Annotated in this window: 45 protein-coding genes and 3 pseudogenes; 20 read left to right on the top strand and 28 right to left on the bottom strand. The window is 63.7% G+C overall.

Annotation, left to right across the window (positions count from 1 at the left end):
• Positions 1-342: 342 nt before the first annotated feature.
• The gene (locus tag AB0L58_RS41255) at positions 343-924 is read left to right on the top strand and encodes a hypothetical protein (protein ID WP_364396573.1); all 582 of its coding nucleotides are present in this window, start codon (positions 343-345) and stop codon (positions 922-924) included.
• A 16-nt stretch (positions 925-940) separates the two neighbouring features.
• Here the strand turns inward: AB0L58_RS41255 and AB0L58_RS41260 are convergent, their stop codons facing one another.
• A complete protein-coding gene (locus AB0L58_RS41260; protein ID WP_364396576.1) occupies positions 941-1,993 on the bottom strand; it encodes a saccharopine dehydrogenase NADP-binding domain-containing protein in 1,053 nt (350 codons plus the stop codon).
• Positions 1,994-2,137: 144 nt separating this feature from the next.
• Between AB0L58_RS41260 and AB0L58_RS41265 the strand changes: the two genes are divergently transcribed.
• Positions 2,138-3,130 (top strand): AraC family transcriptional regulator, encoded by a 993-nt coding sequence (locus AB0L58_RS41265; RefSeq protein WP_364396578.1) that lies wholly within the window; start codon positions 2,138-2,140, stop codon positions 3,128-3,130.
• Positions 3,131-3,381: 251 nt separating this feature from the next.
• Here AB0L58_RS41265 and AB0L58_RS41270 read toward each other — a convergent pair whose 3' ends face one another.
• Positions 3,382-3,786: a nuclear transport factor 2 family protein gene (locus AB0L58_RS41270; RefSeq protein WP_364396582.1), complete on the bottom strand. Its 405-nt coding sequence runs from the start codon at positions 3,784-3,786 to the stop codon at positions 3,382-3,384.
• 126 nt (positions 3,787-3,912) lie between these two features.
• Here AB0L58_RS41270 and AB0L58_RS41275 point away from each other — a divergent pair.
• Positions 3,913-4,053: pseudogene (locus AB0L58_RS41275) on the top strand (PEP-CTERM sorting domain-containing protein); the annotation flags it as partial.
• Positions 4,054-4,680: 627 nt separating this feature from the next.
• On the opposite strand, the gene AB0L58_RS41280 reads toward AB0L58_RS41275, so the two are convergent.
• On the bottom strand, positions 4,681-5,529 hold the full coding sequence (locus AB0L58_RS41280) for an alpha/beta hydrolase (protein WP_364396587.1): 849 nt from the start codon (positions 5,527-5,529) through the stop codon (positions 4,681-4,683).
• Positions 5,530-5,698: 169 nt separating this feature from the next.
• On the opposite strand from AB0L58_RS41280, the gene AB0L58_RS41285 reads away from it, so the two are divergent.
• From AB0L58_RS41285 to AB0L58_RS41295, 3 genes are all read left to right on the top strand, one after another.
• Entirely contained in the window at positions 5,699-6,016 is a 318-nt protein-coding gene (locus tag AB0L58_RS41285; protein WP_364396701.1) for a helix-turn-helix domain-containing protein, read from the top strand.
• A gap of 357 nt (positions 6,017-6,373) precedes the next feature.
• Positions 6,374-7,132, top strand: coding sequence for a tetratricopeptide repeat protein (locus tag AB0L58_RS41290; protein WP_364396590.1), 759 nt, complete (start codon positions 6,374-6,376; stop codon positions 7,130-7,132).
• A gap of 61 nt (positions 7,133-7,193) precedes the next feature.
• Positions 7,194-7,469 (top strand): hypothetical protein, encoded by a 276-nt coding sequence (locus AB0L58_RS41295; RefSeq protein ID WP_364396593.1) that lies wholly within the window; start codon positions 7,194-7,196, stop codon positions 7,467-7,469.
• 40 nt (positions 7,470-7,509) lie between these two features.
• Here the strand turns inward: AB0L58_RS41295 and AB0L58_RS41300 are convergent, their stop codons facing one another.
• The gene (locus tag AB0L58_RS41300) at positions 7,510-8,367 is read right to left on the bottom strand and encodes a tetratricopeptide repeat-containing protein (protein WP_364396598.1); all 858 of its coding nucleotides are present in this window, start codon (positions 8,365-8,367) and stop codon (positions 7,510-7,512) included.
• Between AB0L58_RS41300 and AB0L58_RS41305 the strand changes: the two are divergent.
• From AB0L58_RS41305 to AB0L58_RS41325, 5 genes and pseudogenes are all read left to right on the top strand, one after another.
• Positions 8,362-8,421, top strand: a pseudogene (locus AB0L58_RS41305) (hypothetical protein); the annotation flags it as partial. The gene AB0L58_RS41300 and the pseudogene AB0L58_RS41305 overlap by 6 nt on opposite strands.
• Before the next feature lie 81 nt (positions 8,422-8,502).
• Positions 8,503-9,999 (top strand): hypothetical protein, encoded by a 1,497-nt coding sequence (locus tag AB0L58_RS41310; RefSeq protein ID WP_364396707.1) that lies wholly within the window; start codon positions 8,503-8,505, stop codon positions 9,997-9,999.
• Positions 9,996-10,808, top strand: coding sequence for a hypothetical protein (locus tag AB0L58_RS41315; RefSeq protein WP_364396601.1), 813 nt, complete (start codon positions 9,996-9,998; stop codon positions 10,806-10,808). The genes AB0L58_RS41310 and AB0L58_RS41315 overlap by 4 nt, the downstream gene beginning before the upstream one ends.
• Positions 10,724-12,124 (top strand): UvrD-helicase domain-containing protein, encoded by a 1,401-nt coding sequence (locus AB0L58_RS41320; protein WP_364396704.1) that lies wholly within the window; start codon positions 10,724-10,726, stop codon positions 12,122-12,124. Before AB0L58_RS41315 ends, AB0L58_RS41320 begins: the two co-directional genes overlap by 85 nt.
• Complete coding sequence (locus AB0L58_RS41325; RefSeq protein ID WP_364396605.1) at positions 12,121-13,011, top strand: serine/threonine-protein kinase; 891 nt, start codon at positions 12,121-12,123, stop codon at positions 13,009-13,011. Before AB0L58_RS41320 ends, AB0L58_RS41325 begins: the two co-directional genes overlap by 4 nt.
• 516 nt (positions 13,012-13,527) lie before the next feature.
• On the opposite strand, the gene AB0L58_RS41330 is transcribed toward AB0L58_RS41325, so the two are convergent.
• From AB0L58_RS41330 to AB0L58_RS41380, 11 genes and pseudogenes are all read right to left on the bottom strand, one after another.
• Positions 13,528-16,206, bottom strand: a complete 2,679-nt coding sequence (locus AB0L58_RS41330) for a DEAD/DEAH box helicase (RefSeq protein ID WP_364396608.1) — start codon at positions 16,204-16,206, stop codon at positions 13,528-13,530.
• 901 nt (positions 16,207-17,107) lie between these two features.
• The gene (locus AB0L58_RS41335; protein WP_364396610.1) at positions 17,108-18,316 is read right to left on the bottom strand and encodes a hypothetical protein; all 1,209 of its coding nucleotides are present in this window, start codon (positions 18,314-18,316) and stop codon (positions 17,108-17,110) included.
• A 329-nt stretch (positions 18,317-18,645) separates the two neighbouring features.
• Positions 18,646-18,810: pseudogene (locus tag AB0L58_RS41340) on the bottom strand (IS4 family transposase); the annotation flags it as partial.
• Positions 18,811-19,008: 198 nt separating this feature from the next.
• Positions 19,009-19,470: a hypothetical protein gene (locus tag AB0L58_RS41345; protein ID WP_364396613.1), complete on the bottom strand. Its 462-nt coding sequence runs from the start codon at positions 19,468-19,470 to the stop codon at positions 19,009-19,011.
• 8 nt (positions 19,471-19,478) lie between these two features.
• Positions 19,479-20,651: a hypothetical protein gene (locus AB0L58_RS41350; RefSeq protein WP_364396616.1), complete on the bottom strand. Its 1,173-nt coding sequence runs from the start codon at positions 20,649-20,651 to the stop codon at positions 19,479-19,481.
• A 113-nt stretch (positions 20,652-20,764) separates the two neighbouring features.
• A complete protein-coding gene (locus AB0L58_RS41355) occupies positions 20,765-21,070 on the bottom strand; it encodes a WXG100 family type VII secretion target (RefSeq protein ID WP_364396618.1) in 306 nt (101 codons plus the stop codon).
• On the bottom strand, positions 21,067-21,432 hold the full coding sequence (locus tag AB0L58_RS41360) for a WXG100 family type VII secretion target (protein WP_364396621.1): 366 nt from the start codon (positions 21,430-21,432) through the stop codon (positions 21,067-21,069). The genes AB0L58_RS41355 and AB0L58_RS41360 overlap by 4 nt, the downstream gene beginning before the upstream one ends.
• Positions 21,433-21,497: 65 nt before the next feature.
• Positions 21,498-21,719 (bottom strand): DUF2510 domain-containing protein, encoded by a 222-nt coding sequence (locus AB0L58_RS41365; RefSeq protein WP_364396624.1) that lies wholly within the window; start codon positions 21,717-21,719, stop codon positions 21,498-21,500.
• Between the two features lie 278 nt (positions 21,720-21,997).
• Entirely contained in the window at positions 21,998-22,348 is a 351-nt protein-coding gene (locus AB0L58_RS41370) for a hypothetical protein (protein ID WP_364396627.1), read from the bottom strand.
• 624 nt (positions 22,349-22,972) lie between these two features.
• Positions 22,973-23,875, bottom strand: a complete 903-nt coding sequence (locus tag AB0L58_RS41375) for an aminoglycoside phosphotransferase family protein (protein ID WP_364396630.1) — start codon at positions 23,873-23,875, stop codon at positions 22,973-22,975.
• Between the two features lie 238 nt (positions 23,876-24,113).
• Positions 24,114-24,596, bottom strand: coding sequence for an Lrp/AsnC family transcriptional regulator (locus AB0L58_RS41380; RefSeq protein ID WP_364396633.1), 483 nt, complete (start codon positions 24,594-24,596; stop codon positions 24,114-24,116).
• A gap of 111 nt (positions 24,597-24,707) precedes the next feature.
• On the opposite strand from AB0L58_RS41380, the gene AB0L58_RS41385 reads away from it, so the two are divergent.
• Both AB0L58_RS41385 and AB0L58_RS41390 read left to right on the top strand, forming a co-directional pair.
• Complete coding sequence (locus tag AB0L58_RS41385; protein WP_364396635.1) at positions 24,708-25,190, top strand: DUF2000 domain-containing protein; 483 nt, start codon at positions 24,708-24,710, stop codon at positions 25,188-25,190.
• 194 nt (positions 25,191-25,384) lie between these two features.
• Entirely contained in the window at positions 25,385-25,702 is a 318-nt protein-coding gene (locus AB0L58_RS41390) for a hypothetical protein (RefSeq protein ID WP_364396638.1), read from the top strand.
• Between the two features lie 168 nt (positions 25,703-25,870).
• Here the strand turns inward: AB0L58_RS41390 and AB0L58_RS41395 are convergent, their stop codons facing one another.
• The 3 genes from AB0L58_RS41395 to AB0L58_RS41405 form a co-directional block, all read right to left on the bottom strand.
• Positions 25,871-26,536, bottom strand: a complete 666-nt coding sequence (locus AB0L58_RS41395) for an SDR family NAD(P)-dependent oxidoreductase (protein ID WP_364396641.1) — start codon at positions 26,534-26,536, stop codon at positions 25,871-25,873.
• A gap of 71 nt (positions 26,537-26,607) precedes the next feature.
• Positions 26,608-27,132, bottom strand: coding sequence for a MarR family transcriptional regulator (locus AB0L58_RS41400; protein WP_364396644.1), 525 nt, complete (start codon positions 27,130-27,132; stop codon positions 26,608-26,610).
• 230 nt (positions 27,133-27,362) lie between these two features.
• Positions 27,363-27,860, bottom strand: coding sequence for a pyridoxamine 5'-phosphate oxidase family protein (locus AB0L58_RS41405; protein ID WP_364396647.1), 498 nt, complete (start codon positions 27,858-27,860; stop codon positions 27,363-27,365).
• 301 nt (positions 27,861-28,161) lie between these two features.
• On the opposite strand from AB0L58_RS41405, the gene AB0L58_RS41410 reads away from it, so the two are divergent.
• The 3 genes from AB0L58_RS41410 (at position 28,162) to AB0L58_RS41420 (ending at position 32,267) form a co-directional block, all read left to right on the top strand.
• Positions 28,162-28,788 carry a dihydrofolate reductase family protein gene (locus AB0L58_RS41410; protein WP_364396650.1) on the top strand — a complete coding sequence of 209 codons (627 nt, stop codon included), beginning with the start codon at positions 28,162-28,164 and terminating at the stop codon, positions 28,786-28,788.
• A gap of 525 nt (positions 28,789-29,313) precedes the next feature.
• Positions 29,314-30,072: a class I SAM-dependent methyltransferase gene (locus AB0L58_RS41415; RefSeq protein ID WP_364396653.1), complete on the top strand. Its 759-nt coding sequence runs from the start codon at positions 29,314-29,316 to the stop codon at positions 30,070-30,072.
• A gap of 413 nt (positions 30,073-30,485) precedes the next feature.
• A complete protein-coding gene (locus AB0L58_RS41420) occupies positions 30,486-32,267 on the top strand; it encodes an ABC transporter ATP-binding protein (RefSeq protein WP_364396656.1) in 1,782 nt (593 codons plus the stop codon).
• A 508-nt stretch (positions 32,268-32,775) separates the two neighbouring features.
• Here the strand turns inward: AB0L58_RS41420 and AB0L58_RS41425 are convergent.
• From AB0L58_RS41425 to AB0L58_RS41435, 3 genes are all read right to left on the bottom strand, one after another.
• Positions 32,776-33,123 (bottom strand): glycine zipper domain-containing protein, encoded by a 348-nt coding sequence (locus AB0L58_RS41425; protein ID WP_364396659.1) that lies wholly within the window; start codon positions 33,121-33,123, stop codon positions 32,776-32,778.
• Positions 33,124-33,681: 558 nt separating this feature from the next.
• Positions 33,682-34,242: a dihydrofolate reductase family protein gene (locus AB0L58_RS41430; protein WP_364396662.1), complete on the bottom strand. Its 561-nt coding sequence runs from the start codon at positions 34,240-34,242 to the stop codon at positions 33,682-33,684.
• Between the two features lie 64 nt (positions 34,243-34,306).
• A complete protein-coding gene (locus AB0L58_RS41435) occupies positions 34,307-34,810 on the bottom strand; it encodes a hypothetical protein (protein ID WP_364396665.1) in 504 nt (167 codons plus the stop codon).
• Between the two features lie 381 nt (positions 34,811-35,191).
• Between AB0L58_RS41435 and AB0L58_RS41440 the strand changes: the two genes are divergently transcribed.
• Complete coding sequence (locus AB0L58_RS41440; RefSeq protein ID WP_364396668.1) at positions 35,192-35,362, top strand: hypothetical protein; 171 nt, start codon at positions 35,192-35,194, stop codon at positions 35,360-35,362.
• 77 nt (positions 35,363-35,439) lie between these two features.
• Here AB0L58_RS41440 and AB0L58_RS41445 read toward each other — a convergent pair whose 3' ends face one another.
• Together AB0L58_RS41445 and AB0L58_RS41450 are read right to left on the bottom strand one after the other, a co-directional pair.
• Positions 35,440-36,255 carry a class I SAM-dependent methyltransferase gene (locus tag AB0L58_RS41445; protein ID WP_364396671.1) on the bottom strand — a complete coding sequence of 272 codons (816 nt, stop codon included), beginning with the start codon at positions 36,253-36,255 and terminating at the stop codon, positions 35,440-35,442.
• On the bottom strand, positions 36,252-36,515 hold the full coding sequence (locus AB0L58_RS41450) for a hypothetical protein (protein ID WP_364396674.1): 264 nt from the start codon (positions 36,513-36,515) through the stop codon (positions 36,252-36,254). Before AB0L58_RS41450 ends, AB0L58_RS41445 begins: the two co-directional genes overlap by 4 nt.
• A gap of 389 nt (positions 36,516-36,904) precedes the next feature.
• Between AB0L58_RS41450 and AB0L58_RS41455 the strand changes: the two genes are divergently transcribed.
• The 3 genes from AB0L58_RS41455 to AB0L58_RS41465 all read left to right on the top strand — a co-directional run bounded on the left by AB0L58_RS41455 (position 36,905) and on the right by AB0L58_RS41465 (position 40,317).
• Positions 36,905-38,836 carry a hypothetical protein gene (locus AB0L58_RS41455; RefSeq protein ID WP_364396677.1) on the top strand — a complete coding sequence of 644 codons (1,932 nt, stop codon included), beginning with the start codon at positions 36,905-36,907 and terminating at the stop codon, positions 38,834-38,836.
• Positions 38,837-38,928: 92 nt separating this feature from the next.
• Complete coding sequence (locus tag AB0L58_RS41460) at positions 38,929-39,210, top strand: hypothetical protein (RefSeq protein ID WP_364396680.1); 282 nt, start codon at positions 38,929-38,931, stop codon at positions 39,208-39,210.
• Positions 39,211-39,456: 246 nt separating this feature from the next.
• Positions 39,457-40,317, top strand: a complete 861-nt coding sequence (locus AB0L58_RS41465; protein ID WP_364396683.1) for a DUF4253 domain-containing protein — start codon at positions 39,457-39,459, stop codon at positions 40,315-40,317.
• Between the two features lie 304 nt (positions 40,318-40,621).
• Here the strand turns inward: AB0L58_RS41465 and AB0L58_RS41470 are convergent, their stop codons facing one another.
• From AB0L58_RS41470 to AB0L58_RS41490, 5 genes are all read right to left on the bottom strand, one after another.
• Positions 40,622-41,821 (bottom strand): FAD-dependent monooxygenase, encoded by a 1,200-nt coding sequence (locus AB0L58_RS41470; RefSeq protein ID WP_364396686.1) that lies wholly within the window; start codon positions 41,819-41,821, stop codon positions 40,622-40,624.
• A gap of 159 nt (positions 41,822-41,980) precedes the next feature.
• Complete coding sequence (locus tag AB0L58_RS41475; protein WP_364396689.1) at positions 41,981-42,370, bottom strand: hypothetical protein; 390 nt, start codon at positions 42,368-42,370, stop codon at positions 41,981-41,983.
• Positions 42,371-43,251: 881 nt separating this feature from the next.
• Positions 43,252-43,755 carry a hypothetical protein gene (locus tag AB0L58_RS41480; protein WP_364396692.1) on the bottom strand — a complete coding sequence of 168 codons (504 nt, stop codon included), beginning with the start codon at positions 43,753-43,755 and terminating at the stop codon, positions 43,252-43,254.
• Positions 43,752-44,477 (bottom strand): hypothetical protein, encoded by a 726-nt coding sequence (locus AB0L58_RS41485; RefSeq protein ID WP_364396695.1) that lies wholly within the window; start codon positions 44,475-44,477, stop codon positions 43,752-43,754. The genes AB0L58_RS41480 and AB0L58_RS41485 overlap by 4 nt, the downstream gene beginning before the upstream one ends.
• A gap of 37 nt (positions 44,478-44,514) precedes the next feature.
• Positions 44,515-45,642 (bottom strand): hypothetical protein, encoded by a 1,128-nt coding sequence (locus tag AB0L58_RS41490; protein WP_364396698.1) that lies wholly within the window; start codon positions 45,640-45,642, stop codon positions 44,515-44,517.
• Between the last annotated feature and the right edge of the window lie 824 nt (positions 45,643-46,466).

The raw sequence follows: 46,466 nt of genomic DNA on the forward strand, positions 1-46,466 counted from the left end.
ACTGATTACGGAAGCAACAATCGCCCGCTGTGCTGACACCGCACTGTTCCCGTGCTGACACGACCGCTGACACAGAGCTGACAGATCCCACATGTAGGAGCGGGTAGTGGTGCAGATGCCCGAGATCCTTAGCGCCGGATCTCGAGCCAACGTTCAGGTGAACTCGAACTACCCTGTTCCGCAACGTCTTTCGACGCTAGCGCCGGATCCGGGGCGGATGCACCACCACTCCCCTGTCACACCGGATTCCGCGACGCTGCTCCTCGCCCCCCCGAAGCCGTCGATATCGCCGAACTGATCGGAGCGCTGCACTGGCGCCGACAGGCCGCCGGGGACCCTGCCATGCAGCAGCGATTCGCCGCCGAGATCGGGCGACGTCTCGGACAGCCCGGCTATCGGCCCCAGGTAGTTCACGACCCCATCGCGCACTGGATCGATCAAGACTGCTGGCGGCCACCCAGCCTGCCCATCCACGACTACCGCGGTCAGCGCACCTTCGGCGGCCCCAGCTACCGAAAACCCCAGCAGCGCAACGAAGAGGCCCGCTTCACCAGCGCTGCCCGGTTCGCCCAGCACCGCTGCGGCGGCGACGCCATGCTCCATCACCGCAGCCTCGCACCCGTCATCCTGCGCGACTGGGCCCGATCCAACGCGCTGTTCGAAAGCGCGCTCTCGGCGACAGCAACAGTCAGCGAGCCCCGCGCTGAACGGGCCAGCGATGCGAGCTGGCGCGTCGCCCGATCCTTCGACTACATCCGAACTGGCCCCGCGCCAACCGATTACCTCGACACTGCCGTCGAACCTGCCCCTTGGCCGGAGCGGACCGAACCACGCGAGCAAGGCAAGCCGCGGCCGTGGTCGGTCAGCGAGCGGCCCTACTTCACACCCAGCCCACGCCGCCGCCGACAGTTCAAGTTCGGTTGAAGACATGACATCTGTGTCACTTCACTGTCAGGGTCGCCTCGATGGTCCAGCTGAGGTCGTGGCGAGAGAGGGTTTCGAGGAAGTCGGCGGGATCGAATGCTTGCGCGGGGGTGCGTACTCCGGCGGCAGTGTCGCATGCCGCCAATCGCCGGGCTGCTTCGACCACGGCGACGGCGGTGGTTCCGTAGGTGTCTCGGCCTCGGATGACTCCCCGTGTCTGCTGACCCTGGTGGTCCACGGCGTCGAGCAGGTAGGTGAATTGCTGCCCGGCGCGGTCGTGCTCGGTCGGGCCTGCGGGAAGCCCTGCGATCAATTCCGGCGTGATGGGTGTTTCGAGGCTGGCTTTCAAGGTTGCCTCCAGCAGGCTTTCGACATGCTCGACCTGCACGTGTCGGGGGATGGTGACTACCTCGCACGTCGGCAGCGCCGCCATCGCGACGGACTCGCCGTCGGGCAATGTGATTCTCTCGCGCCGGGCCGGGATCCCGCTGCGCCAGGCACCGTCGTCATAGGTCAGCCCGCCTGACCGCATCGCGTCCATCGTCGCCGCCGCCGAGCGCAGCGATCCGCGTGAGAGACCGGCGGCACCGGTGATGAAGTGGCTGACAGTGATCTCCGCCAGTGGCCCGGTCTGCTCGGTGATCAGGTGCGCGAGCAGGTCGCCCGGCAGGCAGCCGTCGTTGACTGCCGGTACTACCGTGACACCCGCACGCTCGGCGTCGCCGCCGAAGGAATCGAAAACGTCCTTCACATACTGTTGCTCGCCCGCGGTGTCGACGTAGTGGGCACGCGCGGCGATCGCAGCATCGACCATCGCCGCGCCGGAGGTGGTGAATGGTCCCGCGCAGTTGATGACGACATCGCTACCCGCTAAAGCAGCAACGAGAGCGGCGCGGTCGGCGAGACCGGCCACCCGGCGATCGGCGTCGGGAATTCCGACCTCGGCGGCTGCGGATTCCAGCCGCGCCCGATCTCGACCGACGAGTCGGACCTCTACGCCCTGGCGGGACAACTCGGCAAGGGTGAGCTTGCCCTGATAGCCGGTGGCGCCGTAGACGGTGATGAGCATGTCAACTCCTGTGGCTTACGATTTCGCTGCGTGATCAGCAGCAGTTCGAACCTAAAGCCAACACTCTGCGACGTTCAATGCGTCAGAATCCAACATCTATACGAATCTGTCTCGATGGAGTCTTGATTTGATAGTTTTGATGGTGTGGATCCCCTTTCTGACGTGGTGGCCGCGATGCGGATCGGTGAGCCTCATTCGGGCCGGGTCAGCCATCATGCGCCGTTCGGCTGGCAGTTTCCCGCCTTTGATGCCGCGGGATTCCATGTGGTCCTGGCAGGCACCTGCTGGTTTCTGCCCCCCGCCGCCGACCCGATCGCGCTGCGGCCGGGCGACATAGTGTTCCTCCCGGGAGGATGCACCCATGCCCTGGCCGACGATCCGGCCACGCCACTACGTCCTGCTGCTGCATCGCTGCGCCGGGTGAACCCGCGACCGTCCCGACCGGACACCGCATCCGCACCGCGACCGGAGACCGTGCTGCTGTGTGGTGCCTACCTTCTCGATCGAAGCCGGTCACATCCGATGCTCGCTGATCTGCCCGAGGTCATCCATCTGCCCGCCCCGGAAACTCGTCATACCCCGGTCGGGGCGATCGTCGATCTCCTCGACAGCGAACTTGCCGCCGACCGGCCCGGTCACGATGCCATGCTCCGTTCGTTGCTCGACGCGCTACTGCTGCACATCCTGCGCGGCTGGCTCGACCGCCAAACCGACACCGGGTGGTCGGCCGCGTTACACGACCCAGCCGTTGCCGCGGCGCTCTCGGCGATCCACGGCTCGCCCGGGCACGGCTGGACCGTCGCCGAACTCGCTGCGCACGCGGGGATTTCGAGAGCTGGCCTCGCCCGCCGATTCACCGACCTCATCGGCCGGCCACCCATCGCCTATCTCACTTGGTGGCGCATGACCCTCGCGGCTCGGCAACTGCGCGACACCGATACCCCGCTGCCGGTCATCGCCCGAGACTCGGGCTATGCATCCGAATTCGCGTTCGCCCACGCGTTCAAAAACGAATTCGGCCAGCCACCAGGTCAATTCCGAAGGAAGAACCCGCCAGTTCAACCACCGGATCGGAACGCGGGACGTTCGAGCTTCGCGGCTCGCGCGGTCACACGCGCCGTCGAATCCGAAAGATAGACCCGAACACTCGGCACCCAGGAAAGCCACACCAACTTTTCGCAGACCACGTCGGCAGCCGCCCGTTGGGAAAAGTTCACTCGGACCGGACATGGATATTTGGTTTGTTTAGGGATTGGTTGCGGTGTGCGGGGAGGGTTGTGGAGTTGGGATATAGGTTGTGGGTGCTGTGGGCGTAGGGCCTCTGTGGCGGGAGAGCCCGTGCCTGGCCTGAAGCGTGGTCTTTGGCGGCGCACCGTCGAGCCGGGCGGTCAGGCACCTTTTGCCCATGCCCAGGCTGTCAGCCGCCACTGTGTCCCCACCTTGCCGAGCGCAACGGTGAAGAGTGAGCCGGTTTGCGTTACCTGCTTGCCCTGCAGATTGACCGTCATGGTCGCGGGCACAACGACATACGCGTGGTCACCGGTGACATCGATGTGCCGTGGCTCGCCGAGGGCAATGTGGTAGCCCGACGCTCCTGTGTGCTCGCCCTCCCTACGCACGTCCCTCCACCAGTCTTCACTGGCTGTCGGTCCCTGCCACACATGCGGCGACATACCGTCGAGTATCTGCATCGGGTCAGCGCACAGCGCAGCCATCGCCTTCGAGTCACCGTTGTTGAAGGCATCGACGTATCGGAGCACCACCGCCATGGGCGGGTCGAGGGCGATGTCCATGTCGGGACGGTAACTCGAGTTCTTCGCGACGGGACGGATGACGCCGTCGTGTCGTCGTTCATCTGCGAGGGCCCGGCGTCGAAGTCCCCGAAATCCGCAAAGTAGGTCCGAACACGTCGGCAGCCTGAACCGTCCGCTTGGTTGATGCTGCTGGCTTCGATCTCGGTGGGATCGGTGTTGCGGCGCAACTGTTCTGGGCCAACTCTGGAAGGCAAGCGCCGCTCACATGCACCGGGCTACTTCGCCCGCTGTGTGCAGCGTTGGTGATGGACTGCCGACCCGCCGACCAACGGGAAGGAGCGCGTTCACCGCGACTCGCGCCGTATGCAATGTGCTCGGCTGGCGGTATGAGGTCGCCGAAGCGGCGGATCCGGTGGTGTCGGCGAACGTTCGCCGGTTGGGGTTATAGGCGCCCGCGTCAGGCCCGAGATCGCTGCCGTCTTGCTCGCGGGATTCGAGGTCGCCGGCGGGTGGTCTATGACGCCGTCGATGACGCAGGTTCGATAGAACCCGGTGACTACTGCGGTGCGGCGGGCGACGGAGGAGGGTTTGTACCGGCGGGTCTCCTGCATCCATCGCACGTACCGTTCGATCTCGGCCCGCACCGCCGCTAGCGGCAGGAGGTGATGTTCGCTGCACCAGCGGAAGTACAGGCGTAGGTCGGATCCGCAGTGCGTACGAGAGTTCCCGGTGAATCGAGCCAGATAGGCCCGCGCAGGCCAGGCCAGTACGAGATCGTCTCCGGCGAAGGTGACGTCGATATCCGATGAGGCACCCATGCCCCACGATGCCGACAGAACCAGGCAAATTGCACCCTGGTTGCGGCATTATCGTGCGTTGCTGTAGGGACGTAATATCGGGACTTCGCTTACGGCCGGATCAGGTTCTGGCCCTTCAGGAATCGAGAAAGTCGAGGAGCAGCGGCACCAGGGTCGCCGGGCGGTCGAGGGGGATGATGTGACCGCAGTCCTCGATCAGGTTCCCGGTCAGGGTGTCGGCGACCGGACGGAGTTGGTTTTCTAGTGTGGTTCCGACCGGGTGGGATCCGATGGCCATCGTCGGCACGGTGAGCCGGGCGGTGTCGACAGCCCGCCGGATCTGCTCAGCGCTGGTGGGCATCGCCCGATAGTAGGAGAAAGCGCACCGCAGGGAATCAGTGCCGGTGTAGGCGGCGACGAAGGCATCGCGGGTTGGTGCGGGGATGCCGCGACCCTGGGTACCGGTCGCCAGAAACCAGTCGAGGTAATCGGATTCGTTTCCGGCAAGGACCTTTTCGGCAAGACCCGGCGCCGCGTGAAACCCGAACCACCAGGGCGGCCCACCGGCCAGAAAGGTTTCGGCACCGGGCAGCGTGCCCAGCAGCGATTCCATGAGCACCAGCCGGTTGACTCGATCGGGCCGCCGCATCGCCAGCAGGAACGCCGGCGGAGCACCGGCGTCGATCGCGACGACGGACGCGCTGGTTTCGCCCAGGGCGTCGAGCAGTCCCTCGGCGTCGGTGGCAAGCGTGCCTGCGTCGTAGCCGTCCTGTGCTCGTGTGCTGGCGCCGAGGCCGCGCAGGTCCGGCGCGATCACCCGATGGCGTTGCGCGAGTGGGCCCATCACCTCGCGCCATAGCTGCCAGGTGTGTGGAAAGCCGTGCAGCAGCAGGACTGCTGGTCCGGTGCCGGCGATCGCCACGTTCGCTTTGATCCCGTTGGTTGCGACCATCCGCACTGTGAGATCTGGCAGTTCGTGAGACATTCGATCCTCCGCTAGCCGGTTACCGATAGTTACCAGCTGACCGTAGGTAACCCGAGGTAGCCTGCCAAGACGGCACTTTTGATACAGGTGGTGAGCTCCAGGTGACTACCCGAACCAGCACAGGCCAGCGCGGGATCTGTTCGCTCCGGGCTGCCCGACCCGTCGGCTTCTGGATCGGCTCGGCACCAAATGGGTGTCCATGGTGGTGAAACTGCTCGCCGAGGCCGCGCCCGGCGAGGTGCGCTTCGCCGAACTGCAGCGTCGGATGCCGGGCGTATCGCAGAAGATGCTGTCGGTGACTCTGCAAAGCCTGTCCCGCGACGGGCTGGTCACCCGCCGCGTCGAACCTACCGTTCCCCCGCGCGTTCACTATCGCCTTACCGATCTCGGACTCTCCCTGGAAAATCCGCTGGCCGCACTGCGTGCGTGGGCGGAGGAGCACATGGCCGAGATCGACGCCGCCGCAAACCCTGCGGACCACGCATGACCTCATGTCGATCCCGGCGATAGCCACGAAGATTCCCGCGGTGTGTGGCGGCGGCAAAGCGCGGCCGTCAGCGGATCGAAGACGAGAGGGCGCACCTCGTGGCCGTCGCTCGAGTCGCTTCGGCGAATGATCCGCTAATCGGCATGTTCCGGATGGCTGCGGTGTCGCTTCGTGACCTCGTACCGCTCTCCTCCAGTGAGTGAGGCTGCCGCCGTGTCAGTTCCGTGGGCCTGCCATACCGATCGCCGGAGAAGCATCGACCCGTTGTCTTCGTGGGTCTCGTGACTTCGAGTGAGATAGATTTTCTGACTGGAGCGGTGGGGTTCCCGCTTGCCAGTTGGACCAGGAGGGGACAGCGTGTTGGAACCGATCAAACGGGCAGCGGCCGCTCTGAGTCGGAGCTTGAAGGGCACCGCAAGCGGGACCGCGGCTACTTCTGGTGAGGCCGATCCCGTCTCGCTGATGGAAGAACTTCTGCCACTGCAGGAGCAATGCCTCGGCCACGACCACCCGGACACCAACGAGACGCGCGATCGTCTCGCCGACGCTTATCATCGGGCAGGGCGGGGGGATGACGAAGTTCCGCTTTTGAAGCAGCTTCTGGCGTACCGGGAGCGGGTCCTCGGTCACGATCACCACGACACCAACGTCGTACACAATCGACTCGGCGGCACCTATATGTCGCTGAGTCGATGGGACGAAGCCATTCCGCACTTCGAACAACTTCTTGCTTATCGCGAGAAAATGTTCGGACCCCAGGTGTATTCCGTCGTTGGCGCTCGCCGCGTGCTTGGCGTGGCGTGCTACCGGGCGTGCCGATATGCCGAGGCCGTCGCGTTGTTCGAACGGAACCTGGCGTACGTCGAGGGAAGCGGCGCCGACACGTACGAAGATCGCTGCAATCTCGCTGCCGCCTATGAGGCTGCGGGTCGCTGGGATCAGGCGATCCCGTTGTATGAAGAACTCCTGGCTTACCGGGAACAGCTTGTCGGGCACAATGATCCCTTCGCACAGCGCGCCCGCGACGACCTCGTTCGCGTGTACCGGTCGGCGGGCCGACCCGACGAGGCTGCCGCCTTGTCCGAAGCAGGACCGCCCTCGTCGACACAGGAGTGACGGCATCTCGAACTTGCACGGGCGGCACGTCGAAACTTTCCGCACTACGTGCACGTCCGGCGTGTTCGTCGTTGGCGCATGCGAAGACCCGGAATCGGCATTGTGGGCGCGTTCGACCACAGGTCGAGTTCCGTTGCTCACGGAATATCACGATCACCTGCCGCCGGTGCCCATGTTCGCTGAATCGGAAAGTCAGCTCGAGTTTGTTGTGAAGGAACCACATTCGGTGGACCGTTTGCTCGGAGTGCTGGGTCGGGTCCAGCCCAGCCTCACGCTCGACCTGCTGATGGACCTTGTGGCTAGCTTCGATCGCCAGCTCAAGAGTCTCGGCAACTGACTATATTTGACGCTGTTCGCGCCGATCGGGAATCTGGTGTTCAGACCGGCCGATTACCCGCAGCAGCCAGTCGCTCGCGCACTCCGCGAACAATCCGAGCATCGTGGTCGAACACCCGCTCCACAACAGGGAGCAACTGTTCGTAGAGGGTGATCGCCTCGCCCGTGCGTCCCACCGACTCATAGGCGTCGGCGAGGTGGTAGCGGATGCTCAAGGTACCGACGTGCTCGGTGCCCATCATGCGCTCCCAATCAGGGATCACCTGTTCGTAGAGGGTGATCGCCTCACCCGTGCGCCCCACCGACTCATAGGCATAGGCGAGGTTGTAGCGGGTGCTCAAGGTACTGGGGTGCTCAGCGCCGAGCACCCGCTTCCGATCGGGGAGCACCTGTTCGTAGAGGGTGATTGCCTCACCCGTGCGCCCTAGCGACAGATAGGCGCGAGCTAGGTTGTGGCAGGTGCTCAAGGTGTCGGGGTGCTCGGCGCCCAGCAGCCGCTTCCGATCCGGGAGCACCTGTTCGTAGAGGGCTATCGCCTCGTCCGCGCGCCCCACCGCCCGATAGGCGCCAGCCAGATTGTGGCGGGTAGTCAAGGTACCCGGGTGCTCGGCGCCCAGCACCCGCTCCCGATCGGGGAGCAACCGCTCGAGCAGGGCGATCGCCTCACCCGGCCGGCCCGCCGTCCGATAGGCGCCAGCCAGGTTGTAGCGGGTGCTCAAGGTGTCGGGGTGCTCGGCGCCCAGCACCCGCTCCCGATCGGGGAGCAACCGCTCGAGCAGGGCGATCGCCTCACCCGGCCGCCCCGCACTCCGATAGGCGTCGGCGAGGTTGCCGATCCGCAGCGATCGCGCCGCCTCGTCCTGCACGACACCCTGCCGGGCGGGACCGGCTACCTGCACCGTCTGGCCAGCGCCGACCGATTCCGGGAAGTGCTCGTTGCGGCTCGCGACCTGGTGTCCACCTGTCCATGCCAGGACGAGGACCCGCCGAAGCGTGCGTGCCACCGTTGCTTGCTCGCCCATGTCGAGGATGACATGTACGACAAGGTGAGTCGTCTCGAGGCCCTGGAGATGCTGGACGAGCTGCTTTCCGAGTGGGAAGTCGCCGAGGTCGCCGACACCGATCAGATCTCGTTGTGGGATCAGGTGGAAAGCGAACTCGAAGCCCGGTTCCTGGATGGACTCACCAAATGGGCGGGCCGGCCGGAGACGGGAACCCTGGCTCGCGGTGAGCTGGTGGGCGGAAAGCGGACCGCCGACCTGCGCATCGAGGGCCCTGATGGTGAGGTTCGGCATTGGAAGATGCTGTTGCAGAACACCATTCGAGGCACGCGTCCGGATGTGGTGTTCCGTTTGGTCGGTGACGACACCCAGGAGATCTCGGTCTATCTGGACGGCTACGAATTCCACGCATCCCCGGCCCACAACCGGCTCGCCGACGATGCCCGCAAGCGAGCTCGCCTGCGCGCGCACCGCGGCCTGGTCTTCCAGATCACCTGGAACGACATCGACAAGTGGGAGCTGCGCGGCTTCGGCCCGAACACCTCGCGAGACCCGCTGTTCGCTCCATATCTAGGCAACGCGCAGAACGCCGCGCGCGGCATCTACCGGCAGCGCACGGGTCGTAACGCCGATGAACTGGTGACGACCATGTGGACCAACCCGATCGACACCCTGCTGTCCTACCTCACCGATCCGGATCGGCGAGTCTGGCTGGCACGCGCCGAGGCCGTGGTGGCCGGTGCAACGAAGACCGCGAAGGAAGTTCCCAGCTCGTCGGACACCGCGGGGGTCGCGAAGCGCGTGACGGCCGCCCTGCACGGAGAACCGCTGCCCGCCGCTGAGGTCGGTAAGATCGCGGCTATTGCGGCGGGGCCGTTGACGATCGTCCTCGATCAGCGCTCGGAACCGGCGTGGAGCGCGTTCACGGTGATCGACGACCGCGCCGAGACGATCGAAGCCGAAGCCCACAAGGAACGCTGGGCGAACTGGCTGTACTGGGGAAATCTGTTGCAGTTCCTCGACTTCGGCGGCGGCGACAGCGCTCAACTCGCCCTGTCCACCCTGGACGAGTTCGATGCCGGTCAGCTCGCTGCGGCCGGCGGCAGCGGCTTCCTCACCATGCTGAGCCTGCTGCCGCTCGACGAGGACCTGACCGACGACACCTTGCCTCCGCCGCCGCGCCGGGAGCCCAAACCGGAACCTCGGACCGTGGCCGACGACCGGGCCACGGTGGCGGACTGGCAGCAGCCGCTCGATCTGCTCGACCCGGACGAACCCGGTCTCGCCGGACTCGCGCATGAGCTGGCCGCGCTCGGCGTGCCCGCCCCGGAAGTCGGCTACGAACTCGGCGATAACGCCTGGCAAGCGGAATTGGCCTGGCCGGCAGCGAAAGTCGCGGTAGTGCTGGTCGCGAACGATGACGAGGCGCGCAAGCGCGACGCCGCCTACACAGAAGCGGGCTGGGAGTCGCGACCCGTGCCGGCCTGGACGGCGGCCGAACTCGCCGAACGAATCGGAGGTGCACGATGAGCGGCGCGACACTGCGGATGCTCGACAAGGCCTACAACGAGGTACTGAAGCTTCCGCGCGCGGTCAAGGGTGCGATCTACGACTTCCAGCACAAATTCCGGGAGAACCCGGAATCGCCGGGTCTGCAACTCAAACAGCTCAAAGGCAACTCACCGCTATTTTCGGCACGCGTCAACCTGGACTACCGAGCGCTGTTGCTGCACGCCGGCAATCAGGACTATGTGATCGTCGCGATCAAGCCGCGGCAGGAGGTATACGACAACCTCGATCGTTACGCCTACCAGGTCAACCCGGTCAGCGGCGGCATCGAATTCGTCGACCTGGTGACGGCCGAGGCCGCCGTGCCGGAGGAACCGGCCGGGCCGGCACCGCTTTTCGCGAAGTACTCCGACGAGACCCTGCTCGGACTCGGTGTCGCGGAGCCCATGCTCGTGCTGATATCGAAGCTCACCACCGAGGACGAGCTGCAGGCGCTCATCTCCTACGCGCCGCAGCTGACCGCGGAGGTGCTGCTGGAACTGTTCGCCGGTAAGACGCCCGAAGAGGTCATGGAACAGATCACCGCTCCGGTCGCGGCGCCGGAGGAGATCGACGTCGAGGACTACCAGGCCGCGCTGGAGCGCCCCGCCACCGTCACCACCGAAGACGGTGCGCTGCAGGCGATTCTGGAAGAGGGCGACTTCGGGCGCTGGAAGGTGTTCCTCTACACCCCACCCAGCGCAAGATCGTCAATCGCGAGTACGGCGGGCCGGCCCGAGTCAGCGGAGGTCCCGGCACAGGAAAGACCATCGTCGCGCTGCACCGGGTGAAGCACCTGGTGGACCGGCTCGGCCCCGGAACCGGCAAAGACGTTCTGCTCACCACCTTCAACACCAACCTCGCCGCCGACCTGCGACAGCGCCTGCTGGACCTGGCCGGACCCGAAACCTTGGCGCGCGTAGAGATTTTCAATATCGACAAACTCGCTGTCAAAGTGGCCACCGAAGCCACCGGCAGTGCCGGGCGTCAGTGGATCAACGACGTGAAGGCCGTCGAGGAATGGCGGCGCCTGCTCGACGAAGTCGGTGAGCAGCAGTGGGATGCGCAGTTCCTGCACGACGAATGGAGCCAGGTCATCCTCGGGCAGGGGGTGACCACTCGCGCGGAATACTTCAAAGCCCGCCGCGCCGGGCGCGGACAGCGCATTGGCAGAGAGGCCCGCGCCTCGATCTGGCGTCTGGTCGAACGCTTTGTCAAGCGGCTGGACGAGCAGCGGATGTGGACACTGCGGCAGGTCGCCGAACGCGCCGCCCTGCTGGAAACCGATCGCGCGAACAACATCGCCGCAGCGAACGACGTCGCGTCGCAACAAGATAGCGAGCTGCGGCATCGCTACCGGCACATCATCGTGGACGAGGCACAAGACCTAAGTCCAACCCACTGGCGGATGCTGCGCGCGATGGTCGCCGAAGGCCCGAATGACATGTTCATCGCCGGCGACACCCATCAGCGGATCTACGGCCAGTACGCGTCCCTCGGCCAGCTCGGCATCAATATCCGTGGCCGGTCGGCGAAATTGACGCTGAGCTACCGCACCACTCACGAAATCCTGGGCACGGCAGCCGCATTGCTGGGCGACGAAGAGTGGGATGACCTCGATGACGGCAACGACGATCTCGCGGGCTACCGTTCGGTGCTGCGCGGGCTGCCACCTGCGCTGCAGTCTTATTCCACATGGGAAGCCGAACTGGACGGAATAACCGAGCAGATCGTGAAGTGGGGCAGCGGGTCGATCGCGGTGGCGGTGCCGGAACGGTGGATGACGGAAGCCGTCTCGAAACGCTTGAGCAAGGCCGACATTCACGCCAGCGTCATCGGCACAGAAGGCCCGCGAGAGATCGACGCGCCGGTGCACATCGGCACCATGCACCGCTTCAAAGGTCTGGAATACCAGCGCATGATTCTCGCCGGCGTCTCGGAAGGACTGCTTCCCGGGAGCTGGATCCTCGAACTGAAGCAGACCGATCCCGCGCGCTACCGTAGCGAGATCAAGAAAGCCCGGTCGCTGCTGTTCGTCGCGGCCACTCGGGCCCGGGACAGCCTGATGATCAGCTGGAACGGAAAGAAGAGCAGGTTCCTGGCGTGAAAACCCTCGCCGATCGGTACCGCGTCACCTCAGCCATCGGACGCGGCGGCATGGGGGAGGTGTGGAGTGGACTCGATCTGCGCCTCAACCGCATGGTTGCCATCAAAATTGTGGCCCCCGAGCTCGCGAGCGATTCCGATACGCGGCGTCGCTTCAACCGGGAGGCCAGGATCACTGCTCGACTGCACCACCCCGGTGTGCCCGCGGTGTACGACTTCGGTACCGACGGTGAGCTTTTCCTGGTGATGGAGCTGGTGCCCGGCGAAAGCGTCGGCATGCTCATCGGCGAGCAAGGAAGCTTGCCGGTGGGCTGGGCCGCGTGCATCGCGGCCCAGGTGTGCGCCGTCCTGACTGCCGCTCACCGGGTCGAGTTGATTCATCGGGACCTGAAACCGGAAAACCTCGTGCTGACCCCCAACGGCATGGTCAAGGTGATCGACTTCGGTGCCGCCACATCACTGAAGGTCGGGGAGTACTCCGCGATTACGGAATGGGGCAATATTCCGGGATCGGTCCATTACATGGCCCCGGAGCTGCTGGAGGGCGAATCGGCCAGCAACTCGAGTGACCTGTATTCGGTCGGGTGTCTACTGTACGAAATGCTCACCGGTCCACGGCCGTTCCGATGCCGCAACGACTCGGCCGAGCTCGGGTGGTTGCGGGCCGAGGAACCACGGCCTATGAACGGGGTTCCGTCAGAGCTGGAGGAGCTCACTCGCCAGCTGCTGGCCAAGGATCCCGCACAGCGCCCAACGGATGCGCTCGCTGTCCACCGGCTCTTGCTGCCCTGGATCCGTGGACTCACCCCGCTCCCCGGATGGATCGAACGCGATCTGTCCACCGACCCGATCCACCTGTACCTGCATGCACTATCGAATCCGATGTAAGCGGGCTCGCTCGTCTGTTGAGCGTTACCAAGTTCGGCCAACTGTCCGGTCGGATCCGGGACCGCGGACCGCTTCTTACGATCCGCGTGACCGTCGAGCCCCCCGACGATCCCTTCCAGCACGCCGTTCACCGGGTTGACCCGCAGGGTCGACTTCTCGGCCAGTTTGTTGGCGACATCGTGTTTCCAGGTGCCGAGATAGATGTAGGTGGTGTCGGAGGCCTTGCCTTCGATGCGAAACATGATGGCGCGGAAGTTCAGATCGACCCGTCGAGCTTCGGCATCGACTTGTTGTTCGTCGGCCACACGACCATTGCCATCCGTGTACTCCTTGGTCCGATACCCGCCCCGACCGTCCGCTCGACGCGAACTCGCCGCTACTCGTCTGGACATCCTATTTTGGCGCCCATGAGATGGTGGCTGGGTTGCCGGAGTCGTCGCCGTCTACCGCCAGTTTCCGATACATAAACTGTCGCAACCGGTCCGACGTATTGCGACACGACGCCGTCGAGCAATGTCAGCCAGTCGCGGCCCGGAGTTCCGTTGCCAGCGCACTGAAGTACTGCTGTTCACGCCAAAGGCGGCGGTTGCCGATCACGTAGAACCGACGTCTCGCGCGGGACACCGCGACGTTGAGGAGATTGGGTTTCGCGGCGGCCCACGCCCTCGCCCCGCCCTTTTCGAGTGGGGTCCCCAACACCAGGATCACGACGTCGGCTTCCTGACCTTGAACGGTGTGGACGGTTCCGACGTTTCGCTCTGCGAAATCGCGGCCGACGACTTGCTGGGCAATGGATTTTGCGCCGCGCACGACGTCCCGAAACGGGCTGACTACGCGGATGTCATTGGGCGCGATAGCCATGCCGTTCGTCAGCATGTCCAGCAGGTTACGTAGTTGTTCGCCTTCGGCGGGAATCCAGTTGCCGTCGGCGCGATCAGATGGGATATCGAACCACGTGTTTTCGCCGACGAATTGGCCACGGTCCGGGGTACCGTAAATCATGAGGTCGCCACCGTAGGCAATGCGGTTGGACACCTCGAACATGGGGCGGTAGCAGCGTCGGTGCACTCGGAGTGGCGAACCGACCCAGATCGCGGTGTCGCCATTGGGGTCTGCCAGTGCGGTGCCATGCCGAGCAAGTCGGTCGGCGACTCGCTGCGCGGAGGTGAAATCTGGTGTCCACTCCTCTTCCAAGCGGTGATGCCGCAGCAGCGCCTGCTGCGCCGGAAACGGCAGTGTGACAATTGGTTCCAGCTGCTGTGGGTCGCCGACGATGACCGCGCGGCGGGCACGCCAAATCCCGCCGGCGGCCTGCTGTGGTGTGGCTTGGCCGGCTTCATCGACAAACAGCCAGCCGAGTGCCTCGCTGTGGAGGTCCTTGAACAGGCGCGGGAGGGAGGCGAATGTTGTCGAGACCATCGGCACCACCAAGAACAGCGTCTGCCAAGCAGCGGCAATGGTTTCGGGCTTCGGTGTGGTCTTGACCTGGTTGCGAATCAGCGAGGTGGCTACCGCCAGATTGCCGCGCATCTGAGATGCGGTATTGAGCGTGAATGCCTTGTGCAGTGTCAACGCTTCGAGGAAAAGACGGTGCCGCGCCGCGGTGAACTCCTTGTCGGCCCAGGCATTACAGAGCTGAAACTGTTGCTCGTCGGCTAGGTTCTCGCCGAATGGCACAGTCCCGGGCCACCGCTGGCGTGCCTGCTCGATCAGCGCGGAAACGGCTGTCTGAGCAGCGACTGCGTCGAGGTGCTCTTGGACTCGTCGTTGGCCCAGCGCCGCGGCTTCCTGGTAATTCCAGTAGGCGAGTCGCGCTACCTCGATGTGATTGTCGAGTTGTTGCTTCGCCGAATCGCGGGCCGCAACAAGTTGTTTGCTTCGTGCGCTCCATTCTCGGCCGGCGCGGAACCACGTAGACAGTGAAACCCAGAATCCGGGCTTGCGCTGGTCGTGATCGGTGAGGATTGCGGCAGCCTGCTGATACACCGCATCAGCGGCACGGCAATGCTCTTGCGCCGTGCGGTGCTGCTCACCCCAGTGCTCGTGTTGCTCATTCGCGGACAGGATGTCGGCCCAAGCGGATCGGACTACGCCGTCAAGGCGGGCCAGTTCGGCAATAGCGTTCGCTACCGACTGCCGCTCCTCTGCGAGTTGACGAACTTCCTGCTGGGCATGCTTGAACGACCTCACGGTCGCAGCCCAGTCCGGGACCGTTGCGGGTTCTGCGGTTGCCCGCGCCAACGTGTCCTTCATACCGATGTTCTGGGATGTGGCTCGACTAGCGTCAGCCTCGTTCGTCGTCTGCGGGGCGACAGGCTGATCTCGCGAATCGTTCCCAAACCAGAATCTGCCGACGAAGTCCCGCCGATTCGGCATCTTGCCCAAGACAGCGGTGATCAGACCCCACGCCTCACCATCGAGCACCAGCGATGCCAGGTCGGTGAAGTAGTCGACCGCTAGCGCTTCATCCTGTGCTCCCGAAACCGCAGTGACGGCCGGTATTTCCGCCGTCACATTGGTCGCCGCGTCATTACTCGCGGTGGCAACGACGATCTCGAAGCCCGTCAAAGCGGGAAGTAGCTCGTAGACCGCTGGCTTGTAGTTGTTTTCGCCCAGCTGGACGTTCTCGATCTTGCGGGTGAACGCGGCGGCGGGGCGATCCATTTCCGCCAGTCGGATCGCGCGTTCTACGACGATTGCGGCGAGTGCATCGCGCAGCATTGTGGTCTTGCCGGTGCCAGGTGGTCCGTTGACGGCGAAAATCCCGTTGCTGTTGCGGAGTTCGGCCATCAGTTGGTTCACCGCGAACTGTTGACTCAGCACCAGTGGCCGCCGCACATCGCCCGGCCATCGTCCTCCGGGAAAGCGCAGTGGTGAAACTCCGGCCACCACTGCTTCAGGTCGGGTTCGCACATCGATACGGCCTTGGACAGGGATCGCGCGGAGGTCGGAAAGATAACCGCACAGCGCATCGCCGATATCACCCTGCCGTGCGGCCGTCTCCACCCGTGCCAAGTCATCGGCGATGAAACTGTTCAGGAAGTCTTGATCGGCCGCTTCCCCGGCGTAGCGTTCGCGAATCTGGACGCATTTCACTCGCAGTCCATCGATGGCGAGCGCATCCTTGATGTCCAACGCCGATGCGAGCTCATCTATGAAGTCGTGTAGATCGCCGGTGGTCAGGTTCAGGTTCACGGTGGACTCGTCGCCGTTTGTCGGCGCTGCGCCATCGGCGGGCCGCCGTGTCAACATTCGCTCGGCGAAGGTGCCGGCTACCGTGCCCGCGATCCCGCCGAGAACCGGTCCACCCAGTGCGGTCGCCGCTGCGGTCGCGGCGACCGTGGCCGCCGATCCCGCTCCTTTTGCGATTGCCTCTGCACCGGCTGCGCGCGCTTGCCGGCCCACGCCCGCCGCGGCTCGCGATAATGCAGACTGTGGTAGCTCTTCCCGGGCGGAACCAACTCTGGGGGGCGCCATCTTGTTGAGCCCCGTAATGAAACCGCGGTGGTCGTCTTCGAATCCGTCAAGCCATGAGTTATCACGCGGTCCGGGCGACCGAAGGCGGCTGATCGCCCATGCGCATGCAGATAGGATCGGCGAGTTCTCCACAATGCGCCCCTGTGCGTCCAAGGTGAACGCGAACATGGCGGTGGCACCGGCGGGCCGTCCATCTGGTGGACACCTGTCGGCACCGAAGACTCGGATCAGTTCATCGCGTGCCCGGCTGACGTCGTATACACCGCCGTAGACGGTGAATTGCCATGTCACCCCTGCGGGCAATCGGTCGCGCCACAGTGGATGATTCCGGTCCCACGGCGCGATCTGATTGGCCGCTACGTCCACGACGACCGGGCTGGAAGGGCGATTGGACCGACTCGTCAGCTCGGGGACGTCCTGCGGACTGAACATCTCGACTGCTCGCCAGAACCGGACCAACTGCGCGGCCTGTTTTGTCCCACCCATAGTTGCTTCCCCCATCCACTACCGCTCGAGACAGCGAGGACTTGATCAACGGTACGCTGGTTCGAGTTCGGCGACGCCGAAAACGTCGGAGTCCCTACGGAATACGATGTGCGGGACGTAGCCGATGCCAGCTTCAGTCGTTGATGAACTCCTGCGCGGCAGTGAAATTCGAGTCGTCGATCCCGATCAGTGCATCGACGAACTCTTGTCCGACATCCAGTGGCGCCGACGCGGAGAATGAATCGTTGGTCAACATCGCCGCGGGTGCGGACAACCGTCGTGTCGACAGCAGCCGCTGCGCGGTCTGCTGTACATCCGCTGCTACCCGCGACTGCCATGGAGTCAGGGCCGTTGCGAAGTCGATTGAGACAGTGATGATCTGCTCGACGGGCGACTCGCGAACAGTGATCTGGCTGCCGTTTCCTGTGACACCCGATTGCACCTCTTCCATCGGCGCCGGGCGAGAATTCACCTCGCCGCGCATGGGATGATTCCGCTTCGGTATTCCGCGCGGTGGCACAATAGTGGGAGGGCCGTCCAACACTTCCGGTCCCAGCTCGAATGCTTTCTGGGCCCGCAGAGAGACAGTCGCCGATACTGCCGACGCGGTGAGCACTGCGCGCGCTGCCGTCACCCAGCCACGAGTAGTGAAATGGTCTACAGCAGGTAGGAATTTCTCGCTCATCGCGGGTGACAATTGCCCGATTCGGTCCTCATCGATCCGGACCTCCACGATTCGTTTCGTGGTGCGTGCACTCGACTGCTCGATCGCGACAAGGGAGACAATCACTGGGCGGTCTCCGCCATCGGTGTGGTAGCACGTCAATACATCCGCGTGGTCAGCTGTCTTCAGTACCTGTACCGCGCTACCTTCCGGCAGCAGCGTATATGCCACTGCAGGTGGATCGTTCAGCGGGACGATAGCTTCAGGGCTCGACACATAGAGGTGGAAGCTCGTACTGAGTCTGTGCTGCTCGCGGCCGTGCTCGTCCCATTCCGAATACTCTCGCGCCCAGATCCGACCCGCTGCCACCGGTACGTATCCGAGTTCTACTAGTTCCAACAGCGGTCGGTGATAACGGATCGCATCTTGTCGGGGCAGATACCCGACCGTACGGTTCCCGAAACGGACACCGACCGCGTTACGGTCATGTGGATTCTCCGGTTCGGGTATCAGCTCGACCATACGAGAGGTCTCGGTGCCGCGAGGATCGAAATCGTCACCGAGCATCCCGATGAAGTTCGCAATATAGGCGTGGATTCCGACGACCTCTTGTGCGGCCCAACCTCTGCTCGCGGTCCACAGCTGGTACACGGGGCGGCCGGTCGTCATCGGATTCATTCGTTGCTCCGGGTGTTCATGGTGCCGTACGGATCCTGGCGAAATCCTATGTCGCGATTGGAGACTCGCGATGGAAACCGAGTTGTGGGCGTGGCCCGGCCCCGATAAACGAGACCGCTCGGTATTAGAGTCAATGCCGTTAACTTACGCGGTGGTGTAGCCGGATCGAGGGAGCGCTGCAGTGGTTGATGTTCTTGTGCCGCAGCGATTTTCGCTGGAACTTGTTGGGTTCGCTGCGTTTGGTGACTCAAGGGTAGCTGCGTAGCCGTCGTGGGTTGGAGCGTTCGATGATCTCGGTGATGGCGTGGTAGGTGCCTGTGCTGAGCCGGTCAGGGGGAAAAACCCGCTTGTCCGGTGACGTGCCGCCGGACAACGCGCAGTGTGCGGATGAACGACAGCCGTAACGGGTCGCAGCCTTCGAAGTCGGCGGCGGAATACATGAGTTCACGGATGGCGTAGTGTGTGGTCAGCAGGCTGACCGCCTCCTCCGCCACGAACCGGCACCATACATCGAACCGACTGCACCACAGGCGATCTCACGTGATACAGCCGCCGCCACCACGATTCGCTCACAAGTAGCCCACCGTCGACAACCGCACAAAGTTAACGGCATTGGCACTAGTATCGAGGGGGTCTGCCGCTCGGAGCTGATTTTGGGTTTGTCCGTCGTTGGCGCGACTTGGCATTGCCCGCTATTTGTTCTCGAATCGGCTCCAGCGAGCCAGGTCTTCAACGATCGGCCCAGAGTCGGGTACGCGGAACCACCACCACCCGCGTCCGGTTATGTCAATGTTCGCGACCGCTGCCATGCGCTTCCCTGAATCTTCGACAGTGATAGACATGAATCTATCGTCTGCTTCGGAGACGTAACTCGTCATCTTGGTGCCGAGTGGGGCAGGCAGATTATTGATGGCGCTCTCCAAGTAATCCCGTATGGCATAAGCGGCGTTGAGGTCGTATTCGTTCCAGACAGTGCGGTCCGACCAAGGCAGGTTTCTGTCTCGATCGATCTTCTCCACATGGGCCTCCCATGAGTCTGCCAAGCGGATCGCATCGCGTTCTTCGCCCGATTTCAGTGTGATCGAGTTGCTTTTAATATCGGCGATCTCATCTTCGGAGAAATGAAGATGCGCGTGATCGTCGAGTTTCGACATTCTTTTCCTCACAGTTTCCAGGCGGTTGATTTCCAGGGCATTTCGTAGTTCACAACCACCTTGATTCCCTTGTACACGAATTGCTCGGCCTGTTCCGCTGTGCGTCCGTCGCCCATCGGTTCCGGTGTGCCTTTTGTCAGCGCGTCATGAACTTGTTCGGGAGTTGGTCTATCCATCGTCGGATTCCCGTCCCCGGTATGGCCGTTGATGAATTCTTCTATCTCGGCTTGAGTGTATTCGCTGTGACGGAAGTCTGGTTCATCGGAATCACCGGCGTGGTCGTCGTCGATGGTCGAGGTCATGCCGATGATGGCGGCGAGGCTGGCGATGGCTTTGTCGAGGTCGGTGGTGGGGAGTGCGTGGAAGGCGTCGATGGTGCCGACGGCACCGGCGGCGAGGCTGGTGAGGCCGATGATTCGGACCATTTGGCTGGCGCGGTAGGAGGTTTGGATCGCGTTGATGGTGAGGGCAACGTCAGCGTCGATGGCCGCGGCTGCGGCGACGGCGGAGGAGCCGAGGCTGAAAAGAAACGCGACGCCGGCGGTGATGGCGATCAAGCTGATGGACAGCTCCAGCGCGTTGATCGCGCTGGCATTGTCGTTACCGAGGGCGACGGTCGCGTCGTGGTAGTCCTTAACCGGTGTGGCCATCTTCTGGGAGGCGGTAGCGACGGTGTCGGCGCCGGTTTTCAGGGTGGTGAAGTGGTCTTGGAGTAGTTGCCGGTTGGTGGCGTCGTCCATGCCGTCGAACAGAGCCGAGATGGCTGAGATGCGGGCGGCGGCGCCGGTGATGGTGTCGTGGTTGGCGAAGGTGTTCCAGGTGGTGTGGGCTTTGTCGAGTTTGGTGTGGTCACCGTTGGGGAGTTTGCCGAAGGCGGCCAGGACTTTGGCGACGAGTTTGTCCAAGAACTCCTTCAGCCCGCCATGGTCGGTGAAGCCGATCCCGTTATCGTGCACCGAAGACGGGATGGTGACCTTGTATTCGCCGACTTCCTGCGCGTGGATGCGGGGCGCGGTTGGGTTGCTCTTGTTGGCGATGGCGTAGTGGTAGCCGTTGGCGTACAACACGGCGCCGTAGTTGGTGAGTGCGTTGGCCAGGCTCGAGCAGGCCTGCATGGTCTGCTGGGCGGCTTTGTCGTAGGCCCCACCCCATTCCTTGCAGCCGGGGGCGTCGCCGGCCATCCCGGCGCATTCGCCTTTGACCGCATCGTGGACCGGTTTGTCGGCCTTGCGGAGGTCATCGGCGAGGTCGTGGCATTTCTTGGCGGCGTCGTAGTAGGTCTGCCAGTCGACGATCATGCCTGCCCCGACTGCAGCATGCGTCGGTTGACGTCGATAGCGCGGGTGTAGCGGCCGTGCGCTTTCTGTGCGGCGTCACTCACGGCGGCGACGCCTTCGGCGAATTCTCTTGCGGCCGCGAGCCATTGGCTGTGGGCGTCGGCGTATGCGCTGGCTGCCGCGGATTCCCAGCTGCCGCTGTGCAGGGCGGCGACCTTGTGGTCGAGTTCGTCGAGGTGATCGTGCAAGAATCCGGCCAAACCGTTGAGGCGAGACACAATCTGGTCGAGTCGATCGAGGTCGACGCTGAATTGGGAGCTCATGGCAGATCCAGGCTGGAGATACCGGACGCGTTGCCGGTGTCGGTCGATCGGTAGTTGGCGGCGGTGACGCCCAGTTTTTCGGCGAGAGAAGTCAGCGCTTGCATGAGTTGTGTTCCGCCGTCACGAGTTTCGGTCCACCCATTGGAGAACTCGTCGGCCGCGTCGCCGGTCCAGTCGGAAGTGAGTAAGGTGTCAACCTCGCGGGCAGCGGAATCGAGGGCCTGTTTCATGGTGTCTGCGATGTTGTAGACGTACTGGCCGATCGTCTGCACATCATCAGGCACGACTGACAGATTCTGGCCAGCTCCGGTAGGCCCCCCGCTATCTCCCACGCACACGACGATAACGGCGATCTGCCCCACGCGTCCATACGCTGTCGGCTGCACCGGTCGCTCCGCACGTACGTCAACCTGACATTGCCACAGCGCTATTCGGACCCCGATACCTGTTCAGTCCAGCCCTGGCCGTCCCACCATTGTTGGCGCGCAGGGTCATTGAGCGATGGGTACCAGCCCGGCGGTGCCGTTGGGGCAGCCAGATCGTCGGTCGTACTGACGTCGGCATGGTCGGCACCGCGGTTCGCTACTGCTCTTCGTCTGTCCGATCGCGCCAGCAGCGCGCTGTAGACGAGAAGGCCGTCACCAGCCAAAGCAGTATCGCCAGCCAGATCAGTTCCGCTACCGTGGCCGCGCAGGCTCCGCCCCCAACGATCAACGCGAAACTGCCACCGGAGCCCCTTTGTAATCAGAATCTATGTAGACAAGATCTATGTAGACAAGATCTACATTATCTCTGTGTTCGGTGGCTGTCCTTCGTCGGCGACCAGCGTCCGATAGATCTCGGCCATCCCGCCGGGTTGGGACGGCCCGGCGCCGCCGTTGCAGACGAATTGCGTCGGATGAATCTACGGGGTGGGGTGCAGGCGTTTCACCGTTGGTCGGTGGTGGGATGCCGCAGCCGCTGATCTGCGGTCCACTCGGTGAAGGCAACTTCCCCAACGATTTCGGGGCCACCCAGGACACCCCCGATGACGCCCTCGAGGGTGCTGATCGGGGGTGTTTCGCGTTGCAGCGGTGCGAGTTTCGCGGGCAGGTCGGCGAGCATCGCGTAGGTGGAGCCGGTCCCGACACTGCCGACGTAGACCAGATCGCCGTCCCGGTCGGGGATCGCCAGGACCAGTGATCCTATGCGCCCGGTACGGAGTGCTCGTGCGATCGCGGCGCTGTCGGCGGGAGGTGGCAGGGTGTCGTCGCAGCTGTTGCGGTCACTGGAGCACAAAGGTGCCGACCCTGAAAATCGCAGCGGCAAAAAGGGTGGTGACTATGTCACCAGACGGGTGGTAGCTTGGTGAATCGTAGCGTACTGAAAAGTTCTGAAAGGTCTGTTGAGGCCCGGCATTTGGGTTAGCTCAAGCGATTGACCAGGGCTTTTGTGAAGCGTCCCAATGGGTTCGAATCCCGTCATCCGCTCCACGAAAACACAGGGTCGGTAGCAGTGACCTCCCTGGTTTAGGTGCGTATGTCAGCACTTGCGGTTACGACGGCTTCTCAGGGCACCTACCGGCTCTGAAGGCCCATGCTCACACCACGTCCGCGACCTCGTAGCAAGAGGTTGGGTTCCGTTCCATAACTATGACGAGACAGGTTGTCGGCTCGACCTCGGAGACCTTCGACGGCTTCGAGGTCGCCGTGCGGTGGTGTGAGCTGGCTGAATTGGTCGCCCGGTTCGTCCGAATTGCAAGCCGCCCGATGAAGCTCAGCGCCGAACGCCGGAAGTCCCGCCACCTACCTCGAATCGCTAGCTGGATCAGCCGGCGAGTGTTGGGAACCGTTTGATGAACGCCTGCCAGGTGCGTAGGCCGAGACCGGCACGACGATCTTCTGGCGGGTGGGGAAGTGTTGATCAGTTGATGAGGCGTCGCAATGCGGCGTGGGCGGGTGGGCCCCATGTGGGCTTGCCGCCTGGGCGGCCATGGACGCCGGCGTGTCCGATGAGGATGCCGCTGAGCGCGCGCAGCACGGCCCATCCTCGCGCGCGGCGCAGGGTCGCGGTATCCGGGGTCGGCTGGTAGGTGTCATGGAAACGTTCGGTGCCGCTGTCCGGCAGCAGAATCCACGCGGCAGCGAGGTCGCATGCCGGATCGCCCGCGAACAGGTCGCCGAAGTCGATCACGCCGCAGATCGTGCCGTCCGCGGTGAGGACGTTTGCTGGATGCAGATCGCCGTGGAGCCATAGCGCTGGGCCGTCCCAGTCGGGCGCGACGGCGGCATTTTCCCAGACCCCGCGGACGGCGTCTGGATCGGCGATCAGCCCCAGTTCGGTGGCCGAGGCAAGCTGCTCGGCGAAGCCCTCGGAGTAGCCGGTCAGCGGCCCACCGCGGTTCCGGCCGGTGGGCGCTTGTTCGGGGGCGGGTTGGTGAAGTGCAGTCATGAAGGTGGCCAGGGTGGCGGCCGCCTCCGTCGCGCGCGTGACGGGAGCGCGGTCGGCCGGCGCGCCCGGCACCCAGGTAGTGACGATCCAGGGCCGCGGAAACCGCTCGGAGGGCGCACCGAAGCGTTGCGGAACGGGAACCGGCAGGGGAAGGCGCGGGGCGAGGGCGGGCAGCCAGGTGTGTTCCTTGCGCAGCAGCGCATCCGCAGACTCCGTCGCCCAAGGCAACCGAACAGCGAGGTCGTTGCCGAGCCGCCACAGCTGGTTGTCCCAGCCGCGCGCGCCGAGCCGCACAGAGTGATGGGCCAGGTCGGGGTGCTGGTCACGCAGCAGATCTCGTACCAACTCCGCGGTGATCTCGATCTCGTTGTGCATGCGGCTCAACGGTAGCCGGATGGCAGCCGACCCGTTCCAACTGATCGAAGTTGGGGTGCGTGCGGGTCTGCGTGACGAACCTGCAGGTCAGGACACTGACAGGGCGCCGCCGACCCCAAGCCACCGACAACCCTGGAAACTGCCATCAGCACGGGTCGCAACCCCTTGGCCGCCGAGCACGCGATCCGGTGAGGCAGGTAGCGCTGTTCGTCATGCCTGCCCCACGGAGATCGGCCGGTTACGGATTCTGGCGGCGGGAGCCGGGTTGGGATGCGGGGGCGATCCGAGTGTTGCGGACATGTTCGTAGACAACGGAAGTACGGACATCGGCGACCTCGGGTCTTTCGGTGAGTTTGTCGATCACGAAGGCGTACAGGCTGTCGTTATCGGGAACAGCGACGTGGATGAGGAAATCCTCGCTGCCGGTGGTGACGAACACGCCGAGCGTGTCGGGCAGACCGCACACCCACTGCCGGAACCCCTCGATCATTCGCCGGGAGGGCGGCTTGATCCGTACCGCTATCAGCGCCTGCACCGGCCGACCGATGGCGGGCAGGTCCACATCGAGCAGCGCACCGCGGATCACGCCACGCCGACTCAGTCCGCGGGTGCGTTCGAGCGCGGTGGTGGGTGAGACGCCGACTGCGGCGGCGACGTCGCGGTTGGTGCGCCGTGCATCCGACTGAAGCTCCCGCAGGATTGCCTTATCAAGTTCGTCCATATCCATAAAAAGGCTCCATGTTTCGAATTAAGTACGGGTCTGATTGCATTTGATTGCACTACTGCATACCTTTCAGTCAATTCTATTGTATGAAGTTACGGAGGTATGGCGATGCCGGATCAGGCGGATACGAGGGTGGAGGTGGGTTTTGCACCCGAGGAGATCAGGATCGATGAGCCGACCCGCGCGGCCCGCCTGAAGTGGGTGGTGATCGTCGATGCGGACCTGCCGCCGGGGCGGGCGATCAACGCGGCGGTGTGTGTCGCGGCGGCGATCGGCGCGGCGGTCCCCGGTTTGCTCGGCCCCGACGGGAAAGATGCCTCCGGCGAGGTCCATCCTGGTCTGCCATGGGCGGGGTGCACCGTCTTGGCCGCCGAAAGCGCCGAACTCCGCGCGCTGCGCGATCGGGCCGCCGCTGGTGAAGGCACGCTCGTCGTCGACATGCCCAGCCAGGCGCAGCACACACGTGTTTACGGCGAATACCTGGACACGCTCGCCCGCGCCGGACAACACCGCATGTCGTATTACGCGCTCGGGATCATCGGCCCGCGTAACCGAGTGGACAAGCTCGTCGAGAAGTTTCCGTTGGCCTGATTGCCGCCACGGCCGTCGATAAGACCTCCAATTAGCGGGTGAACTCGGCAGCCGGGGATGTCGGCGACGCTCGGGGGCTGAAATGCGCGATTCGCGTCCGCGCGGGCCGTGAGCACGGCAAACTATCCGGTGGACTCTCGCGATCTCACGGTAAGGCTGACCATAGGCAGTATTTCCGGAGCTAGGAGGACGCGATGACTAGTTATATAAGCCAGCAGTGCCTCTCCCAGATGTCGGAGACGAATCCGCGGGCGCAGCTGTTCGTTGATGGAGGCGCCGCATACGCCTTTTTGATGTACCGGGATATCCAAGACGGCCGGTATGACCGCATCCCCGCGCCGCCGGGCAAAGATGATCTGGTGTTGCACGTCGAAAAGGGGCTGCGGGTGACGTTGTTCTCCGAGCCTGTATTTTCCGGAGCCAAGACCGTAGTGGCAGCGGATCAGGGCAGGCGTGTTCGGCAGTTGGTGGACCGCGCGGTGGTGAAGTCAGCGATCGTCGAATCGGTCTGACACAGATCACCATCGCCGCACGCGCGGAAGTCTTATCGAGATCGCGGGTGGGTTGGAGGCCGATGCCGCTGTCGCCCCGGCGATTCGGATGGTCGTCATGACGTTCTGGAGGAGAGGACGGGCGGCCACCGGTCGACGATGGTGTCGCTTGCTGGTCTGTGTGGTGGGTCAAGCGCCGATGAAGTGCTCGGCCTGGTCGCGGTCGGTGTGCAGCTTCCAGTAGTCGAGGGCGATCTCGTCGGGCGCGCGGTAGGGAATGCCTTCGGGGGCTTGGGTGCTGATCATGAGGTTGATGGCCACGTTGGCTGCGTAGATGCCTTCGTCGGCGAGGGTGTTGTGCAGATTGATCGCCCAGTTCCGCTGGCCCGCCTGTGCGATGTTGGTGTCCGCGAGCATCGGGTACGGGTTGACCGCGCCGCCACCCGTGGTGAACAGCAGTGTGCCCGAACCGGTTTCGAGCATTCCGGGCAGCACCGCGTGGACGGCTGCGATCGCGCCGAACAGGAGGGTGTCGATCTGGGGCCGCAGGGTGTCCAGGGTCACGTCCTTGGGAGAGGTCATCGACAGGCCCGCGTGCGGGGAGAACTCCAGAACGTCGATGCGTCCGAATCGCGTGATCGCGGCTTGGAGTGCGCCGGTGAGCTGGACGGAGTCGCCGATGTCGGCGGGGAAGCCTTCCGCGGTGATTCCGGCCGCGGCGAGTTCGGCAACGAGAGTGTCGAGGTTGTCCTTGTTGCGGGAAATCAGGGCGACGTCGAAGCCGTGGCCGCCGAAGACCTTGGCGATGGACAGGCCCAGGCCGGGACCGGCTCCGACGATGGCGATGGTGGGCATGCGGACTCCTTGATGATGGTGGGTGGTCCCGGCAGGAGGGCCGGGGGAAGACCGGTGGTGCGTGCCGGGGGTCAGTCCCGGGCGCCGGGGGGTGCCCAGTCGGTGGGGCACGGCGCGTTGAGGGCGCCGAGGATGCGTTGGGAGACGGCGCCGAGCTGGCGCTGCTGTGATTTGGTCAGCGGGTCGAAGACCAGGCGTCGGACCGCGGCGACGTGGCCGGGTGCCGCAGCGGCGACCTTGTCCATGCCGTCGTCGGTCAGGGTGGCCAGGGTGGCCCGACCGTCTGAGGGGTCGGGGTGGCGACGCACCCAGCTCCGCTTCTCCAGGCGGATGACCACGTTGGACAGCCGGGAGAGCGTGCTTCCGGCGTATTGGGCGAGCTCGCTCATCCGTAGGGTGCGCTGCGGCGCAGCCGAGAGTGCGGACATGACCACGTAGTCGAAGTGGGCAATGCCCGCTTCCCGCTGCATCTGCGACTCCAGCGCGGCCGGCAGCTGGGTCAGCATGTAGGCGAAGGCATACCACTGATGCTGCTCATCCGCGTCGAGCCAATGCGGCTCGCTGATCTCCCGCGCCTCTTCCACACCCACAAACATACTCCAAGCATGGAGCAAATGTCCACGCTATTTACTCTTAGCTTGAAGCAATTGGGGAGTCGTGGTTTATCCAAGCTTGGAGTTCCTAGCTGAGTGGTGAGGATCGATGAACGTCTTCTCGTGGATCATTGCGGGGTGCTGGCGGCCGTGTTCTTGCTGGCCGGGGCGATGAAGCACCCCCAGCAGCTCGCCGCTTCCGTGCTGGGCCCATGCTGGCCGTGTTGATCGGTTCAGGCGCGCTGGCGCTCGGCCCGCCGCTGTACCAGCTCCTCGACGGCAGTGGGGAGGGTGGTTTCGAAGTCGATCAATTTCGCCCAGGCCGGGGTGATGACGATCCGGACCATGCCGTCGTAGAGCGACCGGACCTCGGCCTCCCACTCGACGCGCTGCTCGGGGGTCATTTCGTAGCTGCCGTTGATCTGCAGGTACTCCTCCGGGATGCCGTCGACCACGTCCAGCTCCGCCCGGCCGCGGATGAGCAGGATCTTCGGCGGGTGCACCTCGGTGTCGATCGTCAGCGCGACCTGCGGGTTGTGGCGCAGGGAGGGCAACTTGGGGGCGTTCTTCGTGGTGCAGACGACGATCTGGGAGCCGTTCCAGGTGAACGCGATCGGGATGTTGCGGGGTGTGCCGTCCTTGGCGACGTAGGCCATCCGGAGCAGGTCGCGCGCCAGCAGTTCCCGGCTGATCGGGCGGTTCAGGATCTCGGTGATCTCGTTCGGCTGCATGGTGGTCTCCTTCATCGGTGAAGCCGTCGCGGCTGCTCGTACCCCTGGGACGGAGCCGCTTCAGCGTTCTCGACATCCGAGGCGAACGATTTCCGATTTTTTTCTGGACCCCGATTGCCGCGTCGACGGGACCGGAACCGGGTGGAACACAACTCAGGCATTCGGGCCGCACATCTGGGTGAGGGCGGGGCGAGCGAGCTGATGGCGAAGTCCCGGCATGGCGGGTATGCGTTCTGGCTCGGTCGGCGGCGATTCGACCTGAGACCGCTCAGAATCAGTGCGCCGCTCCGTCTGCATCGACATGAAGCTCACCGTTCAGACGTTCCTGACCCTCGACGGCGTGATGCAGGCCCCCGGCGGACCCGAGGAAGATCCCAGCGACGCCTTCACCCACGGCGGCTGGCAGGCCCCGTTCCCGGACCAAGCCGTCGGCGAGTTCGTCACCGACCTCAACAGCCACGCCAGCGCGTTCCTGCTCGGTCGCAGAACATTCGACATCTTCCGCGGCTACTGGCCCGATCAGACCGACCCCGCCAGCCCCATTGCCACGGCGATCAACTCACTGCCCAAGTACGTCGTGTCCAACTCACTCAGCGAGGCCGAAGCCACCTGGCGCGGCGAGCACCCCGACACCGCTCGCCTGCTGACCGGCGACGTCGTCGCAGCGGTGCGGGCGCTCAAGGACGAACCCGGCGACGAGCTGCAGATCTGGGGAAGCGGCGAACTACTCCGGACGCTGTTGCGGCACGAGCTCGTCGACCGCTTCCGCCTGATGACGTTTCCGCTGGTGCTCGGCTCCGGTCGCCGCTTGTTCAACGACGGCATCCTCCCGGCGACAATGCGCCCCGTCGAGCTCACCATGACCGATCTCGGCATCGTCCTCGGCACCTACGAACCAACCGGCCCGGTTCGCCACGGCCAGATGTAACCGGCTGGGGATGGCCGTGCCGGGCCGTCACCGCACGGCTGGCCAGCATCGTGGCGATGACGGCGATGCGTACCGGTCCGATGGCGTCCTGGTTTCCGTCATCGGCATTGCACCGTGAATGATGTTGGGTGCCTGCCGATTCGCGTTCGATGTCCGATGAGGTGCTCGTCGCATCGGTGGCGAGGCAGGCCGCGCTGATCGAGCGGCTCGAAGCTCGGGACGGGCGGGTCCGGTGGTTGGTGAGGAACAGCGGCCCGCCCGGCGGCCGGCCACACGATCACGTCCTTGGCCACGCCATATCACGATCCGCATCCACGCGTTGGACGCCCTTACGCCCCACCATGCTCGATACGGTTTGGCCATGAACGCTGTCTGTCATCGAGGGCAGGGGACCATCACGGCCCTGATCCGACCCGACCCGCGGTCACGACAGTCGATGGCGTCCGTCACCGAAGTACGGAATCATTGGTCTCGTCTCCTGCACGACCCTTCAGGTGTGGCCCGTCCGCAATCAGAGGAGGAGTCATGGGCAAGGAACCGAATCACAGTGGTCAGCCAGATTTCGAAGCGCTGTACCGTGACGCGCCGCCGGAGCAGGATGCTCCTGCGTTGATCCCCTGGGACATCGGCGGACCACAGCCGGTGGTGCAGCAGTTGGTGGCCTACGGCGCTGTGCGGGGCGAGGTGCTCGACCCCGGAACCGGCCCGGGACATCACGCGATCCACTACGCGTCCAAGGGCTACTCGGCCACCGGGATCGACGCGTCGCCGACGGCGATCGAGCGGGCCAAGCGCAACGCGGAGCGCGCCGGGGTGCGGGTGGACTTCGAAGTGGCCGATGCCACCAGACTCGACGGGTTGGAGAATCGGTTCGACACCGTCGTCGACAGTGCGTTCTACCACGTGTTCTTGGACGACGAACAAATACAGAGCCAGTACGCGCAGGCCCTGCACCGGGCCACTAGACCGGGGGCGCGACTGTTTATGTTCGAAATCGGACGCCACAACGTCAACGGCCTTCAGCCCGAAGGTTTGCCGGCGGAGAATTTCGAGCGGGTGCTTCCCGCGGCCGGGTGGCGTATCGACTACCTGGGAACCACCACTTTCCAAGCGACCTTCAGCCCGGAGACGTTCGCCCATCTCACCAAGGAGATGGGCGGCGACTCGGGATGGGCTGAGCGGATGCAGCCGATGCAAGAACAACTCCAGATCATTGCGCCGTTGCTGAAAAACAACCGGGTGCACCTGCCGGTGTGGGCGGTGGCCGCCACCCGCCTCGGCTAGCTGTGCCCTTCCGAGCGCAGAAGCTCCAGAACGGCGTTCCCCCTTCGTCATTTCCCGCGACGCCGGCACAAATCGGCAACACCACCGACCGCTACGGTCACAACGACCGCCGCGTCAGTGCCGCGGTCGCCCAGATCATCGCGAGCAGGCTCCCTGCGCCCGCGCGCGATCTGCGTACCGTCGCCTGAGCCAGCTGCTCCGAGTACTCCACTCGCCCACTTCATCACCGCAGGTCGGCGTCGAATCTCCCGGGAGAGGTCCAGCGACTTCGGACTTGCAGGCCGCGACTGGCCCTGAGAGCTAGGGGAGCGGACCCAGCTCGCGGTCGGCGGATATTCGCTGGCGGCAACCCGCCTGGACGCGGGATCATTGCTCACCTGCATCGCTCGTTGATTCGAGACGTAGGGGGGAGCATGAGTTCACGCGCAACGGCGGTCAAGCTGGTGCTGCGTTTCTATGGCCGGGAAATGGCCTCTCGCAAGGTCACGACGATTCCGGCGCTGCTGGCGCCGGCACTCGGCAATATCTGCAACCTGTACATCGCACCGCTGATCGTCGCGATGGTGGTCGGCCGGGTCGCGGTGACCGGGGATGCGGGTTTCGGGGCCCTGGCTCCCTATATTTTTACCTTCGGTGGTGCCCTGCTGCTCGCGGAACTGCTGTGGCGCATCGGGATTCACTGTCTGAACCGAGTCGACGCCTACGGTATCGAGCACCTGTATGTGCTCGCCATGGACGAGTTGCTCGCCAAGGACGCGGCGTTCTTCCACAACAACTTCGCCGGTTCGCTGACGAAACGCTCGCTCAGCTTCGCGACTCGGTTCGAACAGTTCGTGGACACCCTCGCCTTCGAGATCCTGGCGGCACTGGTGCCGCTGGTGTTCGCCTCGGTTGTGTTGTGGCGCTACAACCCCGTGCTGGTTGTCGTGCTGATGGGGATGATCGTGGTGACGGCGCTGGTCATCATGCCCTTGATCCAGCGCCGCCAGAGGCTGGTGGACGACCGGGAGGCCGCTATCGCGCAGGTTTCCGGGCATGTGGCCGACAGCCTGGCCAATATGCAGGTGGTGCGTGCCTTCGCTGCCGAACCGCAAGAGGCGGCCGAGCATCGGCGGCGGGTCGCCTCGTCGCGACGAAAGTCGTTGCGCTCCTGGGATTACGCGAACCTGCGGATAGATACGCTGGTGACGCCGCTGTTGGTGCTCACCAATGTCATGGGCCTGCTGATCGCGCTGGGCCTGGGCGGCGGGAATGCGGGGGTGGAGGCCATTGTGGTGGCATTCACCTACTACTTCAACGCCACCGGGATCATGTTCCGGTTCAACCAGATCTACCGGCGGTTGGAGACGGTTCTCACCGAGGCGGCGCAGTTCACCGAACTGCTGCTCGACGAGCCGAAGGTGCTCGATACCGAACATCCGGAGCCACTGCGGCCCAAGGGCTTCGACGTGCGGTTCGAGAGAGTGAACTTCACGCATGGGGGTGCGCGGCAGCTGTTCCACGGATTGGAACTGCATGTGCCCAGCGGCGCAAAGGTAGGCCTGGTCGGACGATCCGGTGGTGGCAAGACCACTATTACCCAACTGCTGCTGCGGTTGATGGATATCCAGTCCGGAACGATACGCATCGGCGGGCAGGACATCGCGCGGCTGCGGCAGGCGGATCTGCGCAGTCTGATCGCCTACGTGCCACAGGATCCGGCGATGTTTCACCGGACCCTGCGCGAGAACATCCGGTTCGCGCGCCCGGACGCCACGGACGAGGAGATCCTGCGGGCCGCCGAGGCCGCGCACGTCACCGAGTTCGTGGACGCGCTGCCGCGGGGTATGGAAACGCTGATCGGTGAGCGCGGCGTGAAACTGTCCGGCGGCCAGCGCCAGCGGGTCGCGCTGGCCAGGGCCATCCTGCGGGACGCGCCCATCCTGCTCCTGGACGAGGCCACCAGCGCTCTCGACTCGGAAAGCGAATTGCTTGTGCAGCAAGCGCTCTGGGAGTTGATGCAAGGGCGTACGGCGCTGGTCGTCGCGCACCGGCTGAGCACCGTGGCCGGGATGGACCGGCTGGTGGTGCTCGACCACGGGCGAGTCGTCGAGGAGGGGACACACGAGGAGTTGCTCTGCGGGCAAGGAACATACGCGCAGCTGTGGCGGCACCAGTCGGGTGGATTCCTCGGCGAGGACGTGGTCGCCCGTTGATCGGAGTTTTGTCCGGACGGCCACATCGCCTGGGCCGCAACCATCGACGAACCCGCTGAGGATGGCCTGGAGCAGCGCTGTCGTTCTGGTTCGGCACACCCGAGGGGACAACGATCCCGACCAGCGATTACCGACCGCCTGCCGGGAATGTTGCGCATCCGGAAACTCCGGCAAGAACAGCTCCAGACTGATCAGTGGCCAGAATCGGCGCGACCCTCCCGTCCGCGGAGGGTTCCAGGGCCGCCGACCGACCTGGATCGCACGGTGGTCGGCGTGACCACGCACTGCCCGAAATGGTCTCGGCCCGTTGATCTTCTGCCGCTCGGCGCGGCGGTTACGGCTGGACGGGTGCGGTCGGGTTGCCGTGTGACACCGTGCGGCCTGCGACCAGTACGAACGGAACGCGGTGTCTATCCGCACCACCAGGTGAGTGCAGGGGCGGTGAACGAGTCGAGTCCGAGCAGCGCGCGCTGCTCGGACTCGACGAAAAGGGTTGTGTGCTAGGGGATCAGGGCAGCACCTGGGGGATGACGCCAGGGTTGACCGCGCCGACGATCCCGCCGATCAGGGCGCCGATAACGGTGGGCACGGGATCGATGAAGGAACCGGTGGCGGAGCCGATCGCGGCGCCCGCAGCCGCGCCGTTCAGCACTGGATCGGGGTACTGCGCGTCGGGGTTGGTGGTGACATCCTCCAGTGGGAGCCCGGCGATCGGCTGGCCAACAACCGGAGCCGCAGGAGCAGCAGCCTGATCCGCGGAGGCGGAAGACGCGCCCGCGAATACGACGGCCGCAGCTAACGGCAGGGCACTCACCGCAAGGACGCGACTCGTCTTGATCAGGGCATAACGGATCATTGTTTTCCTAACCTTTCGGGCCCTCGGAACAACCGAGTTCCACTACTTCATCAGGGGGACTGCCTCGTGCTGCTCTGATGAATTGACAGCAATCGAGCGGCCACTATTGCGCACCGCGCCCGACGATACTGCGCCGCATGCGAACTCGCACATTATCTGCATCACAAAATGATCACTGGAGATCCGAACGGGCAGCCGGGTTCCGTCGGATCAGGGCGGCACCGGTGCGCTCGCCCGAAATAGCGCTGTTATATGGCGAGTGGGCGTCCGCACATCGGCATTTCGGAGTTCGAGAGGGGCAGAAGCTCGGCCGAGACGCTGACCCGACCCTGTTCGGCTATTCGCGAATATCTTCGGTGAATACACGCGGCGACAGGTCACCAGGATTCGCGAACAGCTGCCGTCATAGTTCACGGATAGAGCCACTCGGCCGAGCAGGTTTTCAAACCTTTCGCTCGTGTCCTGTCTCGTTGATACCGAGGCAATCTCGAACTCGACCAGTTCGCATGCGAGAGCGCGCCCCACGCCGTTGAATCCTCGACTGGCTCGCGGCGGAACTCAGCGGATGCGCTGGTAGCGAAGGTAGACGACCTGCGAGCTCGAGGTCTGGGACTCGATCAGCCGCAGGTCGAGAGGTTTGGTGAGCGGCGGGAAGTACGGGGTGCCGCTGCCGAGGATGATTGGGTTGACGAACTGGCGGTACTCGTCGATCAGGTCTTGGGCGATGGCGTCCGCGGCCAGGTCCGCCCCGCCGATGGACACCACACCCGCACCCGGCTGATCACGAAGCCGGCTGATCTCGGTGGCAATGCCGTCGGTGGCCAGGCGCGCGTTGCCTACCACCGAATTCAGCGTGCGGGAGAACACCACCTTCGGGATCGGCCGCCAGATCCGGGCGAATTCCAGTTCCGCCTCGCCGGACATGGTCTGCTCGGCGGTCTCCCAGACCAGCAGCTCTTGGTACAGGCGGCGTCCGCACAGGTAGGCGGTGATGTGGCGGGTCTGCTCGATGTGGAAGCGAAACTGCTCCGCAGCGGGGGCGGTCCAGCCGATGTCGCCATCGGGTCCTGCGATGAAACCGTCCAGCGACACGCTCATCGAGTAGATCAACGGCGGCATCGGGTCCTCCCCAGCGACTGGGCAGTGTGGTCGAGCAGGTCAAGTGCCTCGTCCAGACCTTCGGTCATATTAGTCGCGCGCCGCGTCGCGATCCGCCGCGTTGCCGTCTGTGACCAGGATCGACAACGCGCCCCCTGGGGTGTTCCCCGATATCACCGCGACGCTGGTGATCAGCGAGCGGTTCACTGGTTGCGAAGTCGAGCCAGGTTTGGTGCATCGCGTGGGTGAGGGCCGGGTGTGGCGTCGCCGATGAGGCCGCGGCCTGGCTGTGTGGTGCGGCCCTGGTGTCATGGTTGCCCGGCGGCGGTGCCGACACCACTGAGTCCGGGAATCGGTCATGGGCACGCTGTAACTTGTCCCCGTCGTAGAAGCGGCGCGCCCGGTACGAGTTCGGTTTGGCCAGCCTGATCGCGCCGAACCACCAGATGAGGTGGATGAACACACCAAGGGCGAGCATGCCGATTTTGCCCTTCAACGCGGTGACGACGATGGGCAGGATGAACAGGACAGCAAATGCCGTGATGCCCAGCAAAGCGGCCAGCACATCGGTGGCGCCCGAGTCTTCCATGGGTCTCGATTCATCGAGGGCTGATAGTGCGCAGCACACTAGCCAGATATCGCGGGACCCCTCCCGAACTCGCCTATGACGAGCTGGACAATAATCCGAAAACCCGTGTCTACCAGCGGTCTACGCCATATCCGCCCGATTTTCGGCGGATACTTCGGCTAGCCGGATCTGTCCGAAGCCGAGGCGATTTCGACCGCTTCCCGACCTCCGATGAGCGGCGTACATCGGCAGCCAGGTGCCTATGTACCCAGAGCGCTGCCGTAGCTGCAATTTCAAGCTGCCACCTCGGAAGTCAGCACGGCATGGGTGACCCCGAGAACACTGCGATGATCGCTGCAGGCAGCTGGCCTATCGCAATCGGAAGCAGAGTGAGGAATGGCGATGACGAAAATCGATCGTCAGGTCGCCGCCCTCACTGCGGCCGGATGCCGGCGGATCTTCACCGACAAGAAGTCCGTGGCGAGTGTTCGCGCGCAGGTGCACAAGCGCTCCGCGCCGGCGACACCGTGGCGCACCCGCTGCCCGCCGTTCACCACGACGATCGGATCGTGATCGCCCCGCGTCGGATCGCTACCAGGCAACGAGATCCCCGCGACCCTGCCGTCCAGCCTGTACTGGCCGTCGGCGCGCTAGAACCGGAACCGCACGATGCGGGTGGACCGTTTCATGCCCGGCAGCAGGTTCAGCAGGCGGAACATGCGGCGTACGTTCGCGGGTGCCTTGGCCATCAGCACCGGTGAGTCGTTCATCGGTGCCTCGTCGACGTATTCGAGGCGCGGGTGCCAATCGGCCAGCGCGGCCGGATCGTTGAAGCCGCAGTGGAATTGGGTGTCGTATTTGCGCAGGGTGGGGTCCCATTTCGAGGTGCGCCACGCCCAGACCGGCACCGTGTCGAGCTGTATTCGGCCGGTGGGGAAGGCGTCGACGACGCTGGTGAGCAGTCGCCGGACGTCGGTCTCGGTCAGGTAGGGCACCAGTCCCTCGGCGATCATCAGCACGGGTCGGTCGCGGGGGATGCGGTCCAGCCAGGTCAGGTCGGTGACGCTGGTGCCGATCAGGGTGTAGTGCGCTCGCGGCGGCAGGAATTGTTGGCGCAGTTCGATAATGGAGGGGTAGTCCAGGTCGTACCAGTCGACGGTGGCGGGCGGGTCGAGCCGGTACACGCGGGCGTCGAGGCCGCAGCCCAGGTGCAGCACGACCGCGTCGGGGTGGCTGGTGAGGAAGCTTCGGGCCCAGTCGTCGTGGGCCTTGGTGCGTACCACGGCGGCGAGGCCCATCTGGTTGGTGCCGAATCTGCGTTTGTCGTAGTCGGGGTCGAGGCGGCGCATCGTCTGCTCGGCGTATTTGTCGCCGAGGATCGGGTCCGGCAGTCGGTTGTCCAGTGCTTTGGCCCTGAGGACGGGGCTGAGGGGCTTCTGCACTCCGACGAGTCCGGTGTCTTTCACGCCAGCGACGCTTTCACCAGGTCCGTGCTGCCGAGGCCGACGTTGATCACGTTCTTTCCTTGGCTGCCAACACCTTCGGAGAATGCCGCTGCGAATTGCCGCGACGACCGCCGCATGTCGTGCACGATCGCGACAGTAGTATCGACGAGCCGCACGAAGGCGGCGCCGACCTGTCGCACGAAGTCGTCGTAGAGATCGGCGCCGACGAGTCCACCGACGTCGTAGGCCTTGATGATGTTGGACAAGTGCCGGTGCGGCATCGGTTCCTCTCATGTTGGTCGTTGGGGTGAAGGCCGCCCCGAGTGCTTCTGCTGACCGGCACCACCGTTGCCGGTCGCGGTTGAAGCTTAGGATTAGCTATCCAATTCTGAAATATTTCCTGTGGGCACGCATGTAGTGCGCGATTCATCGGAGTCCGACTCACTCATTCCGGGCAAACCGGGTTCATTCACGAATTGTGAAACATTGAACCAGGTGTCGAGCGATGCTTGTAACAAGGCAACGAGCGGTATCGGCCACCAGTCGATCATCATTGCGTCAGGGGGATGATCGAGTGGTCGCTTCAACTATCCAAAGTATCTACCTGTGTGAATGAGCACAATGAATCCTAATACATTTACCGTCGGAAACAAAATACCGAGCAGTTGGGATGGCAATCGCCGTTACGTCCGTAGCGGGCATGGAAAATCGAGCGGTGGTGCAAATGCTGCGGCGCAGTAAGCCCGCGAAGCCGACATTGCCCCCATCGACTAAAGCTGCAAGATCTATACGTATGCTGCGTCGTACTCTGTCGCTTGTGATCGCCGTCATGGCTGGGCTCCTGTTGTTTCTGATAGGTCCCTTCGGCGCCATCCGGAAAAACCCGGGCCGGGCGGAGCTATTGGTTATCGGAGTAATTTTGGTCGTCGCACTGATTGCGCGGCTGGTCTCCACGCGTAATACGGCCGGGCGCGACATAACCCGTGTCGATCTGTCCCACGCCCGGAATGAAAATCAGCGTCTTGCGGCAGCGGCAAAGCGCGAATTCAACACTAGGTTCACCGAGGCTGAGGTGTTGATGTTGTTGGAGTTCATTATCGAGCCAAGCGCGTATATCATGCGCATTTCCGAGCAAATCGAACTCGGCGACGAAGCCTATGTTTTCAAAACCACGCAAACTCTTGTCGATGCGAACTCTACCGGCGCAGACCGAATCCTGGTCCCAGTCCTGACGCCGCCCAAAGGTGCGTTGGTGGACAATCTGAAAATTTCTTGTGACAGCGATATGGCCGTGCGGACACTTTCGTATCGCGAGACATTGGGCGCTGTCCTCACAATGGGGGAAATAATGGTCGAATTGGTATTGGGTGCGGTGCCGAAAGACTTGTGGAAGGAGATTACCGAGGAAATTTTGCGAGAAAGAGTCGCGCACAGCAGCGAAATGCAGGCGATGGCAACGAGGATTCACAAATTTTCGGAGACCTTGACGAGCGCCGACGCTCGTGTTCTGCGAAACTTTCTCCACAACTTTATTTCCGACATTCAGGCCACCTTTCCTATTATTGCAGTAGTACCTGCAGCTGAAGAGATCAAGCTCAAGGTAGGTTTCACCGAGGATCGCGCGCGCGTAGGCGGCAGGGAGAGCAGCGGCGGCCCGATCAGCTTCTGGGAGTGGGTTTACTCTTATATCCGATCATGCTTCGGGTTGGTGCGTCGATCGCATATGATCCGACTCACTCGGGCGACTCGGGCGCAGAGCTACCACTTACGCACCGAAGCTCCCGAAGGCATGTACGTTTACGACCTCGGCCTCGGTATGGCGGAAATAACAGACACCGACTCGGTGCATATATCATCCAGTAGCTATACGCATAGGCCTATAGATCCGAGATGGGACTGCGAAGACACCCGAGGATTGACTTACGTCCACGCGTACGGGCGAGACCTGGATGTTCTGGGAGTGGCTCCTCATTTGCTCGACAAAAATGCTCCGGTAGCCTCGGTTACGGAAGGGCGTCGTAAACCAGTGGATGTCGATCCACGTCCACATATACCGTCCATGACTATCGAACTCCGAGAGAAGCCGCCTGGGCTGATGTTCGTACTTGTCTTGTTGTCGCTGTATCTGATGGCATTGACCATAGGGGTGGGACATTGGCACGACATGATATTTGGATTCGAGCCCTCGTCGCGATTCTGCATGGATTTCCCCTATGGTGCAAATTGCGACTCGTCGCCGACCACTCAGTCTTATTGGGCGACAATTCTGTTCGGGGTGCCAGCGCTGATTTCGGGCTGGCTGGTGTCGAGGTTCACTTCGGAGGCAGTCAGTCGGATATCGGTTTCCACTCTCGCCGTAGCGTCGTGGTTCGTCGTCAACTCTGTGTTCGCAATGATCTTGTCGGCGTTGAAGCTCGCACGGCGGATGTCGACTGAACGTCCCGTCCCGGTGCTAGGAACGAACCAGCCGCTTTGGGCGATTTTGATGATCAGTACGTCCGGGTGCGCGGTAATGACTCTCTTGCTTTTGACATTACGCGTACGTCGTTATCGACGTCGCAGTACCGGAACCATAAGACGCAAAATTTCACGTGAGGGTTGACTGCAATGGCGAGCTCTGGGATAATACCGCACGAAGATGGCATCTTCGCTGGATTCCTGAATGGCTTCTATCGCTTGGTGAGAGGAGGTCAGATGGGTAGGCGCTCGAAATCCGGAATCATCAAAGTCGAAGTCACATCGGAAAATCACAGTATCAACGTCGTCGATCGTGCTATCCAGCAGGAGGCCGCGAAGACGCTTGGTGAGAATGCGGACTTTTGTGGTGGGATGGAAGCGTCATTCACCATGAATCCTCCCATGAACAGTACGATGCGCCGCGAAGTTCTGCGCAAAGCCGGAACGATACTGACTCGCATCCGCACTGACTTGGACCTGCCGCTCGAGCCGGAACAAGGCCCGAACTCGGTCGAATAGCCGCAGGCCTGCCGCTTGGCCGGAACGAACCCAACCACGGCAGCAAGCTGCGTCACGGCTGTGGTCGATCAGCGAACTGCCCTACTTCACACCCAGACCGGGCTCCCTACGTTGGGGGCGATGATCTTGTGGTGGCCAAGGCCATTCGGAATATCGTCTACCTGAAAGCCAATTCGTTGGTCCGGGGCCAGTGGGGCGGGGGCGCGCCTCGTGTTCGATACGGAAAAGATGGTTGAGGTACCGCGGATGGATCGGTTCCCGCCGCCCTATTCGCTGCCCTGGGACTTGCATCCGTTACTGCCGGGTGGCGATGGAACAGGCCGAACGCTGCCCGCTGCCCTCCAACCGGGGCGGTTGGTGGTGTCGGACAAGGGCGCTGGCGAGCCCGCGTTCTGGCTCAGCGACGGTCCGGCCGACTATTATCTATGGAAGCGGTTGCTGGCCGAGCATCAGCAGACCGGGTTCTGGCCGCTGCTGCTCGGCAGCGATGACGAAGGCGGCCCGTGGGCCACGGGCGAGGTTTCGTTCGAGGGGGTGACTTCTCCCGCGGACCACGATCCGGAGGCCGTGCTGCGGGAGTGGTGGTACCGCTACGTCGTACTCGGCCCCGTCGACACGGCTCCGTTCGGCGCGGACTGGCCGGCCGGTCGAGCACCAACTCCGCTGCAGCGGTCCGATCCTGGCTACGCTGCTGAAAACTTCGGCGGCTCACTGCTCTACGACGACGACCTGTCGCGGTTGCGACTCGGTCTGGTCGCGGCTAGTTCGGCCGATTCCGTCGCCGCGATCGGCTGGCGGGAGGTTGCCGACCACACCACTGACGTCGCCGAGATATCGGCGGTGTTGCGGGATTGGGAGCGGCGTTATGGGACCCGCGTGGTGGCGATCGACGATGGCGCACTGCATCTGAGTGTGTCCGCGCCACCCGGGAACCGCGACGAGGCCCTGCGTGTCGCGGCAGAGCATTACGCGTTCTGTCCGGAAGACACCTGGGAAACGACCGACGCGCTTATCGACAACAAGATAACGCCGTGCTCGGGCACGGTCCTGGCGGAGTATGCCGAAACGCTCATCAACCAGCCGATCTGGTTTTTCCATTGGTACTGATCCGGATCAGTGGCTCGTCGCACTCGGCTCCGACGAGCGGGTCGCGTCCGGTTCGGAAGCTGTCCGCGAAACCATCGGTCCAGCCGATCCGGAGCTGAGGCCAGGGCGTCCCCGCGCGGATCGAGCAGATCAGATGAACGAGTTGTGATTGGCGATCGGCAGAGTGTGCAGACTCATTGATCGTCACCACCGGGGGATCTCGTAGGGCGCCACTACAACTCGGACCGCGTCGTCGACACCGCCGTATTTCTGTGTCGCTCGACAGCGGTAGAAGGGTCGAGTCGCTGCCCGGCTTGTGTGGGGATCAGAACATCGACTGATCGGTCGATGTCGGTTGGGGTGGGCGTCGTGGTGAGGGCAGTGCCATTGCGAGTTCTCCACGTCGGGCTGCCCGCCGCCACCGCTGTGCGGAGTCGATGGCACGCCGGATCTTGCGCACTGTGGGTACCTGTGTGAGCAGGTGCAGTTGATATCGCCACGGCATTTGCGGCCCGTGCCGAGTCGCCATCGCATAGGCGAACTGCACGGCGCCGCGGTCGAGATAACGGTCGGCGTGTTCGAACCAGGTCATGCTGGTGCGGGCGGCGGCCTGTATCGGGCGAAGCGCGGCGCGCCGCTGCGTATCGTAGTTTTCCAGCGCGTCGGCGATCTCGGCGTGCTCGTAGAGGTTCTGTGCGAGCACGACGGCGTCGACGATTGCCAACCGGGTGCCCGAGCCGATGGTGAAGTGTGTTGTGTGGGCCGCATCGCCGAGCAGCACCACGTTGTCGTGATACCAGGTCTTGTTGGTTATCTCGGGAAAGGTGCTCCACCTTGCGATCTCGTCTCGTGTCTTGCTGATCAACGAGTGACCGTCGAGAAGGCGGGTGAATATGTTCTCTAGAACACGCAGGTTCTCCAGATTGTCCAGCGAGTCGAATCCCAGTCCGTGCCAAGTCTGTGGTTGGCACTCGACGATGCAGGTGCTGATTTTTTCGGCGACCGACGGGTAGGCGTGGAACCAGATCCAACCGGCCGAGGTGTGTTCGAAGGCGAAGGTGAATCGGGTGAAGACCTTGTCCGTACCGAGCCAGATGTATCGATTCTCGCCGAGTGTGATGGACGTGCCGAATTGATGATTACCCAGTTGCCGTACTCGGCTGTTCGCGCCGTCGGAGGCGACGATGAGATCAGTGTCGTCGAAGCCGGACAGATCGTGGACCTCGCGCTCGTGCTGGACATCGACGCCCAGGTCGCTCGCCCGTCGGGAGAGTATGTCCAGCAATGCCGACCGGCCCATGCTGAATCCGTAGCCGCCGAAATGTGCGGTCTGGTTGTCGCGCAGATGGATTGCCTGTTCACGCCATAGGACCGACCCGGCACGTACCGCCTGCGCGCTGTCGGGGTCATTCCGATACAGAATGTCGAGCAGGTCGTCCCAGTACACAACGCCCCAGCCGTAGGTGGATCCGAGGGGATCGCGGTCGATCACCGTGATGTCGTGGGCGGGGTCGCGTCGCTTCATCGAAATAGCGAAATACAACCCGGCTGGCCCGCCACCGATACACACAATCTTCATCTCGTCACCAGCTTCAGCCCGGTTGGTCGAGCCGGGTTTCACGTGATCAGTACTCGATGCGACCGAGCCCGGCACGCTCTGCGTGTCCGGGCTCGGTCACCGGTGCTAGAAGCTGCCCCAGCCACCCCAGCCGGGTGGGTTCCACCAATTCCCCCAGCCGGGGTTCCATCCCCAGCCGCCGCCACCCCATCCCCAGCCGCCGCCGTGACCCCAGCCGCCACCACCCCAACCCCAGCCGCCGCCGTGACCCCAACCGCCGCCGCCCCAGCCGCCGCCGCGACCCCAGCCGCCGCCACCCCAACCACCGCCGCCCCAGCCGCCGCCGTGTCCCCAACCGGGGCTGTCGACGAGTTGGGTTGCAGACGTGGGCGTCGTTGCGTGCGCGGTAGGCGCTTGCGCCGCGGCTACGACGACCGGAACCGCAGCAGCTGCGGCTATGCCGGCGGCGGCCGCCAACCGCGTGAACTTTGTGTGTGAATTCTTTCTCTCGGTCATGATAGGGCTCCAAATGCTGTCCCGACCTGCTGGAATTCTACGCGGTTTCGTTGAACTCTAGAAGTCTCCCCGTTGACCCATCTATAATGCTCGGCGCATTCCCCACAGTTGCCCGATCCGGGGATGCCGGCGTACTCGGTGGCGGAGGGAGCCGGTGGCGAAGGGCGATACGAGCCACGTCGGAGACCGCGACAGTGACGAAGCTCTGGCAGCAACCCGGCCACGGCCCCTGCCGTTCCGGGGCCGGCCAGTCCGCGGGGAAACCACGCCGTCTCTATTTCGGATCGCCGTGCAGAACGTGCTTCTCAGCCGCCGAATCTGTTGCGCGCCATCGCCGTACCGCACGGTAGGGGTCACCCGTTCATGCTGCGTGATAAGGCTCAATCGCCCCGCGCAGCGACGGCGCCCGGTTCGTCGGGACCTCACTGGATCGGCTATGCCGCAGCCTGCCAGTGCCCGGGGCGAGCGATCATGCCGAGACTGGGTTGCCGGAGATCGTTGCCGTCAGGGTTGGTCGCGTACCCGCAGCCTTTGCACACACTGCGTCGCAACGGCTTTCGGGCATGCCACCGATCAACGTCTGTTACGAGCTTGCGCCCATCATCTGCTGCCCACACCGACGCTGGCGGATCCGGTCGAGTTCCTTCTCAAAGAGTGTCCTGAGATCATCACGCATATCGACGGCGCACCAGACGTTCCGCAGCGACGAAGCCCAGCGATGGGGCAACACCCAGTTCCATGCCGCCGAACGGTCGTCGCGTGGTCGAAATGTTGCACGGCGACCTCGCTGAGCGCTGGCAGAAAAGCACTGCGGCCGTGCTGTTCCTGTTCGTCGCCGCGTTGGTGGGCTATCTGATCTTCGCCCTGGCTGAGGACGCCGATCAGGTGTCGAACAGCTGGATGTGGACGAAGCGGGTGGACGGGTCTCGCTCGTCCACGATGATGATCCGGTTGACCGATTTTCCGTCGGGGCGATGGTAGACGTCCTCGGCCTGCAGGATCGACGGCGAAGTCTCCAGCGGCGGACCCGCGATGGTGTTCTCGGCCACGCGGAAGACTTTGGTCAGTGGCACGGAGAATTTCGATGTGGCCAGCAGCAGGGTAAGGCCCTGCGGATCGGTGGATATGGCTAGCCGGTAGAGCGTGTCGCGACCGTGCTCGGATCGGGCGCCGAGCAGGGAGGCATTGTCCGGGATGACGATGCCGCCGAATTCGGAAGCCTGCCTGGCGGTGTCGGTGTCCTTCGCGGCCTGAGTGGGCTCCGGCCGGTGGTCGTCGTCATGTTTTTCGCTGTTGCAGCTGGTCATGCCGACCGTCACGGCCATGAGGCCGGCGACGACGCCGGCCAGCTTCAACTGCCGGATTCCGAGCGTTGGGTATCTCATCGGGTGGGATCACTCCTCTCGCCGTCGCGTCCGCCGGGCGTCCCTGGCAGGTTCACCGGTCCGTTCGACGGTACTGTCCCTTCGAATCGCCGGACCTCGCTGGATCCTGCGATGTCGTACTCCCGCGCCAAGCCCGCCGTGTGTAGCGCTCCCATGCGCTTGTCCGAGACGGTGATGCCGGCGATCTCGGTGCTCTTGTCACCGTCCCAGTTGTAGCGGTCGTGCACGTGCAGTTTGTACTCGGCGGTGATGCTGGGCTGGGCGCCGTCGGTCGGTTTGTGCACTGTCACTACACCGGTGGCCGACAGGTGGATGCCGCCCATCGCGAAGAACCAGTCGTCACTGAGCGCCCGGGTGATGTAGAACCCGCTCCATTGCGACTGGAATTGCACTGGGTTGTCATAGTTCTGGGTGGCCGATGCTTCGGTGGTGATCCGCCGGATCTCTGTCTCGGCTATCGAGGTTGCTTTGGTGTGGGCCGCGGATACATCTCGAAATACGGCGTCCGCGTTGATGGTCAGTAGCTTGCCGGTGTTGTCGAGGTAGTGGTTCAGGTGAGCGGAGGCATGTGTCCAGCCCGCGGCGTCTGCGGCCACGGACGCCGCGGCGGCTACCTTGGCGAAGGCGACATCGTCGGCGCGGCTGTAGATGGGTTGTGAACCCCACGCGCCCTGCCCGGGATCGGCCGGCGGTGCGGGGAGTGGTCCAGGAATCGGTGCCATGGTTTCTGTTCGTTCGTCGTTGTCGAATGCGGTCGGGTCAGCCAGCGGATTCGATGGTGTGTTCCCACCAGACGTTGTCGCCGTATCCGTACCGGCTGGCGCCCAGGTCCACGCTCACTTTGTCGGGCAGTTCGAATGCGCTCGGGTTGTACGAGGGGGCGTTTCGGCCCGGTTCGTAGTTCAAGGCGTCGGAGATCGACTTGATGGTGGTCGAGATCGTGTCCTGCCGGGTTGCGGCCGATTTCTTCAACGTGTCGATAGCCGAGGAGATCTGGGACTTCATGGAATCCTGCATGGGGCTGTTGATCAGCTGTGCCCAGACGCCAAGGGGGAGGGTGAAATTCTGGAAGTTCATGGACTTGGTGATGGTGTCGGCCAGGTCCATCGCCTGGTTGTATACGAGGCGTTCGAGGAGCAGCCCGCCGTTCTCGACGATCTTGGCCACCGCGTCGAGGTCGCTGCTGCGTCCGGCGATCGATTGTCCGAGACCTGTTGCGGCGGTTCCGAACGCGGTCGAAGCTGCCCCGGACCAGCTGTTCTGCAACCACCTGGTGCCGGTGGAGAGGTTTTCGGAGGTGAGGTAATCGTTGATCCCGAGCAGGCCGATCCGTTTACCCACCGATTGCAGTGCCTCCCAGTCCGCCACGAGTGGGGAAAGGTAGTCGGCGACGGGTTTGATACCGATCGCCTGGCTCAGGGGCTCGTCGTAGGGGGTCAAGATCTCGATACTCGCGGTGACCACCTGGCTGACCGTGTACTGGGCCTCGTGCACGTCCGGCAGGGTGGGGAGCTGCAATCCGCTGAATCGCGATACGCCCTGTGTCGAACTCGTTGCGGGCACGTCCTGCCCATCGAGGGCGGTCGTCGCTGCCTGGGAGATGGCGTCGGCGTGCTGGTCGTCGGAAGTCTGGTACCGGTTGTCCGCAGTGCCCAGGTTCGTGCCGAGTGCGTCGAGGGCGCTCAGGTCGTTCTGGTGTCCGCTGGACAGTGTGGTTTGCAGTCTTTGAATCGATGGCGTCAGCGTGGCCAGCTGTCCGGTCGTCCCGGTGGGTAGTGACAGCATCGGCAGCAGCCGGTTGGCGTTGGAGGAGAAGTTGGCGCCGAGATCTTGTAGATCCAGCCGGAAGCCGGCGAGTTTGGATACGTCGACAGTGAAATCAACCATGCCATCCCCCGATCAACCTACGCTGGCGCGATCCATGGAGCTGTCGCGGTGCGCCTTCGGACTTTAGCATAGCTACGGATCATGCACCGCCACAGCGTCTTTCGTGTCTGCCGCACTGGAGCCATGGATGCCACCGTGTGCGGTAACGCCCGGCCGAACTCTGCACAACCATCACCCGGTTCACCAACCGGTGTGAAGTTTGGAATCGAAACCGGTACGCGCCGAGTTGACTGACGTAGGGCCGCGGCGGAGGCGGGGTTGGCAATGCCGAATGGCATACACAACCGCCCGGAATCCGGTGAGGGCATTCGCCAGGGAGGCGCTCGTCTGTGGGTTCTATTGGGCGGCTCCGTCGAGACGAACACTGCTGGCCACATCGTGAGACGACCATGACACGCAGCTGGCATCCGCCACGAATTCGGGGACCGTACAGGGCTATTCCGGACCGATGGGCGGGTCCGAGTCCTGATGGGGTCGATGGTGACCACCGCTCGGCCGACACGGAAGTGCAAGGGCTGATGAGCACCTGGAAGGGCACGGCATATCACGTCGACATTTGTGGCTCCGGCCATGGACCCGTTCCGCCTTGTCTCCCGACAACGCGGAATTACTGCCGCCCATCGCCATAGAACGTGTTGAAAACCCCTGGTGCCCGACAATTTCGGCTACTGGACAAGAACCCTTTCCAGTAGGTTGCACAGCGCCCCGACCAGGTGGACCAGCGTGTCAGTGCCCGTGTCAGCCTGGCGTCAGGGTGGTGTCAGGCCAGACACCGAGAGTTGTCGGCATGACGAAGAACAGCACCTCCTCGACCGACTCGAGCT

Source organism: Nocardia sp. NPDC052112, from assembly GCF_040680135.1.
Classification (GTDB): Bacteria; Actinomycetota; Actinomycetes; order Mycobacteriales; family Mycobacteriaceae; genus Nocardia.

Bases quoted from the DNA above. Each gene is read 5' to 3' on its own strand.
- AB0L58_RS41280 (WP_364396587.1), bottom strand. From the start codon at position 5,529: ATGTCTCACGAACTGCCAGATCTCACAGTGCGGATGGTCGCAACCAAC.
- AB0L58_RS41260 (WP_364396576.1), bottom strand. From the start codon at position 1,993: ATGCTCATCACCGTCTACGGCGCCACCGGCTATCAGGGCAAGCTCACC.
- AB0L58_RS41415 (WP_364396653.1), top strand. From the start codon at position 29,314: ATGGGCAAGGAACCGAATCACAGTGGTCAGCCAGATTTCGAAGCGCTG.
- AB0L58_RS41485 (WP_364396695.1), bottom strand. From the start codon at position 44,477: ATGGCACCGATTCCTGGACCACTCCCCGCACCGCCGGCCGATCCCGGG.
- AB0L58_RS41345 (WP_364396613.1), bottom strand. From the start codon at position 19,470: ATGTCGAAACTCGACGATCACGCGCATCTTCATTTCTCCGAAGATGAG.
- AB0L58_RS41475 (WP_364396689.1), bottom strand. From the start codon at position 42,370: ATGACCGAGAGAAAGAATTCACACACAAAGTTCACGCGGTTGGCGGCC.
- AB0L58_RS41270 (WP_364396582.1), bottom strand. From the start codon at position 3,786: ATGGACATCGCCCTCGACCCGCCCATGGCGGTGGTGCTCCGATACGTC.
- AB0L58_RS41425 (WP_364396659.1), bottom strand. From the start codon at position 33,123: ATGATCCGTTATGCCCTGATCAAGACGAGTCGCGTCCTTGCGGTGAGT.
- AB0L58_RS41380 (WP_364396633.1), bottom strand. From the start codon at position 24,596: ATGGACGAACTTGATAAGGCAATCCTGCGGGAGCTTCAGTCGGATGCA.
- AB0L58_RS41405 (WP_364396647.1), bottom strand. From the start codon at position 27,860: ATGCAGCCGAACGAGATCACCGAGATCCTGAACCGCCCGATCAGCCGG.
- AB0L58_RS41315 (WP_364396601.1), top strand. From the start codon at position 9,996: ATGAGCGGCGCGACACTGCGGATGCTCGACAAGGCCTACAACGAGGTA.
- AB0L58_RS41465 (WP_364396683.1), top strand. From the start codon at position 39,457: ATGGATCGGTTCCCGCCGCCCTATTCGCTGCCCTGGGACTTGCATCCG.
- AB0L58_RS41350 (WP_364396616.1), bottom strand. From the start codon at position 20,651: ATGGCCGGCGACGCCCCCGGCTGCAAGGAATGGGGTGGGGCCTACGAC.
- AB0L58_RS41480 (WP_364396692.1), bottom strand. From the start codon at position 43,755: ATGAGATACCCAACGCTCGGAATCCGGCAGTTGAAGCTGGCCGGCGTC.
- AB0L58_RS41400 (WP_364396644.1), bottom strand. From the start codon at position 27,132: ATGTTTGTGGGTGTGGAAGAGGCGCGGGAGATCAGCGAGCCGCATTGG.
- AB0L58_RS41460 (WP_364396680.1), top strand. From the start codon at position 38,929: ATGGGTAGGCGCTCGAAATCCGGAATCATCAAAGTCGAAGTCACATCG.
- AB0L58_RS41375 (WP_364396630.1), bottom strand. From the start codon at position 23,875: ATGCACAACGAGATCGAGATCACCGCGGAGTTGGTACGAGATCTGCTG.
- AB0L58_RS41490 (WP_364396698.1), bottom strand. From the start codon at position 45,642: ATGGTTGATTTCACTGTCGACGTATCCAAACTCGCCGGCTTCCGGCTG.
- AB0L58_RS41410 (WP_364396650.1), top strand. From the start codon at position 28,162: ATGAAGCTCACCGTTCAGACGTTCCTGACCCTCGACGGCGTGATGCAG.
- AB0L58_RS41335 (WP_364396610.1), bottom strand. From the start codon at position 18,316: ATGAATCCGATGACGACCGGCCGCCCCGTGTACCAGCTGTGGACCGCG.
- AB0L58_RS41440 (WP_364396668.1), top strand. From the start codon at position 35,192: ATGACGAAAATCGATCGTCAGGTCGCCGCCCTCACTGCGGCCGGATGC.
- AB0L58_RS41390 (WP_364396638.1), top strand. From the start codon at position 25,385: ATGACTAGTTATATAAGCCAGCAGTGCCTCTCCCAGATGTCGGAGACG.
- AB0L58_RS41420 (WP_364396656.1), top strand. From the start codon at position 30,486: ATGAGTTCACGCGCAACGGCGGTCAAGCTGGTGCTGCGTTTCTATGGC.
- AB0L58_RS41430 (WP_364396662.1), bottom strand. From the start codon at position 34,242: ATGCCGCCGTTGATCTACTCGATGAGCGTGTCGCTGGACGGTTTCATC.
- AB0L58_RS41255 (WP_364396573.1), top strand. From the start codon at position 343: ATGCAGCAGCGATTCGCCGCCGAGATCGGGCGACGTCTCGGACAGCCC.
- AB0L58_RS41435 (WP_364396665.1), bottom strand. From the start codon at position 34,810: ATGGAAGACTCGGGCGCCACCGATGTGCTGGCCGCTTTGCTGGGCATC.
- AB0L58_RS41355 (WP_364396618.1), bottom strand. From the start codon at position 21,070: ATGAGCTCCCAATTCAGCGTCGACCTCGATCGACTCGACCAGATTGTG.
- AB0L58_RS41470 (WP_364396686.1), bottom strand. From the start codon at position 41,821: ATGAAGCGACGCGACCCCGCCCACGACATCACGGTGATCGACCGCGAT.
- AB0L58_RS41395 (WP_364396641.1), bottom strand. From the start codon at position 26,536: ATGCCCACCATCGCCATCGTCGGAGCCGGTCCCGGCCTGGGCCTGTCC.
- AB0L58_RS41385 (WP_364396635.1), top strand. From the start codon at position 24,708: ATGCCGGATCAGGCGGATACGAGGGTGGAGGTGGGTTTTGCACCCGAG.
- AB0L58_RS41455 (WP_364396677.1), top strand. From the start codon at position 36,905: ATGGCAATCGCCGTTACGTCCGTAGCGGGCATGGAAAATCGAGCGGTG.
- AB0L58_RS41450 (WP_364396674.1), bottom strand. From the start codon at position 36,515: ATGCCGCACCGGCACTTGTCCAACATCATCAAGGCCTACGACGTCGGT.
- AB0L58_RS41310 (WP_364396707.1), top strand. From the start codon at position 8,503: ATGTACGACAAGGTGAGTCGTCTCGAGGCCCTGGAGATGCTGGACGAG.